We start from the raw sequence: 55,133 nt of genomic DNA on the forward strand, positions 1-55,133 counted from the left end.
CGCTCCTCGGGGGCCAGCCCCACCCCGGCGGACACCGCGGCGGCGACGCTGCCCGGGCGCAGTCGCTGTCCGGCCACGGAGACGGTGCCGCCGGTGGCCCGGCGCGCGCCGTAGATGGTCTCGAGGATCTCCGACCGCCCGGATCCGACGAGGCCGGCGAGCCCGACCACCTCACCCGGCCGCACGTCGAACGACACGTTCCGGAACGTGCCGCGCAAGCTCAGGTCGCGCACCGAGAGCAGCGGCTCCGCCGCCGGAACCGCCCGGCGCTCGGGGAAGACGTACTCGATGTCGCGGCCGGTCATGAGCTCGATCACCTGGCGGGTGGAGGTGTCCCGCACGGGCAGCCCGGTGGCCACGGTGCGCCCGTCCTTGAGGACGGTGATCCGGTCGCCCACCTCGCGGATCTCCTCGAGGCGGTGGGAGATGTAGACGACCGCGACGCCGTCGCGGGTCAGGTCGCGGATGACCTCGAACAGGTGCTGGACCTCTTCGTTGTCGAGCACCGCCGAGGGCTCGTCCATGACGATCAGCTGGGCGTCCTGCGACAGCGCCCGGGCCATGCTGACCATCTGCTGCGCGGCCGCGGGCAGCGAGCCGACCTCGGCGGTGGGAGGAATCTCCGGGTGGCCCAGCCGGGTCAGCAGCTGCGCGGCGGCCTCGTTGGCCGGGGCCGGACGGGTGAGACCGAACCGCGAACGCTCACGGCCGAGGAAGATGTTGTCGGCCACGGTGAGGCCGGCCACCAGGTCGAGCTCCTGGTAGATGGTGGCGATGCCGTGCGACATCGCCGCCTGGGGGTTGGTCAGGGCGACGGGCTCGCCGCGCCACTCGATCCGGCCGCCGTCGGGCTGGTGCGCTCCCGCGAGCACCTTGATCAGCGTCGACTTCCCCGCACCGTTCTGACCGAGCAGGCAGTGCACCTCGCCCGCCCGCACATCGAGGTCGACGCCGTCGAGCGCGCGCACCCCCGGGAAGGTCTTGACGATCCCGTGCATCGCCAGCAGCGGCGCGCCTACCGCGCCGACCTGCCCCACCGGTGCACCGGCCACTGCGCTCACCTCCGGCACTTTTGCTCACCGTTGACCATTAGTTGGTTGAGGCAGCAACATATGTGTCGCGTCACAGCGGGTCAATAAGCTCGACGGCAGTTACCGAAACGAGACCGTCCACCCGCTCGCCCGGAGGGCGGCGAGGTCACCGCGCGAGGGACTTGACCGACTCCTCGTCGAGGAACTCCTCGATAGCCATGAGCGCAGCGCCGACCCGGCCGGAGAGGTCGGGGGCCTCGCTCACCGTGATCTCCAGGGCGCGGGCGGCCAGCGGCATCGACCGCTGGTAGACGGCCTCCCGGATGCCCGCGAGCAGCGGGACGCCGGCCTGGGCAACGCCGCCGGTCATGACGATCCGGTGCGGGTTGAAGAAGTTGACCAGAGCGGCGAGCACCGTGCCGATCGTGCGCCCGGCGCCACGGACCAGCTCGAGCGCCACCCCGTCCCCCTGGGCGGCCAGGCGCACGACCTCGCGGACCGTCTGCACCGGGAGCCCTGCGGCGACGGCGTCGCGCAGCAGCGCGCCACCACCGGCGATCGCCTCCAGGCAGTTCTCCTGGCCGCACCGGCAGACGACGGTCCGCCCGTCGGGCTGGGCGACGTGGATGTGCCCGATGTCGCCGGCGCTGCCCTGCGCACCCCGGTACACCCGCCCGTCGACGATCACGCCGCAGCCGATGCCGGTGCCGACCTTGACGACCAGCATGTCCTGCACCGAGCCGGCGACGCCGATCTCCCCCAGGGCCATGACGTTCACGTCGTTGTCGACGTAGACCGGGCACTCGTAGCGGCCGAAGGCGCTGGGGATCGGGTGGTCGTGCCAGCCCGGCATGATCGGCGGGTGGGAGGGCCGCCCGGTCGAGAACTCGACCGGCCCCGGCACACCGACCCCGACGGCACACACGTCGGCCGCCGTGAAACCCACCTCGGCGAGCACCTGCTGGGCCAGCCGGTCGACCTCCGCCAGCACCCGCGCGGGTCCCTCGGCGATGTCGATGGGGTGACCGACGGTCCCCAGGATCTGGGCGGAGAGATCGGTGACCGCGACGTCGACGCTGGTCACCCCCAGGTCGACGGCGAGCACGCATCCGGCGCCGCTGTTGAACCGCAACAGCGTCGGGGGGCGTCCGCCGGTGCTCCAGCCGCGCCCGCCCTCCTCGAGGAGGTTGGCCGCGATCAGCTGGTCGACGCGTGCGCTCACCGTGTTGCGGGAGGCGCCTGTGAGCGCGACCAGGTCCGCCCGGCTGCGGGCGCGACCGGTCCGCACATGACGCAGCAGGACGCCGGCAGACGCTGAGGTGGACGCCACGCCGCCATAGTGACACGCCGCACCCGCCACTCCCGTGGACGTGAGGCGGTCGGAACGGGTGGGCCACGGTTGGGCACCGATCGACCAGGGCACTGGCCGGGCCATGCTGGTTGAGCACTTCACCAGCTCCGACGACCAGAGAGGTGCCCCATGAGCCTGCCCATCACCCTGTCCGAGATCGCGCCCCGGATCTCCGCCGGCGCCTTCATCCTCAACAGCGGCCTCGGCAAGCGCGCCGCCGACGAGGAAGCCGCGGCCGGCATGCACGGTTTCGCCGCCGGCACCTACCCGTTCCTCGCGCAGCTGCAGCCGCAGCAGTTCGCGAAGGCGCTGTCCACCGCCGAGATCGCCGTCGGTGCGGCGCTGCTGACGCCGTTCGTGCCCACCGCCGTCGCCGGCGCCGCGCTCACCGCCTTCTCCGGCGGGCTGCTCGGGCTGTACCTGAAGACGCCCGGCATGCGCAAGGAGGGCAGCCTCGCCCCCACCGAGCAGGGGCTGTCCATCGCCAAGGACAGCTGGCTGCTCGGCATCGGCATCGGCCTGCTCGTCCGCGGCACGGTCGACCGCGAGCCCCGCCGGGTCCGCAAGGCGGCGAAGACCCTGGACAAGGCGAACAAGCGGGCCGCCAAGGCCCGCAAGCGGCTCGGCGACTGACGACCTCCGGGGACCACTCCCCCCGCAGGTGGACCAGGCCGACCAGCCGGCGCCGGCGCCCTCGCCGGGCCGGTTGGCCAGCCGGGCCTGCGGGACCGCCCGCAGGTCGGCTCCCAGCTCTGCGCCGGCAGCCGGGGCGCGCCTCGCTGAGCGCCGAGAAGCGGGAGCTGCGGCACCCGGTGGATGCGCAGATGTCGACCACAGTGGTCACCTGGTGTGACCGGATGACTGCGACGATCGACGGCGCGACGGCGCACTGACCGCCGCATCAAAGCCCTTCCGCGCCGAGGTCGCCGGGCCCCAGGGTCGCGGTCCCACGAAGGCCGCCGACCCGGCGGCCTGCCCGGAGGAGGTCCCCGTGCGCTCCTGGAACGACCGTTCAGCGGTTCTGCGCCTGGCCGCCGCGATGACGGGGCTGGCCCTCGTCGTGACCGGTTGCGGCTCGGACGACGACGCCGCCGACACCGATGCCGCCGTCGCGACCGGGGCCGAGTTCGAGACGGGGACCGGGTCGTCGTCCCCCAGCTCCGCCGCCCCCTCGGCCTCGTCCTCCGCGCCGGCCGGTGAGCAGGAGGCGGAGACCGTCGAAGCACAGCTCGTCGACTTCGCCATCGAGCTCGACGAGGACAGCTTTGCGGCCGGCACCTACGAGTTCGCGGTGGCGAACGAGGGCGACGCCAGCCACGACTTCGTGGTCGAGCGCGACGGCGAGGACGTCGCCGCCACGCAGGTGCTCCAGTCGGGTCAGTCGGAGACGCTCTCGTGACCCTCGAGCCCGGCACCTACGTCTTCCACTGCTCGGTCAGCAACCACCGGTCGATGGGCATGGAGGTCAGCGTGAAGGTCGCCTGATGACGACCACCACCACCCGCGACCGGCGCTCGGACCTGCTGACCTGGATCCTGCGCGTGGCCGGCGCGGCCCTGCTCACCGCGATGGCTGGATCCACCTGGACCTGTGGTTCGACGGCTACCGGACCATCGAGGTCATCGGACCGGGCTTCATGCTCAACGCCCTCGCGGGCTTCGCGCTCGCGGTGGCGCTCCTGGTCGTGCCCCGGCGGCTGCTGTGGTCGGTCGCCGCCCTGCTCCTGTCGACCACCGTGGGCCTGTTCGGCTTCGTCGAGAGCACGGCGGCGCCGCTGTGGTGGGGGACCTTCTGGATCGAGGCGGCGGCGGCCGTCGTCCTCACGGTCCTCGCCCTCGTCGCCCGGCGACGCCCCGCCTGACCGGAGCGGGCGGGCAGGGGCACGCCCCGCCCGCCCGCTCCGGTCACTGTCAGCGGACGCCGAGCAGGTGCTCCATGGCCAGCTGGTCGAGCCGCTCGAACTGCAGACCGCGCTCGCCGAGCGCGACCGGGTCGTGCGCCTCGTTCCGCAGCGCGTCGAGGCTCTCGCCCTCGCCCAGGGTCGGGACGGCGAGCTCGCCCACGCGCGCGGCATCCAGCGCCTCGGCGACCTCCGGGTCGGCCCGGAACGCCTGCACCTTCTCCCGCAGGATCAGGTAGTTCCGCATGCAGGCGCGGGCGGTCTCCCAGACGCCGTTCATGTCCTCGGTCCGCGGCGGCTTGTAGTCGAAGTGCAGGTAGCCGTCGTACGCCTTGCCGGAGCCGGCACCCAGCAGGGTGTCGACGGTCCAGAAGGCGCCGCGCAGGTTACCCGCACCGAAGCGCAGGTCCTGGTCGAAGCGCGGGCCGTGCTGGCCGTTGAGGTCGACGTGGAACAGCTTGTCGTGCCACAGCGCCTGGCCGATGCCGTGGGCGAAGTTCAGCCCGGCCATCTCCTCGTGCCCCACCTCGGGGTTGAGGCCGACGCGGTCGGGTTCCTCCAGCTCGTTGATGAAGGCGATCGCGTGCCCGATGGTCGGCAGCAGGATGTCGCCGCGCGGCTCGTTGGGCTTGGGCTCCAGCGCGAACCGGATGTCGTAGCCCTTCTCGCGCACGTAGGCGCAGAGGACGTCGAGCCCCTCCTTGTAGCGGTCGAGCGCGGCGGCGACGTCCTTGGTGCCCCCGGACTCCGCGCCCTCGCGGCCGCCCCACAGCACGTAGGTCTTCGCGCCGAGCTCGGCGGCGAGGTCGATGTTGCGCAGCACCTTGGCGATCGCGTACCGGCGGACGGCGCGGTCGTTGGCGGTGAAGCCGCCGTCCTTGAAGACCGGGGCGCCGAAGAGGTTGGTGGTCGCCATCTCGACGCCCACGCCGGTCTCGGCCAGCGCCTTCTTGAACCGCTCGAGGGTGGCGTCGCGGGTGGCGTCGTCGGGGACCAGGTCGTCGTCGTGGAACGTCACGGCGGCCGCGCCCAGCTCGGCGAGCCGGTGGACGGCCTCGACCGGGTCCAGCGGCGGGCGCACGGCGCCGCCGAAGACGTCGACGCCCTGCCAGCCCACGGTCCAGAGACCGAAGCTGAACTTGTCGTCCTTGGTGGGGGTGAATCGGTCGGTCATGCGGGGTTCTCCATCCAGGTGGATCGATCGCGTGCGCTGTTCTCGACGGCGCCGGGAACCCGCCGGTGGGCGGGCCCGTCGGCGGACGACGGGGTCTGCTGGCCGCCGGTCGCGACGGCGTTCACCCGGTCACCCGGCGCCCGCACCCGACGGTGCGAGCTCGGGCACGGGGACGAGCGTGGGGTCGTCGAGGACCGACTCGAGGGCCACGTGGGCGCCCCCGCGGACCGCGGCGGTGAAACCGAGGGTGGAGAGCACGACCCGGGCCCCGGCGGTGCCGGGCGCCAGGACCCGGGCCTCGAGCTCGGCCAGGAGCGGCTCCATCAGGAACCGCCCGAGGACGGCGAAGTAACCGCCGAGGATGACCACCCGCGGGTTGAAGAGGTTGATGAGCACAGCCGCGCCCGTCCCGAGCGACCGGCCGACCTGCTCGAGCGCGGCGAGCGTCCGGGCGTCGCCGGCCTCCGCGCGGGCGGCCACCTCCGCCAGGCGGGTCTCCAGGTCGCGCGCCGGGTCGCCGACCGGGTCGCCCGGGTCGGCGGCGGCACGCAGCAGCGCGGCCATCCCGACCACGGTTTCCCAGCAGCCCCGCCGCCCGCAGCCGCAGACGACGTCGGGGTCGCCGAGCGAGGTGTGGCCCACCTCGCCGGAGAGCCCGCCGGCGCCGCGCAGCAGCCGGCCGGCGACGATCACGCCGCCGCCGACGCCGACCTCACCGGTCAGGTACACCAGATCAGGGCTGCGCGCCTCCGAGCCCAGGGCCCACTCGGCGATAGCGCAGAGGTTGGCGTCGTTCTCCACCCTGATCGGGAAGTCGACGTCCAGCCGGGCCCGCAGACCATCCAGGACGGCCACGTCGTGCCAGCCGATGTTGGGCGCCAGCGTCACGACGCCGTCGGAGCTGCGGACCAGCCCGGCGACCGCCACGGTCAACCCGGCCGGCCGGGCACCCGCGGCGGCGGCCGCGGCGACGGCGTCGGTCACCACGCCGGCCACCGCGTCGAGGGTGGCCTGGACACCCAGCGCGGGGATGTCCAGGGCGAGCCGCTGCTCCACCAGGACCTCGCCGCGCAGGTTCGGCACGAGCACGGCCACGTAGTCGACGTTCAGCTCCACGCCGATGCCGCAGACGCAGCTGCCGTCCAGGTGCACGGTGAGCCCGGGCCGGCCCACCGAGCCCGCCCGGTCGACCTCGCCGGTGGTGACCAGCCGCCGCTCGGCGAGCTCGGCCACGAGGCTGGAGACCGTCGCCTTGTTCAGGCCGGTCTCCTGGGCGATCCGCGCGCGGGAGCGGGGCCCGTGGTCGCTCAGGTGGCGCAGGACCAGGCCGAGGTTGGTGCGCCGCACAGTGGCCTGGTCGGCCGGGGCGCGCCGCTCGGAGAACCCGTCGTACAACGACGGCACCTCGCCCATGCGCACCTCCTCGGGGAGCACCCTCCCGGTATTCGTCGGATCAACAAACAAATTAGGGGTACGGAGTCAGGCGGTCAAGACGGGTCGTGGCGCGCGTCACGGACGGGCGACCGGGACGCCCTCGGCACCCTCCGCCGGGCACGCCCGGACGGAGCCGCCTAAGGTGCCTTTCCCATGACCTCCGTGTCCTCGCTCCGGCCCGCCGCGGCCCGTTCCGTCCCTGCTCCCGCCACGGCGGGCCGGGGGCCGGTCCGATGACCCTCGTCGCGGGCGTCGACACCTCGACGCAGGCCTGCAAGGTCGTCATCCGGGACGCCGCCACCGGAGAGCTCGTCCGGTCCGGCCGGGCGCCGCACCCACCGGGCACCGAGGTCGCCCCGCAGGCGTGGGAGGACGCGTTGCGCGCCGCCGCCGCCGAGGCGGGCGGGTTCGACGACGTGGCAGCACTGGCGGTCGGCGGCCAGCAGCACGGGATGGTCTGCCTGGACGAACGGGGCGAGGTGGTCCGCGACGCGCTGCTGTGGAACGACGTGCGGTCGGCCCCCGCGGCCGCGGACCTCGTGCGCGAGCTCGGCGGCGGCGGCGAGGCCGCCGGCCGCCGGGCATGGGCCGACGCCGTGGGGCTGGTGCCGGTCGCCTCGTTCACCGCCACCAAGCTGCGCTGGCTGGCCGACGCCGAACCGGGCAACGCCGACCGCACCGCCGCCGTCTGCCTCCCGCACGACTGGCTCACCTGGCGGCTGTCGGCCGACCGCGACCTCGGCGCCCTGGTCACCGACCGCGGGGACGCCAGCGGGACCGCCTACTGGTCGGCGCGCACCGGCCAGTACCGCATGGACCTGCTCGAGCACGCCATGCGCGGCCGCCGCCCCGCCGTCCCGCGCGTGGCCGGCCCGGCCGAGCGGGTGGGCGCGCTGGCCGGCTCCGGCGCGGTCCTCGGCCCGGGCACCGGCGACAACGCGGCCGCCGCCCTCGGCCTGGCCGCCCGCCCCGGCGACGTCGTCGTCTCCATCGGCACCTCGGGGGTGGTCTCGGCGGTGACCCCGACCGCGGTCGCCGACGTGACCGGCACGGTCGCCGGCTTCGCCGACGCAACCGGCAACCACCTGCCGCTGGTCGCGACGATGAACGCCGCCCGGGTGCTGGACGCCGCGGCGGCGCTGCTCGGCGTCGACCACGCCACCCTCTCGGAGCTCGCCCTGTCGGCCCCCTCGGGCGCCGACGGCCTGGTGCTCGTCCCCTACCTCGAGGGCGAGCGGACGCCGAACCTGCCCGACGCCACCGGATCGGTGCACGGGCTCACCCTGCGCACCTCGACGCCGGCGCACTGGGCCCGGGCCGCGGTGGAAGGCCTGCTCTGCGGGCTGGCCGACGGCATCGAGGCCGTCGTCGCCCAGGGCGTGACGGTCGAGCGGGTGCTGCTGGTCGGGGGCGCCGCCCGCTCGGCCGCCGTCCAGCAGCTGGCGCCGGGGATCTTCGGCCGGCCCGTCCTCGTGCCGCCGCCCGGCGAGTACGTCGCCGACGGCGCGGCCCGTCAGGCCGCCTGGGTGCTCTCCGGCGCCGCCGCGGCGCCGGAGTGGCCGCAGCCCGGGCTGGCCGAGTTCGACGCACCGGCGGCCACGCACGTCCGCGAGCGCTACGCGGAGGTGCGCGGCCGCACCGACGGCCAGTAAGAGGGCCCTCTGCTGGGGCCGCTCCGACCTCAGAACGAGCGGAGCAGGGCGGCGACCTCGAAGGGGTGCGTCTGCACGGTCATGTGCGCCGCGCCCGGCAGCACGACGAGCCGACCGCGCGGCGCGTCGGCGACCACCTGTGCCGCCCAGTCGGCCGGGCAGAGCGCGTCCCGGGCGCCCCGCACGACGACGACCGGCGCCCGCACCCGGGACAGCCGCGCACCGATCCGGTCGGGTGAGGCCCTCCGCCACAGCGCGGCCATCGCGCGGGGGCCGGTGTGCAGCCACTGGCGCAGGATCAGCGGCACCTGCCACCACGGCTCGGCCAGGGCGGTGCGCACCCATCGCCAGGCGAGCACCCGGAACCGGCGCATCCGCGGATCGGTCGTCGGGCCGCACAGCACGACCCCGACCACCCGGGGATCGGTGGCGGCGGCCGCGACCACCTGGCAGCCCTGCGAGTGCCCGACCAGGACGACCGGGCCGGCGGGCAGCGCCTCGACCAGGCGGGCGGCCAGGTCGTCGACGGAGGGGACCGGCGCGGCCTCCCCCATCCCCGGCAGGACGACGACGGCCCCCGGAAGTTCCTGCCGCAACCTGCGCGAAGAACGTTCATCCAGCCCCAGACCGGGCACGTGCACGACGGAGACCGGAGACCGCACCCCGTCGGGTCTACCGGCCGCGCACCGGGTCCGCGAGCCGGCGCGCAGCCGGTGCGCCGGGCGTGATCCGCATCTCTCGGGGGCGTGCACGTTCGGCACCGACCCAAGTGGGAGGATGAATCATCATGACGACATCACCAGCGCAGGCGCCCGCCCCGACCGACTCCCCCGGCGGCCGGCCGCGCGTCGTCATCGTCGGCTCCGGCTTCGGCGGCCTGTTCGCCGCGCGGGCGCTGGGCAAGGCGCCGGTGGACATCACGCTCATCGGCAAGACCGCCCAGCACCTGTTCCAGCCGCTGCTCTACCAGGTGGCCACCGGAATCCTGTCCGAGGGCGAGATCGCGCCGGCCACCCGCGAGGTGCTGCGCCGGCAGAAGAACACCCGCGTGGTGCTCGGCGAGGTCACCGAGATCGACGTCGCCGCCCGCACGGTCTCCTCCGAGATCCTCGGCCGGAAGACGGTGTACCCCTACGACGAGCTCATCGTCGCCGCGGGCGCGGGGCAGTCGTACTTCGGCAACGACCAGTTCGCCGAGTTCGCGCCCGGCATGAAGAGCATCGACGACGCCCTCGAGCTGCGCGGGCGGATCTTCGGCGCCTTCGAGCTGGCCGAGATCGCCACGGACCCGGCCGAGGTCGACCGGCTGCTCACCTTCGTCGTCGTCGGGGCGGGCCCCACCGGCGTGGAGATGGCCGGCCAGATCGCCGAGCTGGCCCGCCGCACCCTGCCCCGCGACTTCCGCAACATCAACCCGACCGGCGCGCGCGTGATCCTGCTGGACGCCGCCCCCGCCGTCCTGCCGTCCTTCGGCAAGAAGCTCGGCGACCGCGCCCGGCGCCAGCTCAACGCCATCGGCGTCGACGTGCAGCTGGGCGCCATGGTCACCGGCGTGGACGCCGACGGCCTCGAGGTCAAGGACGCCGACGGCCAGGTCCGCCGGATCCAGGCGGCCACCAAGATCTGGGCCGCCGGCGTGCAGGCCAGCGAGCTGGGCCGGATGCTCGGCGAGCAGACCGGGGCGGAGGTCGATCGCGCGGGCCGCATCTCGGTGAAGCCCGACCTCACCCTCCCTGGGCACCCCGAGATCCACGTGGTCGGCGACATGATGGCGCTGGACAAGCTCCCCGGCGTCGCGCAGGTGGCCATCCAGGGCGGGCGCTACGCCGCCGAGGCGATCGAGCGGCGGATCGCCGGCAAGGCGCCGCAGCAGCCCTTCCGGTACTTCGACAAGGGCTCGATGGCGACCATCTCGCGATTCTCCGCGGTGGCCGACATCGGGACGTTCAAGTTCAGCGGGTTCATCGCCTGGGTGCTCTGGCTGGTCGTCCACCTGATGTACATCGTCGGGTTCAAGAACCGCATCACCACGGTGCTGCACTGGATGGTCAGCTTTCTCGGCCGGGGCCGGTCCGAGCGGGTGGCCACCCAGCAGCAGGTCTACGGCCGCCTGGCGCTGGAGCAGCTCGGCCCCGGCTGGGAGGTCTCCAAGACCGGCGGGCCGAAGAACACCGACCCGGAGAACGAGGACGTGACCCAGCGCGAATCGGCCTGAGCGACGTCCACCAGCCGGGGGAACTTCCCCCCGGCCGGTGCATGCCCGGCCCTGGCCGGGTAGCTGCCCGCCGTGGCGGGACTACGGGGACAGGACAGTGCAGCGCGGTCGCAGACGCCCCTGTGGTTGTGGCCGGCAACAGCCGCCGTGGCCGCAGCCGCGGCGGGGTGGGTCCTCGGCATGGTGGAACCCCGCGGCGGGTTCCTCGCGGCCCTGTGGCCGGCCGACACCAGCGCCGCCGCGACGCTCCTGCAGCTGGTGGCCACGGCTGCGGTCACCATCACGACCCTGACCTTCAGCATCACGATCGTGGCGCTGCAACTGGCCTCCCAGCAGTTCTCGCCCCGGCTGCTGCGCGACTTCACCCGGGACGGGGTCACCAAGTCCGTCCTGTCCGTACTGACCGCGACCTTCGTCCTCGCGGTCGCCGGTCTGCGGGGCATCAACCAGGACGAGCCGGTGCCCACGCTGGTGTGCCTGGTCGCGGCGCTGCTCGGCCTCGCCTCCGTCGGCGCTCTGCTCGCCTTCATCAGCCACATGGTCCGCATGCTGCGGGTCGACACCATGATGACCCGGGTCCACGACGACGCCCGGCGGGCGATCGAGACCTTCTACGGTCCCTACACCGGTCACGGGCAGCGGTCCCCCGACGAGCTGGACCTCGAGACGCGCGCCGGTCGGCTGGTGAACGCGCCCCGCAGCGGTTTCGTCGAGGTGACCGACCCCGGCGCGCTGGTCGATGCGGCGCGCAGCCAGGACGCCGTCGTCCGGGTCGAGGTCCGCCCCGGCGACATGGTGACCGTCGGCACCCCCATCGCGACCGTCTGGGGTGGGAACGAGGACCTCGACGAGGCCGTCCGCGCGGCGGTGGTGTTGAACAACGAGCGCACCATCGACCAGGACGCCGGCTTCGGCTTCCGCCAGCTCGAGGACATCGCGGTGAAGGCGATGTCCCCGAGCATCAACGACCCGGTCACCGCCGCGACGGCGATCGGCCACATGGGCGACCTGCTCGTCCGGCTGAACGGCCGGCACCTCGGGCCCACGCTGCACGAGGACGAGGACGGCGTCGGCCGGGCGATCGTGCCCGACCGGGACATGCGCTACTACCTGGACCTCGCCTGCCACCAGGTGGCCCGGTTCGGCGGAAGCGAGCCCACGCTGGTCACCGCCCTGCTCCGGATGCTCCGGGATGTGGCGGTCTCCTGCCGGGACGACCAGCAGCGGGCCGAGGTCGCGCGCGCCGCCGACCTGGTCGCCGGGGAGCTGTCCTCGGAATGGGGCCCCACGGACACCGCCACCGTCCGTTCGCACCGCGACCAGGTGACCGCCGCCCTCGAGGGCCGGACCGTCGACGCCTTCGCCGACCGTGCCGGCGAGACCCGCTCCATCTGAGCGGGCGGGGTCACTCCGGGCCCAGCCACCATTCCAGGGCCGTGACCACGCCCTCGGGTCGGACGACGTGCCCACCGTCGAACTCGTCGTAGGCGACCTCGTAGCCCGCCGTTCCGAACGCGGCAGCCAGCCGCCGGCCGCAGCGTGCCACCGGCAGCACCCGGTCGCCGGTGCCGTGGGTGAGCCAGATCCGCGGGTGCCCCGTCCGGGCCGGCGGGGCGGCGAACCCCGGCGAGAAGCCGAGGAGCGCGTCGAACAGGTCGCCGTTGGCCGGCCCGAGGGACAGCGCGTAGGAGGCGCCGTCGGAGAAGCCGCCCACCGCGCAGCGGGAGACGCCGAGGTGTTCGGCTACCTGCGCCAGGGCGGCGTCGAGCACGGCGACGTCGCGGCCCGGGCGACCGGTGATCAGGTCCCACGTCGCCGCCCCCGAGCGGGGTGCCAGCACCGCCACTCCCCTCTCCGCCGTGGCCCGGCCCACCGCCGCGAGGCTCTGCTGCGGGTTCCCGCCGGCGCCGTGGAAGAACACGAGGAGCGGGCGCGGCCCGGGCTCACCCGGGGGTACGGCGAGCAGCACCTCCGCGCTCCCACCGAGGTCCAGCGCGTGCGTCCCGGCCGGCCAGGGCGGACCCGGGGGCGCCGGCGACGGCCGACTGGTGAGCCGCCCGTCGGCGGCCTGACCGGCGCTCATGCGCCGAACGCCGCAACGGGCACGTGCTCGTCGGCGCGCTCCAGGTGCAGCGGCTGCAGGGGCGTGGTGTCCTCCAGGTGGAGGAACGCGTCGTACCGCTCCCCCAGGACCGTCGGCACGTAGTTGCCCCACGTCTCCCGCAACGTCCGGTAGACCACGCCGATCGCGCGGTGGTCCAGCCGCCGGCGCAGCCACTCCGGCCGGTCCTCCCGTGGGAAGACGAACAGCGCGTCGGCGCCCACGGCCTCGTGGATGCGCGCCTCGACGCTGCCCGCCCTGGCCTCCGGCACGGCCATCCGCTCCATCTGCGCACCCCACTCCCGGCCGGCGATCACCCCGCCCCGGTAGCCCCCGAAGCCGACGAGGACGACGTCCTCGGTGCCGTGCCGCTCGCGCAGCAGCTGACCGACGTTGGTCATCCCGGCGCCGGCCATGTCGGTGGCCCGGGCGTCGCCGATGTGCGTGTTGTGCGCCCAGACGACGGCCTTCGGCCCCGCGTGGTCCAGCAGCCGGTCCAGGGTGTCCACCATGTGCTCGTCGCGGACGTTCCACGACTCCGCCGAGCCGCGGATCATCGCCCGGTAGTAGCGCTCTGCGTCGACCACGACGGCGGCGTTCTGCTCGGCGGAGAAGCGCGCGTCGGCGTCGATCGCGGCCTCCGCGCGGCCCCGCTGCTCGCAGAGCGAGCGGAGCAGGTCCACGGCCGCCTGCTCGCACGACGCGGGGGCGAACCGGCTGGCGAACGCGTACTCGGCCCCGTCCTCCCCGAACGGTTCGAAGCAGGCCAGGGCGCGCCTGGCCTGGTCGACGTGCCCGGGCTCGTGTTCGGCCATCCAGTCGAGCAGCGCGTGCATCGAGTCCCAGAGGCTGTACACGTCGAACCCGTAGAAGCCGACCCGGCGCTCCTCGGGCAGCGCGGCGTTGTGCCCGCGCAGCCACCGGCAGAAGTCGACGACGTCGTCGTTGGCCCACATCCACGTCGGCCAGCGGGTGAACGCGTCGAGGGCGTCGCGCGGGTCCTCGTCGGCGCCCGGGCGCAGCCGCACGCTCCGGTCGATGCGGTAGCAGTCGGGCCAGTCGCCCTCGACCGCGACGAGGCCGAACCCCTTCTCCTCGATCAGCCGCCGGGTGAGTGCCGCCCGCCAGGCGTAGTACTCGTGCGTGCCGTGGCTGGCCTCGCCGATCGCCACGATGCGGGCGGCGCCGACGCGCTCGACGAGCGGGTCGAGGTCGGCCGACGTGCGCAGCGGCCGGGCCAGCTCACGGATCTCCTCCACGGTCGGGTCGGCCATCGGTACTCCCCTCCCGCACGACCGCGGCCGCGACCTCCCGCAGGTCGCCGGTGCGCCGCCAGGTCGCGCGCTGACGCGCCGCCGACGTACCCCGGGCGACGAGCCGGTGCACCAGGTCGCGAACCTCGTCCTCCTCCCCGCGGTCGGCGAGGTCGTCGGCGAGCTCGGCCAGCAGTCCGTCGACGGCGTCCCGGGCCGGCACCAGAGTTCCGGCCACGGGATCGAACAGCTGCCCGTCGAGCCCGTCCCTGGCCGCCCGCCAGCGCGCGGCCCGCAGCAGCTCCGTGCGCACGGGTGGCACCGGCTCGCCCCGCTGCGCGCGGCCGGCCAGCACCCGGACCAGCGAGGCCACCAGGGCGGCGTGCAGGACGGCGTCGTCCAGGTCGGTGCACACGTCGGCCAGCCGGAACTCCACCGTGGGCAGGTGCGACGACGGCCGGACGTCCCAGTACAGGTGCGACGCGTCGCCGATGACGCCGGCGTCGACCAGCCCGGTCACGACCTCCTGGAACCGCTCCGCCGAGCCCTGCGCCTCGGGGATCCCGGTGTGCGGCCACCGGCCCCACAGCAACGTCCGGTAGCTCTCGTAGCCGGTGTCGGCGCCGTCGTGCAACGGTGAGCTGCCGGTCATGGCCAGCAGCACCGGCAGGTAGGGCCGGACCCGGTCCAGCACGGCCACGGCCGTCTCGAGGTCGGGGACGCCCACGTGCACGTGGCAACCGCAGATGTCCTGCCGGACCGCCAGCCCGGCCCACCGGCGCACCATCGCCTCGTAGCGGGGATCCGGGGTGACCACCTGCTCGCGCCACGAGGCGAACGGGTGGGTCGAGGCGGCGAGCAGCACCGCCCCGGCGCCGGCCGCCGCCGCCCGGGCCTCGGCACGGGTCCCCGTCAGCGCGGCCCGCACCTCGCCGAGCGTGCGGCAGACGCCCGTCGCCGTCTCCAGCTGGGTGGTGGTGATCTCGGGGTGCAGCCGTTCGCCCAGCTCGTGGCGGACCGCTGCCGCGACGAGCTCGGGGCTGGGGGCGAGCGCGAGGGTCTCCGGATCGACGAGGTGGAACTCCTCCTCCACCCCGACCGTGGTGCCCACGGCGGCCGACAGGCGACCGGTGGACTCCACGCGCCCTCCTGTCGGGTCGCGGCGCGGGACGTCCGGCGCCGCCGCCGACCCGGGCCTGCCATCGGCTGCTTCCCCAGCCGCACCGCCACCGTACGGCCGCGACTCCCCGTCCGCAGCCGAGGGCGCGCCGCTCCCGCCGGGGGCCACCCGGAGTGGTGGGACCGGCCCCGCCGGGACTCCCGGCCGGCGCAGTGACCAGCGAGGATGTCCCGGCAACGGGGGGAGGGCGCGGTGCAGAGCGGACGACGGACGCCCGCGGCGCTCCTGGCGGTGGTGTACGCCGTCAGCGGTGCGCTGTGCTGGGTGGGCGCTGCCGCGCCGATGGACGAGGCCACGCCCGTCGGGCTGCTCCAGGTGCTGGGCGCCATCGGCCTGGCCGGCGGTGCGGGGCTGGCGGTGGCCGGCGCCCGGGCGCGCCCGTGGGTGCTGCACGTCGCGGTGGCCCTGCTGTCGGTGCTCGTCGGCCTGCTGGCGTGGCGGTCGGCCACGGCCGTCGGCGTGGTCGGGCTGGGCCCGGCGATGATCGCCGTGGGCCTGTACGCCGCGCACTTCCTGTCACCTCCGGCCGCCCGGTGGCACGCCGCCCTGGTCGTCGTGGCCGGCAGCGCCGGCGCCTGGGCCGCGGCGCCGTCGGGCTTCCTGGCCGCCTGGCTGCCCGTCGCGGTGTCGGTCGCCGTGCTGACCGAGGCGCAGGTCCGGCTGGCCGAGAGGCTCCGGAGGGCCGCCGGGACCGACCCGCTGACCGGAGTGGCGAACCGGCGGGCGTGGGAGCAGCACGCTGCCCAGCACCTGTCCCGTGCCGCCCGCAGCGGGGAGTTCCTGAGCATCGCGATCCTGGACCTCGACGACTTCAAGGGCGTCAACGACCGGGACGGCCACCGCGCCGGCGACGACCTTCTGCGCAGCCTGACGGCGAGCTGGAGCCGCCGCTTGCGCCGAGCGGACCTGCTCGGCCGGTACGGGGGGGACGAGTTCGTGCTCTGCCTCCCGGCGACCGACGAGGCGGCGGCCCACGAGCTGCTGGGACAGCTGGACCACGCGGACTCCGCCACGTGGACGGCCGGGGTCGCCGCGGCCCGGCCGGGCGACGACCTGACCGCCGTGCTCGCCCGCGCCGACGAGCAGCTCTACCGGAGGAAGCGCAGCGGTCGCACCGGATGAGCGCCGCTCAGCCGCGGCGCCAGTCGTCGGTGCCGAGGTGCGAGCCGGCCATCGGCCCCATCTGGAGCATCCCGCCGTCGACGGCCCACGACACCCCGGTGACGTAACCGGCCCCGGAAGATGCGAGGAACGCGACCACGGCGGCGACCTCGCGGGCGTCGCCCGGACGGCGCAGCGGGACGCCGGGCCGCTCGTGGCCGGGGGCGGTCGGGTCCTCGTCCTCCTGCCCGGTCATGGGTGTGGCGATCTCCCCGGGGGCGACGGCGTTGACGGTGATCCCGTGCTCCGCCAGCTCCAGTGCGGCCACCTCGGTGAGCAGGCCGAGACCGCCCTTGGCCGCGCAGTAGCCGGCGGCCCCCACCCGCGGCGCGTGCTCGTGCACGCTGGTGATGTTCACGATCCGGCCGCCGTTCCCGGCGGCGACCATCCGCCGGGCGGCGCGCTGCAGGCACAGGAAGGCCCCGTCGAGATCGGTGGCGAGCACCTCGCGCCAGGTGTCGAAGTCGAGCTCGAGCAGCGGGGTCCTGTGCCCGGTGCCGGCGTCGTTGACCAGGACGTCGACCCCGCCGAGGGCGTCGGCCAGCTCGTCGACGACGTCTGCGGCGGCGGGCAGCCGGGTCAGGTCGAGGTGCCGGACCTCGGCCCGCCGGCCCAGCGACCGCACCTCCTCCGCCGTCTCCCCGGCGGCCCGCTCGTCGCGGTACCAGGTGATGCCCAGGTCGCAGCCCTGCTCGGCGAGGACGACGGCGACCGCCCGCCCGATGCCGGACTCCGACCCGGTGACGATCGCGACCCGCGAGGTGCTGCCGTCCATGACGGCACGCTAACGATCGTGCGACGAGTGCGCAGGTCAAGGCATCCGGGGCCGCAACCGGGTACGGGGGGGCACATGGACCCAGCCCGCCGCCTCCTCGTCCGGCTCGTCCTCGCGCTGGCCGCCGTCCTGCTCGGCGCGACCGGGTGCGTCGTCGTCGACACCTCGCCCATGCGGACCGGCACGGCGCCCGAGCCGGACGAGCCACCCTCGGCCGGCGACGCCGCGGACCCGGAGGAGCGGATCGCCCGGGAGATCTTCGACCGGGTGAACGACGAGCGCCGCGCCCGGGACCTGGAGCCGGTCGCGTGGAACGAGGAGCTGGCCGAGGTGGCCCGCGACTGGAGCGCCGCCATGGCCGAGCGCGGGGTGCTGGAGCACCAGGACGTGCGGGAGGTCCTCTCGCGGGAGGCGCTCTCCGGCTTCAGCGGGCTGGGCGAGAACATCTTCACCGCCTCGGGGCCGGTGCCGGCGGGCGTCGCCCACGTGGGCTGGATGCGGTCGGACGGCCACCGGGTGAACGTGCTCAACCCTGGGTGGAACCGCCTGGGGGTCGGTGTGTTCTGCGCGCCGGACGGGTCGGTCTGGGCGACCCAGGAGTTCGGGCGCACGGTGGACGCCGACCGGCCGCCGGTGGCCGAGGCGACGCCGCCGGTGGACCCGATCGCCCGACCCGAGGAGGACGGCCCGTCCTGCTCGTGACTGCGGTCGCCCGCACGGACGACGTGGCTCACCCCGAGGCGTCGTCCGTGAGCTGGGCCATCCGCCTCAGCGCGTGCTCGCGGGCGTCGGCTGCCTCCGCCGCGTCGCGCTCCGCAGCGGACCGGCGTCGCTCCTCCCGCTTCAGCGCGGAGGTGGCGTCGGCGGCCGCGCGCTCGGCGTCGGCCAGCTGGTCGGCCAGCTCCTCCACCCGCGTCGCCAGCTCCGTGCGCCGGTCGGCGAGCTCCTCGACCAGCCGCCGGTGCTCCGCCAGCGCGCTCTCCGCCTCGTCCGCCGCCGCGATCGCCTGCTCCGCGGCCGCCTGCGCCTCCGCCAGCTCCCGCTGCCGCCTCTCCTCGGCGGCGCGCTGCCGTTCCTCCTGCTCGCGGCGCCGGCGATCGGCCGTCGACTCCTCGTCGGGCTTCTTCCGTGCTGTGCGCTTCCCGGGCGCCCGCTCGGGCTCGGTAGCCGGCTGGGGCGACGGAACGAGGCGGAGCTCCGGGCGGCCGCCCAGCTGCCCCATGCCGTTGTAGGACATGGGAGTGGTCAGTCGCCCGGACAGCAGCGCCTTCCCCGCCTCGGGGTCGGACATCGCCGCCCGCAGCGTCTCCTCGACCTGGGTGGCGACCGCGGTGCTGACCGGGTGACCGCCTTCGTACGCCACCGCCCGCGCCTGCCGGGTGAGCGCGGTCAGCAGCCGGCGCCGCTGCACGTCGAGCGCCTTGAGGTCGTCCCCGGCCAGGTTGTCCTGCGCCTCGCGCAGCAGGTTGCCGAGGTCGACCAGGCCCTCCATCTCGGGGCGGTGCGCACGCACCAGCAGGTTGCACACCCACGCCGGGGTGGAGGGCTTGGGCAGCGCCCCGATCTCCTTGGCCAGCGCTTTGTCGCCGTCGGCCCTGGCCTCCTCCTGGCGCTGCTTGCGCAGGGCGACGAAATCCTCGGGCGCGACCTCGTAGAGCTCGTCCGCCACCTCGTCGAGATCCACGCGCGAACACGATGCCAGAGGGTTCGACGATGTGCGCCGATGCGCAGCTCCGCACTCCCGAACTGCGCATCGGCGCACCCCGTCGGCGCTCAGCAGCAGGTGGCGAGGCGGGCGTCGGCGGAACCCTCGGACGTGCAGCACGTGCCGTCACCGGCGACCGCCGAGAGCTCGGCGGCCGTCTGCCCCTCCAGGTCGGGGCGGGCGTCGGCCTTGACCGTGTAGACCTCCCACGGCTCGCCACCCGGCCCGGTCACCCAGACCTTGTCCTGGACGGCGTAGCAGCAGGTGGTGTTCTCCTCGGGGCGGGTCGCCAGCCCCGCCTCGGCCAGGCGGTCCGTCGCCGCGCCGACCTCGTCGGTCGAGCCGACCTCGACCCCCAGGTGATCCATGCGGGTCGCCTCGCCGGCCGCTCCCTCCAGCAGTACGAGCTTCAGCGGCGGCTCGGCGATGGCGAAGTTGGCGTAGCCCGGCCGGCGCTTGGCCGGAACGGCGTCGAAGAGCCGGGAGTAGAAGGCGATCGCCGCATCGAGGTCGGCGACGCGGAGAGCGAGCTGCACGCGGGACATGGGATCCTCCTAAAGGTCGAGGTATCGACGGGCGTCGATGCCTGAACGCAGAATGAACATCGGCATCGACGATTGTCAATACGATCCTCGTCGTTATGATGGCGGTCGACGCTGATGCGAGGGAGAACCGATGAGCGAGCCCGGCCTGGCGTGCTGCACGCCGCTGTCCGGAACGGCCATGTCCGCCGAGCAGGCCGAGCAGGTGGCCCCCCTGCTCAAGGCGCTGGCCGACCCCGTCCGCCTGCGGCTGGTCAGCCTCATCGCCTCCAGCGCGAGCGGCGAGGCCTGCGTCTGCGACCTCAACGACGCCTTCGAGCTCACCCAGGCGACCATCAGCCACCACCTCAAGGTGCTCCACTCCGCCGGGCTGCTGAACCGGGAGAAGCGGGGGGTCTGGGTGTACTACGCGGTCCGGCCGGCCGCCCTCGACGCCGTCGCCAGCCTGTTCGAGACCGGGCGGGTGCCCGCATGAGCGACGCCGTCCGTGAGACCGCGCGCACCGACGTCCCCGCCGACGCCCCGGTCCTGCAGAAGCTGTCGACCCTGGACCGGTTCCTCCCGGTCTGGATCATCGCCGCGATGGCGCTGGGACTGGCCCTCGGCCGCTGGGTACCGGGGCTGGACGACGCCCTGTCGGCCGTGGAGGTGGGCGACGTCAGCCTGCCGATCGCGATCGGGCTGCTGCTGATGATGTACCCGGTGCTGGCCAAGGTCCGGTACTCCGAGCTGGACCGGGTGACCGGCGACCGGAGGCTGCTGGGCGCGAGCCTGGCGCTCAACTGGCTGATCGGCCCGGCGCTGATGTTCGCGCTGGCCTGGCTGCTGCTGCCCGACCTGCCCGAGTACCGCACCGGCCTGATCATCGTCGGCCTGGCCCGCTGCATCGCCATGGTGCTCATCTGGAACGACCTGTCCTGCGGCGACCGCGAGGCCGGCGCGGTGCTGGTCGCGATCAACTCGGTGTTCCAGATCCTCGCGTTCGCCGTCCTGGGCTGGTTCTACCTGCAGGTGCTGCCCGGCTGGCTCGGGCTGACCACCACCTCCGCGGAGTTCAGCTTCTGGGCGATCGTCGTCTCGGTGCTGGTGTTCCTCGGCATCCCGCTGCTCGCCGGCTTCCTCACCCGCACGCTGGGCGAGCGACGCCGTGGCCGCGCCTGGTACGAGGAGCGGTTCCTGCCGCGGATCGGGCCGGTCGCCCTCTACGGGCTGCTGTTCACGATCGTCATGCTCTTCGCGCTGCAGGGCGACGCGATCACCTCCCAGCCCTGGGACGTCGCCCGCATCGCGCTACCGCTGCTCGCCTACTTCTTCCTGATGTTCGGTGGCTCGTTCGTCCTCGGCATGCAGCTCGGCCTCGGCTACGCGAAAACCGCCACCCTCGCGTTCACCGCGGCCGGCAACAACTTCGAGCTCGCCATCGCCGTCGCGATCGGCACCTTCGGCGTCACCAGCGGTCAGGCGCTCGCCGGTGTCGTCGGCCCGCTGATCGAGGTGCCCGTCCTGGTCGGCCTCGTCTACGTCTCGCTGTGGGCCGCCCGCCGCTGGTTCCCCGGCGATCCCACCGTCCCGACCACCATCCGGAGCACCCGATGACCCCCAGCGTGCTGTTCGTCTGCGTGCACAACGCCGGCCGCTCCCAGATGGCCGCCGGCTGGCTGCGGCACCTGGCCGGTGACCGCGTCCAGGTGCGCTCCGCCGGGTCGCTGCCCGGTGACCAGGTCAACCCCGCCGCGGTCGAGGCCATGGCCGAGGTCGGCATCGACATCTCCGACCAGCAACCGAAGGTGCTCACCACCGACGCCGTCGAGGCCTCCGACGTGGTCATCACCATGGGTTGCGGTGACGCCTGCCCGATCTTCCCCGGCAAGCGCTACCTCGACTGGCAACTGGAGGACCCGGCCGGCAAGGGCGTGGACTCCGTGCGCCCGATCCGCGACGACATCGAGGGCCGGATCCGCGGGCTGCTCGCCGAGCTCGGGGTCAGCTCTCCCGCCTGAGCGAGAAGAGGAACGGGTCGGGCAGGCCGCGCAGATCCATCAGGCCGAGCACCGTGCGGCTGTCCACCCGCCGGAAGACGTCGATGATCGGCAGCGCGTCGTAGATCATCGCGGCGGTGACCACCCCACGGTGCTCGACCGCCCGGAGCCGCGCCCTCGGCCGCGACGTGGTGAGCAGGGGGCGGACGGCGCGGAAGGCGACCTGCGCCGCCCGCGAGTGCGCGATCCCCGGCCGGTCCCGCAGCACGCCGACCGGGATCGGTGTCGGCACCACCGGGCGGGGGCCGGAGCGGGTGGCGAACAGCAGCGGGTGCACCGTCTCGGCGTCCACGAACTCCTTGCCCCACCAGCCGTAGCTCTCCAGCAGCCCGTCCAGCGGCGAGCCGGTGGGCAGGCCGCTGCCCCGCCACCGCCCGATCAGCTCCGCGGGCGTCACCGGGTCGAGGTGGTCGAACACCGCCAGCGCCGCACCGCGGTCCGCGCCGTCGCGGTGCTCGGCGAGCCACTGGGCGCCGCTGGTGGACGGCACCGTCACGTCACCGGGCGCTCGAAGGTGACCAGGACGCCGTCGACGCCGCCCGGACCGATCCTCCCCTTCACCTCGACCGAGGTGATGGCCTTGAGCTGCCACCCGGAGCGGGCGTGCTCGTTGAGCACCTTCTCCAGCTTCCCGCCGGACATCTTGCCCCCGATCAGCCCCTCACGGATCTCCTCGACCTTGTACTCGTAGCGCGCCGCAGCCATGTGCCGTCCGTCCTTCCCGGAAGTGGTCAGGCGCCCAGCCTGCCCGCTTCCCCCACCGGCCGTCGACCGGGACGGCGCTCAGCTCTCCACGGCGGTCAGGGTGCGCGCCGGCTCGGGCGTGCTCCGCGGGACGTGCTGCGTGTTCCCGCCGCCGGTCCGCCGACCGGCGGCGACGAAGGGGCTGCGCATCGCCGCCGCGACGGCCTCGGGGTGGGCACGGGCAGCGAGGATCCTCGCTCCGGTCGCCGTCGGTTCGGGGGCGGTGAGCGGGGTGACCAGGGTGGCCGCCCAGCGGGCCGCACCGGCCCCGAAGGCGGTGGCCGACAGCGCGGCCAGCTCGGCCCACTGCCGCCCCACGAACTGCACGCGGTGCACGTCGTCGGCCCGGGAGCGCACGGTGGCGCGGAAGACGACGTGCCCGGCGCGGTCGGGCACCCGGACGGCCAGCTCCACCTCGTCGCCGACCGACGCGCCGGTCCCGCGGACGCGCACCTGCGCGCCACCCAAGGAGACGTCGACCAGCCGGGCCGGCGCGCCGTCCACCACGGCGGGCAGTGCCGCGGGGAACCGGTGACCGTCGCGGCGTTCAGCCGCGAAGCGGGGGTCGCGGATCCGGCGGATCCCGGCCACGACGAACCCGAGGGTGGTCGCCACCCAGAACACCGGCACGAGGGTGGCGCCGCCCAGCCGGTGGGCGGTCGGCGTCCACCCGGCGACGCTCGCGAGCGTGTACAGCAGGCTGCCGGCCAGCACGCCGGCCAGCACCCAGAGCAGCGCGGGCACCCGGGCGCGGATCCGGTCCTCGCCGGTCCGCCCCTTGGCGGTCACCGCGAACCGTCCGGCGCCCCGCAGCACCAGCGACAGGGTCGCGGCCAGGTTGGAGGGCAGGCGGACCACCTCGAACAGCAGCGCGAACCGCGCCGGGGCGAACCCGCGGGCCAGCCGCGTGAGCGCCACCTGCTGGAGCAGGAACGGCACACCCGCCATGACCGCGAACTGAAGCGGCGGCGCCTCGACCGGGAACAGCCCGGTGACCAGGGCCGTCACCGGGACCAGGGCCAGCCCCAGGGTGCGCCACGAGTCGAACCACGCCAGCAGCGAGTACAGGTAGGCCAGCCGCTGACGCAGGGTCAGCCCCGTGGCGGTGAGCGGGTTGTCGTGCCGCAGCACCTGCATCGCACCCCGGCCCCACCGGCGACGCTGGGCGTAGAACGCGTCCGGGCTGCCGGCCGCGAGACCGCGGGCGAGCACCTCGTTGTGGTACGTGCTGCGCCAGCCGGCGCGGTGCAGCTTCATCGTGGTGTGCAGGTCCTCGGTGAGCGACTCCGTCGCCACCCCGCCGATCTCCCGCAGCGCACCGACGCGCAGGACCGCGTTGGTGCCGCACCAGAAGGCGGCGCCGGCGTGGTGCTTGCCGGCCTGGATCACCCGGTAGAACAGCGACTCCTCGTGCAGGTCCACGCCCGGGCGCAGGTGCTCGAAGGAGCTGGTGTTGTAGAAGTGCTGCGGCGTCTGCACCAGCGCCAGCCGCTCGTCGGCGAAGTAGGGCACCGTGCGGCTGAGGAAATCCGGATCCGGCACGTGGTCGGCGTCGAGGACGGCCACCAGTTCGGTGCGCACCAGGGCCAGCGCGTGGTTGAGGTTGCCGGCCTTGGCGTGGTCGTGCTCGGGCCGGCTGACGTAGCGGGCGCCGAGGGCGGTGACCATCTCCTCCACCTCGAGCCGGTTCCCGTCGTCCAGCACCCAGGTCTCGTGGTCGCCCTCCATGCCCAGGCAGGCGGCGACGGTGGGCAGCAGCACGTCGAGGTGCTCGTCGCAGGTGGCGACGAGCACGGTCACCGACGGCGCCGGGCCGGGCCGGGGCGGGGGCACGGTCGCCGGCGCGACGTTCCAGGTCGTCATCACGAACAGCACCAGGGCGACGCCGCCGTAGAGCTCCAGCGCCAGGAAGGGCACGCCGAGCCACAGCGCCGGGCCCTCGGGCACAGTCGCGACCAGCCGCCAGGTCAGGTACCCGGCGGTGGCCAGGACGGCGGCGACGGCGACGGTCCGGACGACGGCCAGCCGCAGCGCGCTCTCCGGCGCGGGGACGGCGTCGCGCGTTTCTGTGGGGCGGCCGAGGCCGGCCCGCTCGATGCTCACCCCGGATGCATCGACATCGCGGGCCGCCCCACGCACCCCCCGGAGGGGTGAGACGCGATCGATCCCGGCCCCGCCCTGGTCAGGCGCCGGTGCGCGGGCCTTCCCACAGGTCGATGCCGCTGTCGACGGCGTGCTGGTCGATCGCGGCCAGCTCGTCGTCGGCGAACTCCAGCGTGGCCAGCGCCCCCACGTTCTGCTCCAGCTGACCGACGCTGCTGGCGCCCACCAGCACCGTGGTCACCCGCTCGTCCCGCAGCGCCCAGGCGAGCGCCATCTGGGCGAGGCTCTGACCGCGGCCCCGCGCGATCTCGTCCAGCGCACGGACGTGGCCGAGCGCGTCCTCGGTCAGGAGGTCCGGGGACAGCGACTTGCCCTGGCTGGCCCGCGAGCCCTCCGGGACGCCGCCGAGGTACTTGTCGGTGAGCATCCCCTGCGCCAGCGGGGAGAACGCGATGCAGCCCGCGCCCACGTCGGCGAGGGTGTCCAGCAGCCCGTCGCGCTCGATCCAGCGGTTGAGCATGGAGTACGAGGGCTGGTGGATCAGCAGCGGGGTCCCCAGGTCGGCCAGGATCGCGGCCGCCCTCGCGGTGTCCTCGGGCGAGTAGGACGAGATGCCGGCGTACAGCGCCTTGCCCGAGCGGACCGCGGTGTCCAGCGCCCCCATCGTCTCCTCGAGCGGCGTCGCGGGGTCGGGCCGGTGGGAGTAGAAGATGTCGACGTACTCCAGGCCCATCCGGGTGAGCGACTGGTCCAGGCTCGACAGCAGGTACTTGCGCGAGCCACCGCCCTGGCCGTACGGGCCGGGCCACATGTCGTAGCCGGCCTTCGTGCTGATGACGAGCTCGTCGCGGTAGGGCCGGAGGTCGTCGGCCAGGTGCCGGCCGAAGTTGGTCTCCGCGCTGCCGTAGGGCGGCCCGTAGTTGTTCGCCAGGTCGATGTGCGTGATGCCGAGGTCGAAGGCCCGGCGGAGGATGTCCCGCTGCCGGTCGAAGGGGACGTCGTCCCCGAAGTTGTGCCAGAGGCCCAGGCTGATCACCGGCAGGTCCAGGCCGCTGCGCCCGGTGCGGCGGTAGGTCATGGAGTCGTAGCGGTCGTCGGCTGCGGAGTAGGGCATTGCCGCATCCTTTCCGACGACGGCGCCGTCCGCGACGGCCGGACCGGCGTTCCCGGGCCGAGCACCGCTCACGACCCGGCCGCGCCGCCGGGCCCTAGGGTGGGCGAGCCCGCCCCGTCTCCCCCGGAGTTCGCCGTGCTGCTGCGCCTGATCGGACTCCTCCTGGTCGTGTGGCTCGTGCTCTCGATCATCGGCGCGGTGATCGAGGGGCTGTTCTGGCTGCTCCTCGTCGGCGTGGCCCTGTTCCTGGCCACCGCCGCCTACGGCTGGCTGAAGAAGGACGACCGGGGCTGACCCGCCTCGGGGCGCCGCTGCCGTTCCCGGTCACTCGCCGTCGGCGTCGCCGCCCGCTCCGTCGGCGAACGGCTGCCGGTCGGTGCTCCCCCCGGTGCCCGGCGGCGGGCCGGGCACCGGATGCACGGCGACCTGGTCGGCGCGCTCGACCCGGACGCCGGCCTGCAACTCGTCGAGGTCCACGGCGAAGCGGTTTTCGGTCATGGGTCGAGCCTGCTCCCCCGGCGCCGCGCCGTCCAGCCTCGGCGCCGCGTCCGGTCGCCCGCCGGCTCGCCCGTGGCGGGCCCTGGCCCGAACTGGGCAGCCCACCGGGCTGCGGACTGCACCGCGGGCGCTCCCCGGCCGATGGAGAACGGGTGCGACGACTGGCCCTGACCGTCACCGCCCTGCTGGGCACCTCTGCCTGCGGCACCGCCGGCGGGAGCACCGGCACCGCGGCCGACCCGGCGTGCGCGACGGCCGGGCTCGGCCGGCCGGGCGCCGGCGACGGGATCTACCTGGGGGTGAACCCCGACTGGGGCGCGCAGTCGCTGGCTGAGTACGCCGCGGTGCTGGGCTCGCGGCCCGCGGTCGCCGTCTCGTTCACCGGCTTCCCCCTCTCCCCCGCCGACGCGCGCCACCTGGATGCCGCGGTCGAGCAGCTGCGGGCCGACGGCGGCCTGCTGCTGCTCACCCTGGAGCCGCACGACGGCCTGGCCGCCGTCACCGACGACGTGGCCGCGGACCTGGCCGAACGGCTGGCCGGCTACAACGGCCGCGGAGTGCCCGTCGTCGTCCGGTTCGCCCACGAGATGAACGGCTCCTGGTACCCGTGGGGGCAGCAGCCGGCCGCCTACGTCGAGGCGTTCCGGCGGGTCACCGGCGCGGTGCACGGCGGGGCGCCGGGCTCGGCGGTGATGCGGGCGCCGAACTACGGCGGCGGTTACCCGTTCACCGGGGGCGCCCACGCCGCCTCCGCCGGCGATGTCGCGGTGCTCGACACCGACGGCGACGGCGGGCTGTCGGCAGCCGACGACCCGTACGCCCCGTACTGGCCGGGCGAGGACGCCGTCGACTGGGTCGGGATGTCGCTCCACCACTGGGGCGATGCGTACCCGTGGGGGGAGAACGAGGTGCCGGAGCAGGGAGAGTTCCTGGGCCAGCTGACCGGCACCTACGCCGGCCGGGGCGGGGACGACCGTGGGCTGCCGGACTTCTACGACGCCTACGGGGAGCGGTACGGCAAGCCGGTGGCCGTGCCCGAGACGGCGGCGTTCTTCGCGCCGGACGGCGGCGCCGCCGACGAGCTGGCCGTGAAGCAGGCCTGGTGGCGGCAGGTGTTCGATCCGCAACTGGCCGAGCGTCTGCCGCGGCTGGCGATGGTCAACTGGCTCGAGTGGGCCAAGCACGAGCCGGCGGTCGGGGGCCTCGTCGACTGGCGGGCGGCCGGCTCCGCGCGGGTGCGCGACGCCTTCCGCGCCGACCTCCCGGAGCGGGCACTCGACGCCGCCGACGTGCCGCGCTGCGGAGCCTGACCCGACGTCGCGGGCCGGCCCGCCCCGGTCCTGGAACAGGCAGCGCCGCGCCTCCGTCCAGGCGAACCGCAGCAGCTGGCTCACCCGCGGAAGGCCAGGTCGCGAGCGCACGTCCGGAGCGCTCCTCTCCGCGTGCGTGTCGTCCCGGCCGGGCGGCCGTGATCGTCGGCGCCGTCGTCCAGCGCTGCGTCGCGGCGTCCCGGTGCGCCGGCAGGACGAGCACGGTCCGCCGCGGAACGGGCCGGTCGGGCACTCAGACGATGGCGACAGGATCGAGCATGGAGCCGGTAGCGCCCTCGATCTTCAGCGGCAAGGCCACGAAGAGGAACTCGTAGACCCGTTCGCGGGAGATCTCCTCGAGGTACACCGACTCGAACAGGTAGATGGCGTTCTCGATGAGCAGCAGCGTGTGCACCGGCTGCGGGTTGGCGGGCGTGCCCGGGTCCGGCGCGGGCTGGACCTCGAACGTCTCGGTGTCACTGCCCACCGCGACCACCCCCTGCTCCAGCAGCCAGCGCGCCGCGCTGATGTCGGGGCCGGCCGTGACGTGACGGGCCAGACCCTCGGGGTCGGGCCACTGGCTGAGATAGCCGGAGCGGATCAGGACGACGTCTCCCGCTCGGACGGCCACGCCCTGGTGCTCGGCCACGGCCTTCAGCTCGTCGGCGCCCACGGGCTCGTGCGCCGGGAGCGCCTCGATCCCGCGGAAGGCCGGCACGTCGAGGAGCACGCCGCGGGTGATGAACGGCGGCAGCTTGGCCCCGTCGCCCAGCTTGGGCCCGCGGTCGCCCAGGTGCTCGCGGGCGTTGCCCCCGCCGTACCAGTGGTCGTCGTCACCGATGGTCATGTGGGCCAGCGCGTCCACGTGCGCGCCGCTGTGCGAGGTACCGCTGACGATCTCGGCCATGTAGCCGAGGTTGACCTCGTTGCGCGGGCCCCAGGGCCGGATGCCGTCGCCCCGCAGGCCGCCGGGCGTGCGGTACATGCTCACGTCGAAGGGCGGGTGCGCCCCGAACAGCGGCATGCCGGTGTAGCGGGGCAGCGCGAGGGAGTAGGTGGTACCGCGGGTCGGCAGGGCCAGGGCCGCGAGCAGGTCCTCCGGCCGCTGCCGCGCGGCGGGGCCGCGCTCCGGGTCGACGGGGGCGGTGTGGTCGGCCTCGTGGGTCATGTCGTCGGAGTCCTCTCAGATCTGTCGCGCAGCCATCCGGCTGCGATCCGTTCGGCGGTCGTCTCGAGCAGGTCGGTCGCGTGCCGCATGCTCCGCTCGAGATCGGGTTCGAGCTGGGCAAGGGTGTGGACGTCGTCGATCCCGAGCTCGCGCAACCGGTCGAGCGCGACGGTGCTGCGCCCGGCCACGGCGACGACGCGGGCCCCGGCCCGTCCTGCAGCGGCGGCCACGCCGATCGGGCCCTTGCCGTGCAGGCTCTGCTCGTCCAGCGAGCCCTCGCCCACGATCACCAGATCGGCGCCGGCGAGAGTGCCGGAGAAGCCGCTCAGGTCCAGCAGCGTGTCGACACCCGAACGCACCTCGGCTCCGAGGAGTGACGCGGCACCGAAGCCGAGACCGCCGGCAGCGCCCGCCCCCGGGAGGTCGCGCAGGTCGCGTCCGGTCGCGGCGGCCACCACGTCCGCCCAGTGCGCCAGTGCCCGGTCGAGCAGCGCGACGGTCTCCGCGGTCGCGCCCTTCTGCGGGCCGTACACGGCCGCCGCCCCGGACGGTCCGGTCAGCGGGTTGTCGACGTCACAGGCCACCGTGACGGTCGCGCCGGCCAGGCGCGGGTCCAGACCGTCGAGGTCGAGCCGGACGACGTCCAGCAGGTCGGCCCCGCCCCGGGGCCACAGCTGTCCGGACGCCGTCCACGTGCGAGCGCCCAGCGCTACCACCATGCCCGCCCCGCCGTCGGTCGTGGCGCTGCCTCCGACGGCGAGCACGATCCGGCGGGCTCCCCGGTCCAGCGCGTCGCGGACGAGTTCCCCGACGCCGTAGGTGGAGGCCGTGCGCGCGGTGCGGTCGTCCGGCCCCCCCTCGGGCAGCCGGCCGATACCCGCGGCCGCGGCCATCTCCACCAGTGCGGTCTCTCCGCGCAGCGCATACGTCGCCGTGACGGGCCTCCCCGTCGGGCCGCTCACCTCGCGCGACACGCGCCGGAACCCGTGCGCCAGGACCATCTCCACCGATCCCTCGCCGCCGTCGGCGATCGGGTGCTCCACCACCCGGACACCGGGCAGCCGGCGCCGGAGTCCGCGGGCCAGTGCGGCAGCCGCACCGACGGCGTCGACGGAGCCCTTGAACTTGTCAGGAGCCACCACGATCAGCGGGGAGGGGTGAGTCCCGGAGCCGCTCGCCGACATCTTCGCCTCCCCGTGCGTGTTCCCAAGCACCGCCAGGTGCCGCTACGCTCGATAATCGAGAGAACGAGTCTAGCGGGAGGGCCCCATGGCCAAGCAAGCGACGTCGGCGATCATCACCTGCGCCCCGACCGGCGCGATCCACACACCGACGATGTCCCCGGCCCTGCCGGTGACCCCGGAGCAGATCGCCGACGCGGCGCTCGGGGCGGCGGCGGCCGGCGCGGCGATCGTGCACCTCCACGTGCGCGACCCGCAGGACGGCCATCCGGTGCAGGACCCAGCCCTGTTCAAGGAGGTCCTGGCGATCGTCAAGGACGGCTCCGACGTCGTCATCAACCTCACCACCGGCGGCAGCCCGCACATGACGGTGGACGAGCGGATCGCGCCGGCCGTCGCCCTGGCTCCCGAGCTGGCCTCGCTCAACATGGGGTCGATGAACTTCGGGCTCTTCCCGATGCTCGACCGCTACCCCACCTTCCAGCACGAGTGGGAGCGGAAGCACCTGGGGAACAAGGACGTCGTCTTCAAGAACACCTACGCCGACATCGAGCGCATCCTCAAGCTGTGCGGCGACCAGGGCACCCGGTTCGAGTTCGAGTGCTACGACACCTCGCACCTGTACAACCTCGCGAACATGCTCGACCGCGGCCTCGTCAGGCCCCCGCTGTTCGTCCAGACCGTGTTCGGCCTGCTCGGCGGCACGGGCAACGACCTCGAGGACCTCGCCCACATGCGACGCACGGCGCAGCGGTTGTTCGGCGACGAGTTCGAGTGGTCGGTGCTCGGCGCGGGCTCGGGGCAGATGCGGCTCGGGGCGATCGCCCTGTCTCTCGGCGGCAACGCCCGCGTCGGTCTCGAGGACTCGCTGTGGGACGGACCCGGCAAGCTCGCGGAGTCCAACGCCGCGCAGGTGGAGCGGATCACGGCCCTCGCGCGGCTCCTCCACCGCGACATCGCCTCCCCGGAGGAGGCGCGGCGGCGCCTCGACCTGCGTGACGCCACGTCCCGCTGAGGATCGGGGATCCCCTGCCATGAGCGAGAGCCAGCCCGGCCAGGACATCGGCGGTGAGCTGCTGTCGGCGACGGTGAAGCGCCTCGTGCTCGACCGGATCATCCGGGGCCACTACCAGCCGGGTGAGCGGATCGTCGAATTCAAGCTCGCCAAGGAACTGGGCTTGAGCCAGTCACCCGTCCGCGAAGGACTGCGCGAGCTCGCCGCCCTCGGGATCGTGACGATCCACCCGCGCCGTGGGGCGCGGGTGCGCCTGCCCAGCGCGAAGGAGCTCGTCGACGTCAGCCTCGTGCGGGCGGAGATCGACGCCCTCGCCGCCCGGCTCGCGGCAGAGCACATCACCGACAGCGCCCTGGAGGCCCTCGGGGGCCTGGTCGACCTCATGCTGATGCGCCTGGACGACGGCAACTTCTCCGGCGTCACCGAGGCCGACGTCCGGTTCCACCACCTGATCGCCGAGGCGTCGGAGAACGCCGCCGTGGTCCGGGCCTTCGAGCACTTGGCACCCTTCGCCCGGACGTTCATCACCCTGACGCTCCCGGATGTCGACGTCCGGGGGATCGTCCTGGAACACCGGCCGATCCTCGACGCCCTGCGCGCCCGGGACGCCGACGGTGCGGCCGAGGCCGCCCGGGCCCACCAGCTCTCGGTCAGCGAGCTGCTCCGGCTGCATTTCCCCGCCACCCTGGGGAAGCCGGCCGAGGCGCGCGCGGTCGGCACCGGCGCCTGACGTCGCCACCCGGGCCGGTGGTCCACGACCGGCCTGTCGATTATCGAGAGTCCTTGACTGCGATCGGCGTGGGCCCTAGTTTCGATAATCGGTGGAGCTGCTCCGAGTGGACCGGCCTCACCGTCGGGCCCGCTCCTCTGACGAACCACCTGGAGACCGAATGACCGAGACGATGCAGGCCCTCGTAGTCCTGGAGCCCAGTGTCCTGGAGATCCAGGAGAAGCCCGTCCCCGAGCCGGGCCCCAACGAGGTCCTCGCCCGGGTCCGGGCGACCTCCATCTGCGGCACCGACGCCCATCTGATCCGCGGTGACTACCCGGGCTTCTGGCCGCCGGCCTTCCCCTTCACCCCCGGACACGAGTGGGCCGGCGAGATCGTGGCGCTGGGCCCCGGCGCCGACGCGTTCGGCTGGAAGATCGGCGACCGCGTCGCCGGGACGAGCCACAACGCCTGCGGGGTCTGCCAGAAGTGCGTCGAAGGGCACTACAACATCTGCGAGAACTACGGCAAGCCCGGCCTGCACGCGCAGTACGGGCACAACGTCCAGGGCGTCGACGCCACCTACGCCGTCCACGACGTCAAGTGCATCTTCCGGCTGCCCGACGAGGTGTCCTTCGACGAGGGCGCGGTCGTCGACCCGGCCAGCATCGCCCTGCACGTGGCACGCCGCGGCAACATCCAGGCCGGGGACACCGTCGTGGTCACCGGCGCGGGCGCGATCGGACTGCTGGCCGGTGACGCGGCCTTCATCTGCGGCGCCGCCCGCGTGGTCGTGGTCGGCCGTGGCCACCGCCTCGAGAAGGCTGCGGCCATGGGCTTCGAGACGGTCGACACCAACGCCGGCGACCCGGTGGCCGCGGTGCGCGAGCTGACCGGCGGCCTGGGTGCCGACGTGGTCCTCGAGTGCGCCGGCGTGCCGGACACCCTCACCTGGGCCATGGCGATGCTGCGACGGGGCGGCCGCTGCGCCATGGTCGGCATCCCCACCGAGGACGTCGCCCTGCGCATGCAGTCCCTGGTGCTCGACGAACTGGAACTGGTCGGCTCGCGCGCCTCGGCCGGCGAGATGCGCCGGGTGATGCCGTTCGTGGCCAACGGCCGGATGCGCGTCGGCGAGCTCATCACCCACAGCTTCCCGCTGTCGCAGTACGAGGAGGCGCTCGCCGTCTTCAACGACCGATCCAGCGGCGCCATCAAGATCATCATCCACCCCTGACCGGTCGAGACCGGAAAGGACGGCAACGATGCCGAAGTACTACCGGCCGACCACCCGGGCCGCCGCGCTCGCCGCGCTCGCCGAGGGCGGCGAGCGGGCACGGCCCCTCGTGGGCGGCACCGACCTGCTGGTCGGGCTCCGGCACCACACGGTCGAACCGGATCTCCTGGTCGACCTCAAGGCCGTGGCCGACCTGCCCGAACCGATCGTCGTCACCGACGACGGCGTGCAGTTCGGCGCGACGTGCACCCTGGGTGAGCTGGTCGCTCATCCGGTCGTGCAGGAGTGGTACCCGGCGCTGGTGGAGGCGTCGCTCACCGTGGGCTCGGTGGCCATCCGCAACCGGGCCAGCCTGGTCGCCAACTCGTGCAACGCCTCCCCCGCGGCCGACACCGCTCCCCCGCTGCTCGTGCACGGGGCGCAGGTGACGATCGCGTCGCTGGACGGGGACCGCAACGCATCGCTCGACGAGTTCTTCCTCGGTCCCCGACGCACGTTGTGCGGCCCCGGTGAGCTGGTGACCTCGATCCGGCTGCCCAGGCCCGCCCCAGGTTCCGGCTCGGCATTCCGCCGGCTCACCCGGCGACGCGGGGTGGACCTCGCCACGGTGAGCGTGGCCGCCGGAGTGGGCGCGGACGGCGCGCTGGTGCTCGGCATGGGCGCGGTAGGGCCCCGGCCGCTGCGCACCGGGGTGCCCGGTCCGGTCGACCTCGCCGACGAGGCGGCCCTCGAGCAAGCCATCGACCGGCTGGTGTCGGTCGCGACCCCGATCACCGACGTCCGGGGCAGCCGCGAGTACCGGCTCGCCACGCTCCGCGTCCTCACCCGGCGCGCCGTCCTCGCCGCGGCGGCCCGCCGCAACCCCAGGGAGATGGCCTCATGACAAGCACCCCCCTGCACAGCCACCTCGGCGACGACGAGCTGCAGACGGTCACCCTGAGGGTGAACGGCAGCGAGCGGACGGTCGCCGTCCCCACGCACCGCACCCTGCTGGACGGGCTCCGCGAGGAGGTCGGGCTGCCGGGCAGCAAGAGCTGCTGCGCCGAGGGCGAGTGCGGCGCGTGCACCGTGCTGCTGGACGGCAAGGCGGTGAACTCCTGCCTCGTCCTGTGCGTCGAGGCCGAGGGACACGAGGTCACCACCGTCGAGGGGCTGTCCGCCGACGGGCTGACCGACCTGCAGGAAGAGTTCCTCAACGCCGGCGCCGTCCAGTGCGGCTTCTGCATCCCCGGGCAGGTCGTCTCGGCGGAGTACCTGCTCCGGACCAACCCGTCGCCCGACGAGGGCGAGATCCGCGAGGCCCTGGCAGGCAATCTGTGCCGCTGCGCCGGCTACCAGCGGATCGTGCGCGCGGTGCAGGCCACCGCCGTCCGGCGGGGGGCGGCGAAGTGACCACGGCCCCGGAACGAGCCATCGAGCAGCGCGACGCCCTCGGCGAGCCGTCGGACATCTACCCCCGCGGGCAGGTCGGCCGCCCCGTGCTCCGCTACGGCGGGGACGCCCGCACCTCCGGCGCCCAGCAGTTCGTCGCCGACCTGCGCTTCCCCGGCGCCCTGCAGGTGGCCCTGGTGACGGTGCCGGTCGGCTGCGCCGACGTGACCGCCATCGACGTGACCGCCGCCCGGGCGATCCCCGGCGTGGTGGACGTGGTGACCGCAGCGGAGCTGCCCTCGCCGGTGCCACGGTTCGGCGTCTCGCACACCGACCGCCCCGTGCTCGCCGACGGCCGGGTGAACTACCACGGCGAACCCGTGGCGGCGGTGGTCGCCGAGACCCTGGACGCGGCCCAGGCCGCCGCGCGCGCCGTGGTGGTCGACTACCAGGAGCTGCCGGGCGTCTACTCGCTCGAGGCGGCGCTCGCCCCCGACGCGCACCTCGTGCAGGATCCCTCGATCCGCCCGGGCCACGCCCTCGCCGACACCAACGTGCTCGAGGACGCGCACTACGCCTGGGGCGACGTCGACGCGGAGGAGGCGCGCGCGGACGTCGTCGTCGAGAACACCTACACCTTCCCGATGGTCACGCACTTCCCGATCGAGCCGGGCGGCACCGTCGTCGTCCCCACCGACCAGGGCGGCCTCGACGTCTACTCGCCCGTCCAGCACCCCTACCTGCTGCAACGGACCATCTCCTCGGTCATGGGGCTGCCCCTGAACCAGGTGCGCGTCTTCGCGCCCGACCCCGGCGGCGGCTTCGGCGGCAAGCAGAACCCCAAGCTGGAGCCGCTCATCGCCTTCCTCGCCCTGCGCACCCGGCGGACCTGCCGGATCGTGCTGTCGCTGGAGGAGACCTTCCAGAGCATGCGGCGCGCCGGCTGCCGGATGACCGCCCGGACCGGCTTCACCTCCGACGGCGAGCTCACCTTCCACCGGGTGGAGGCCGACTTCCAGATCGGCGCCTACGCCGACGTCGCGCCCCGCGTCATGGGCAAGGGCAGCTACGTCGCGGCCGGGCCGTACCGCATCCCCGGCGTGCGGATCGACGCCCGCGCCGTCATGACGAACACGACGCCGAGCACCGCCTTCCGCGGCTTCGGCAGCCCGCAGGTCTCGTGGGCGCTGGAGTCGCAGCTCGACGCCGGCGCCCGGGAGCTGGGGCTCGACGGCCTGGAGATCCGGCGGCGGAACCTGGTCGCCAAGGGTGAGGCTTTCGTGCGCGGCGAGTCCGCCGCCGAGGCCGACGGCGAGTGGCGGCAGAGCCTGGAGAAGGCCGCCGAGCTGATCGGCTGGGGCACGCCGCTGCCGCCGAACCGTGGCCGGGGCATCGCGGTGGGCATCAAGCCCGGGGCGACCTCGGGTCTCTCGCAGAGCCTGGTGCGGCTGCTGTGCGACGGCAGCGCGATCGTCTACGCGGGCACCTCCGACATGGGCCAGGGCGCCCGGACCCTGTGGCAGCAGATCGTCGCCGACGAGCTCGGGACGGAGCTCGACCGGGTCTCGGTCGTCAGCGGCGACACCGGCACCGTCCCGTTCGACCTGCAGACCTCGGCGAGCCGGTCGACGGTGTTCATGGGCTCCGCCGTGCTCGAGGCCTGCAAGGACGTGCGCCGGCGGGTGCTGGAGCTGTACGCCGAGTCCATGGACCTGCCCACCGACGCGCTCGGCGAACGTCCCGGCGTGCTGGTCACCCCCGATGGGGAGCTGGGCCTCCCGGAGGCGGCGCGCCAGGCGCTCGGCTCGCTGCGCGGCGAGTTCATCGGTCAGGGCACCCGGCGGCTGCGCGGCAAGGGCAAGCACCCGCTCGGCGGCGACGCGGCCTTCTACGAGTTCAACGCCACGGCGATCGAGGTCGAGGTCGACCGCGAGACCGGCGAGCTGCTGCTGACCCGGCACGTGACGGTCAGCGACGTCGGCACCGAGCTCAACCCGCTGCAGGTCGTCTCCCAGGACGAGGGTGCCGCGATCATGGGCCTGGGCCACAGCCAGATGGAGCAGCTGCTGCTCGACGAGCACGGCCGGATCCGCAACCTCGGCGCGCTGGACTACCGGATCCCGACGTTCAAGGACGTACCGCTCGAGCTGACCAGCGCCGCCGTGGAGAACCACGACGGCCCCGGCCCGTACGGCTCCAAGGGCATCAGCGAGGGCGCCCTGCTCTGCACCGCCGGCGCGCTCGGTGCCGCAGTCACCGACGCGACCGGTGTGGTGATCCGCGACCTCCCGCTCACCCCGGAGCGGGTGTGGACGGCGCTCCAGGGCACCGCCCCCCAGTGACCCCGTCGCCCCCAGGGCGAGGACGGCGGGGCCGCGAGGGCCGCCGCCGACGGCACCACCGACCTGTTGTTCCCGTCACGAAGGAGTGACCATGACCCGCAAGCCCGTCGTCTGCCTCGCCGGCACCCTCGACACCAAGGGGACCGAGTACGCATACGTGCGAGACGAACTGCTCGCCAGCGACGTCGACGTGCTCGTCGTCGACTGCGGCGTCCTCGGAGAGCCGTACTTCACCCCCGACATCCCCTCCTCCGAGGTGGCCGCACGGGCCGGCGTGGACCTGGCCGACTTCGCCGCCGGCGTCGAGGGCGGCGCGGGCGGCCGCAGCGCGGCCATCACGAAGATGAGCGAGGGCCTGCGGGCCGTCGTCGCCGACCTCTGCGCCGACGGGAAGATCGACGCGGTCCTGGGGCTCGGAGGCACGGGAGGTAGCGACCTGCTCGGCGGTGCGCTGCAGAACCTGGGCATCGGCGTGCCGAAGCTCATCGTCAGCACCATGGCGTCCAACAACACCCGGCCCTACGTCGGGCACTCGGACATGATGATGATGAACGCGGTCACCGACATCGCCGGGCTGAACCGGATCTCCAAGCAGGTGCTGAGCAACGCCGCGCACGCGGCCGCGGGCATGGCCCGCGGTTACGAGGCCACGAAGGCGCAGGCCGACGCCAGCAAGCCGCTCATCGCCATCTCGATGTTCGGGGTCACCACCCCGGGCGTCATGCGCATCCGGGAGCAGCTGGAGGAGAGCGGCTTCGAGGTCGTCACCTTCCACGCGGTCGGCGAGGGCGCGGGCATGGAGCACCTCATCGACACCGGCGCCATCGACGGCCTGATCGACTACACCCTGCCGGAGATCATCAACCACTGGAACAAGGGCATCTTCGACCCGGGCTGCGAGCGGATGGAGGCGGCGGTCCGCACCGGGATCCCCCTGGTCGTCGTGCCGGGCGCGGCCGAGTGCTTCAACTTCGGTGCGCGGAACACGATCCCGGCGGAGTTCGACACCGAAGAGCGCAACATCATCATCCACAACCCCAACATCACGTCCCTGCTGGCGACCCCGGACGAGATGCGGCGGCTCGGTGAGTACATCGCCGACCACGTCAACCAGGCACCCGGCCCGAAGGCGGTGGCGCTGCCGCTCAACGGCCTGGACAACTACTTCAAGGAAGGCAGCCAGTGGCACGGCGTGGACGTCTCGCCGCTGCTGGACTCCATTCGCGCGACCTTGGACCCCTCGATCGAGCTGATCGAGATGGAGAACAACATCAACGACACCGAGTTCGCCGATGCCGTGTTCCAGCTGTTCACCAAGCAGTGGGAGCAGCGGAAGTCGGCCGGTCTCCCGGCGGCCACCGCGACGACCGCCGGCTGAGCCCACGCCCGTCCCACGCCGGGACGTCGCCTCTCGAGGCGGCGCCCCGGCGTGCTCGTTCCCCGACCTGGAGACATCCATGACCCAGCGCCTGTTCCTGCTCCGCCACGGCGAGGTCACCTCGCACCGCGGCGACGTCCCCGTCACCGAGGAGGGCTTGCAGACCGCCGTCCAGGTGGGTCGCCGGCTCGCCTCACGCACCGAGGGCCCGGTCCGGATCATCAGCGGGGAGACCCGCCGCACCCGCGACACCGCCGAAGCTGTCGCGCGGGGCGCCCGGGAGGCCGGCGCCGAGGTGCTCGAGGAAGGCGTCGCGTTCGCGCTGCGCAATCCCGACCTGTACCTGGCCGGCGTCCGCGTCGACATGGTGAGCAGCGAGGAGGCCTTCGCCGCGCAGATCCCCGGCTTCACCGAGGCCGACGTCGCCAAGGTGGCGTTCTTCGCCGAGTGGCTCACCGCCCCCGACCGCGTCGGGTGGTGGGTGCGGCACCCCGAGCCGCCGGGGGACGACGCCGCGGCGGTCGCCGCCCGCATCCGCACGTTCGCCGGGAGCCTCGCCGACCGCGCCGACGACAGCGCCGTCACCGTGGCCGTCACCCACTCCCCCGTTCTGCGCGCCTGCGCGGTGGCGGTCGCCGGCTCGGACCCCGGGGAGCCGGCCTGGCTCGCCGGCCTGGAGGCGGAGATCGAGACCGATCGCACGGTGACGATGCGGCTGCTCACCGAGGCCCCCTGAGGGACCTCCCCGGAGCTCACGAGGGCCCGGCGCGCGAAGCGAACGGCTCCGCGCGCCGGGTCCTCGTTCGGTCTGCGGTCGCTTGCGGGGCGACATTCCCGAGCCTGTTGACAGGCAACGCATCGAGAATCGATTATAGGTGGGCACCGGTCAGCGCCGACCAGGCCGCAGCTCCAGCTGCACCGGTGAGGTGGCGCCGGGGTGGGCCCGGCCGCCGGTGCTCAGGAGGTTCCGTCGTGCAACGCGTGACGCCCCATGTCTTCACGTCCACCGATATCCGTGGCTGCAACCCCAGCTACGTCGTGACGTCGGCGGGTGTCGTGGTCATCGACACCCCGCAGCTGCCGACGAAGGCGGTGGCGATGCGCCGGGCCGCCGAGGAGCACGGCCCCATCCGCTTCGTGGTCAACACCGAACACCACGTCGACCACATCTTCGGCAACTACTGGTTCAAGGGTGCCGGCGAGGTCGTCCACCACAAGGGCGTCGCCGACAACTTCATGGTGGTCACGCCCGACCTCGACCCGTTCGCCTACGCGCTCGAGGCCATCCCGACCGACGACCCCGACGCGGCCGGCATCGTCCCCGACCGTGACACCTACTACGAGGACCCGAACGCCGGCGACCTGGTCTTCACCGGCGATCTCGAGATGAAGGTCGGGTCCACCACGTTCCACCTCATCCACACGCCCGGTCACACCCCCGGCCAGGTGGCCGTCTACGTGCCCGACGAGCGGGTGGTGTTCACCGGCGACACCGTGTTCTCCGAGTGCCAGACCTGGCTGATGACGTCGGACATCGACCAGTGGGTCGGCGCGCTCGACGTCATCGCTTCCCTCGACGTCGACACCGTCGTCCCCGGCCACGGACCGGTGACCACGCCGGCCTACCTGGCCACCCAGCGCTCGGTGCTGCTCGAGTGGACCAGCGCCGTTGCCCAGGCGGTGGCCAAGGGCTGGTCCCGCGAGGAGACGATCCAGCGGGTCGACTTCCGCGACAAGTTCGGCCCGGTCGACGTCGGTCAGGGCTACATGATGGATCACATCCAGACGCTGAACGCGGCCTCGCTCTGGGACAAGTTCACCGCCACGCGCGCTCCCGTCCGCTGACGCCCGCTCCCCCGCCCGCCCGCCCGCCCAGGAGGTTTCCGCACGCCATGAACCAGGCCAGCATCGACGAACTGCAGCGCTTCACCCTCGCCGACCGCGTCGCGGTCGTGGCCGGCGGCTCCGGCGGCGTGGGGGTCCGGACGTGCGGCGCCCTGGCAGCCGTGGGCGCCAAGGTGGCCATCATCGGCCGCTCGGAGGAGCGGCTGGCCGAGGCCCGCAAGGCCGTCGAGAACGCAGGCGGGGAGGCGCTGGTCGTCACCGGCGACATGTCGGGCAAGGAGGCCGCGGACGACGCCATCCAGCAGACGCTCGACGCCTTCGGTCGCGTCGACGTCCTGGTGAACGGGATCGGTGGCGGCGCCGGCACCGCGCTCTACCCGGCCGAGGAGTACCCGAAGACGGAGTGGGACCGGATCCTCGACCTCAATCTCACGACGGCGCTCCTGGTCTCCCAGGCGGCCGCGCGGGCGATGATCGCCGGTGGCCGCGGTGGATCGGTGCTCAACATCAGCTCGGTGCGCGGCCAGCTCGGCATCGACGCCGGCTACTCGGCCTACGTCGCCGCCAAGGGTGCGATGGACGCCCTCACCCGGCAGCACGCCACCGAGTGGGCCAAGCACGGGATCCGGGTGAACGCCATCTCGCCGACGTTCGTGCGCACCGAGCAGGCGGCCTCGCTGCTGGCCGCCCCCGGCTTCTACGACAACTTGGTGAGCCGCATCCCGCTCCGCCGGATCGCCGAGACCGACGACCTCGTCGGCGCGCTGCTGTTCTTCTGCTCCGACGCCTCGTCCTTCGTGACCGGCCAGATCCTCACCCTCGACGGCGGCCTCACGGCGACCCAGTGACCACCGGTCACCGGGCGACGTGCGCGGTCGCCCGGGAGCCCGGCGGGTCGTTCTCCGTCGAGACGGTGGAGCTCTCGGCCCCCCGGCCGGACGAGGTCCTGGTCGACATCGTGTCAGCGGGCATGTGCCACACCGATCTGCTGGTGCGCGACTCCCGGCCGGAGTCGCTGCCGGCGGTCCTCGGCCACGAGGGCGCCGGGATCGTGCGGGAGACGGGGAGCGAGGTCCGTGATCTCGCCCCCGGCGACAAGGTCATCCTGAGCTTTCCGTCCTGCGGGTCGTGCGTGCGCTGCCGGACGGGGCGCACGGCGTACTGCGACTCGATCGCCGAACTCAAGTTCCGCTGCACCCGTCCGGACGGATCCGTGGCCACCACCGACGCGCGGGGCCGCCCGGTCGGCGACCACTTCTTCGGGCAGTCGTCTTTCGGGACGTCGGCCGTCGCCTACGCCCGGAGCGCGGTCAAGGTTCCCGACGACGTCGACCTGCGCATCGCCGGGCCCCTTGCTTGCGGTGTGCAGACCGGCGCAGGCACCGTGCTGGACGTCCTGAAGGTCTCCCCCGGCTCCTCCGTCGCCGTCTTCGGCGCCGGCTCGGTCGGTCTGTGCGCGATCATGGCGGCCGCGCTGTGCGGCGCGACGACGATCGTCGCGGTGAACCGTCGGGCGTCGCGCCTCGCGCTGGCGGCTGGGTTCGGGGCCACCCACCTGGTGAGCCCCACGGACGCCGACCCGGTCGAGGCCGTTCGGGACGCCACCGGCGGCCGGGGGGTGGACTTCGCCTTCGAGACCACCGGTGTACCCGAGGTCCTGACCGCGGCGGTGCGGTCGCTGGACTCGCTGGGCACCTGCGCCTACGTCGGCACGGCCCCGCCCGGCGTCACCGGCGGCATCCCCATGCTCGAGGCCATGACCAAGGGCCTGACGGTGCGCGGGGTGCTGCAGGGCGACAGCACCCCGAGCCGGACCATCCCCCGCCTCTGGGAGCTCCACCGGCGGGGGCTGCTGCCCTTCGACCGGCTGATCACCACCTACCCGCTGGCCGACATCGACCGTGCGGCGGCCGACACGGAGACCGGTGAGGTCGTGAAGCCGGTCCTGCTCATGCCCGGCGCCGCGGCCGGCTGATCACGACGAGGCCCGCACCGGTCCGGTCCGGTGCGGGCCTCGGCGGTCCGGCTACTTCCCGGGGTCGGGCAGGAGCACGTCGCGGACGACGCCCTCGAGGTCGTTGCAGGCGACCAGGAACTGGCGCAGCGTCTTGCGCGTGGCCCCGAAGTCCTGGAACTCGCCGGCCACCATGCCGTCGGCATCGTAGGCGCGCCGGAAGTCGGCGAACCGCCCGTACAGGGTGTCCAGGACGTCGGGAGCGACCGGCTCGTCGATGCGCGGCCGCGGCTCGATCCCGCTGGCGTTGAGCCGCACCTGCCACTCGAAGGGCGGTGAGATGACGACGTCGCCACCGACGAGCTGGCTCCAGTGCATGTGGTTGCGGAAGGCGGCCGACAGCAATCGGGTCCGGAAGCCCCGCTCCTGGAAGATCTCGTGGGCGCGCTTGAACACCGCGACGCCGGCCCACTCGAGCACGCCCGGGTCGACGGTGACGAGGTCGCGCGCGGCGACCGCCTTCAGCCAGTCGTCGAGTCGACCGACCATGATCGTGCAGACGGGCCCCATCGCACCGACGTCGAGCCCCTCGGCCTCGCGGCGCTGCAGGCCGCGCTCGATCGCCTCGGCGACGGCCACCGCCTGCGGCACGGTGAACGACACCGTCGCGTTGATGCTGACCCCGCGGTAGGTGGCCTCCTCCATCGCGCGGATGCCCGTCTCGGTCGCGGGGATCTTCACGATCACGTTAGGGGCCAGGGCGTCGAACTCGACGGCCTGCGCAGCGAGCGCCGCGCCGTCCCGGTACAGCCGCGGATCGGTCTGGACCGACAGCCGGCCGTTGCGTCCGCGGTGCTCGGCGAAGGCATCGGTCAGCAGGGCGGCGGCCTCGACCGACAGCTCCTTCACCATGGCCCAGCCGATCTCGGACTCGGAGGCGGTGGGGTGCTCGTCGGCGTAGCCGCGGATGCGTTGCTGCCAGCGGGGCAGGTCGCTCTTGAGGGCGGCGAGCGCGATCACGGGGTTGCAGGTGGCCCCGACCGCCCCCCAGCCGATCGCCGCGGAGAGCTCGGCGGGGGTCGCCGAGTCGTTCCACAGCCGCGTCGGGGTCTCCTGCGTCATGCGCAGCAGCGGCGGTACGGGGTCAGCCGCACCTGCGGCCGACCCCGTCGTCACCGCGGTCACCAGATTCGTCATCGTCGCTCCTCGTCCCGGCCGGCTCAGCGTGCGGTGGGCATGTCGAACGAGGCGTCCCGTTCCAGCTCGGGCCAGCGCTGCGTGACGACCTTGGCCCGCGTGTAGAACCGGACACCGTCGGGACCGTGCACGTGGTGCTCACCGAAGAGGCTGTTCTTCCACCCGCCGAAGGAGTGGTAGGCCATCGGCACCGGCACCGGCACGTTGACCCCGATCATCCCCACCTTGACCCCGCGGACGAACTTCCGCGCCGCTCCACCGCGGGCAGTGAAGACCGCCGTCCCGTTGCCGTAGGGGTTGGCGTTGATCAGGTCGATGGCGTCATCGACGGTGTCGGCCCGCAGCACCGACAGCACCGGCCCGAAGATCTCCTCGCGGTAGACGGCCATGCCCGGCTGCACCTGGTCGACCAGCGTGGGCCCGACGAAGAAGCCGCTCTCGTGGCCGGGGACGACGAGGTCCCGGCCGTCCACGACGACCTTCGCGCCCTCCTCCTCGCCCGCGGTGATCAGCGAGACGATGCGGTCCTTGGACGCCTGCGTGACGACCGGTCCCATGTCGCTGCCCGGCTCCCGCCCGGGGCCGACCCGCACGGCCCTGCTGCGCCGGTCCAGGACCTCGATCAACTGGTCGCCGACCGACCCGACGGCGATGGTCGCCGAGATCGCCATGCACCGTTCCCCCGCGGACCCGTAGGCAGCGGCGGCCAGGTGGTCGGAGGCGAACTCGAGGTCGGCGTCGGGCAGCACGATCGCGTGGTTCTTCGCGCCGCCGAGCGCCTGCACACGCTTGCCGGCGCGGGTGCCGCGCTCGTGCACGTACTGCGCGATCGGGGTGGAGCCGACGAACGAGACGGCGGCGACGCCGGGGTGGTCCAGCAGGGCGTCGACGGCGACCTTGTCACCCTGCACGACGTTGAAGACGCCGGCCGGCAGCCCCGCCTCGGCCCACATCTCCGCGATGAGCAGCGACGCGGAGGGGTCGCGCTCGCTCGGCTTGAGCACGAAGGTGTTCCCGCAGGCGATCGCCACGGGGAACATCCACATGGGGACCATCGCCGGGAAGTTGAACGGCGTGATGCCGGCGACCACACCCAGCGGCTGGCGGAAGCTGTAGCTGTCCACGCCGGTGGAGACCTGGTCGGAGTACTCGCCCTTGAGCAGCTGCGGGATCCCGCAGGCGAACTCGACGACCTCCAAGCCGCGCTGCACCTCGCCCGCGGCATCGGAGAGGACCTTGCCGTGCTCGTCGGTGATCGCCGCCGCCAGCTCGTCGCGCCGGCGGCGGACGATCTCGCGGAACGCGAAGAGGACTCCCGTCCGCCGGGACAGCGACGACTCGGACCAGTCCTCGAAGGCGGCAGCCGCCGCGGCGACCGCGCGGTCGACGTCACCCTGCTCCGCCAGGAGGACCTCCGCCTGCTGCCCGCCGGCCGCCGGGTCGAACACCGGAGCGACGCGGGTGGACGCCCCCCGGGTCTGTGCGCCGTCGATCCAGTGCTGGATGGTCCTCACGTGGTCTCCCTCGTCGTCGGGATTGTGCCGGGCAGGGATGCCCGCCGCCGGCCGTCGGCCGGCTCATCGGGAGTCAGGACGTCCCGGTGGCCTGTGGCTCGGCGCCCCGGGCCTGCTGCTCCGCGACCTCGGTCAGCTCGCCGGCGAGCCGGTCGCGGACCTCGTCGAAGTGGGTCTCGATCGCGCGCACGACCCCGTCGGCGTCGCGGCGGCCGACCGCGTCGAGGATCGGGTCGTGCAACGCGCACGACCAGTGCGGATCGGAGTGCGGGCCGACCAGGGTGATGTAGGTGCGCGACAGCGGCTCCAGCGAGCGCCACACGCGCAGCAGGGTGCGGTTCCCGGACAGCTGCATGAACTTCTCGTGCAGGCTGGCGTCGAAGATGGCCAGGGCCCGCCCGTCGCCGGCGTCCGCCGCCTCCCGCATGTTCTTCCCGATGGCCAGCAGCGCGGCGACGTCGGCGTCGGTCATGTTGACCATGGCCAGGCGCGCCCCGAGCACCTCGATGGTCGAGCGGACGACGTAGGCCTCGAGCAGCTCCCCGATGTCGAGCCGGCGCACCCGTGCCCCGCGAAACGGCGTGATCTCGACCAGCCCGAGCGCTTGCAGCCCCCGCAGGGCCTCGCGCACCGGTGCCTGGCTGGTGCCGAACTCCTTGGCCACCGCCGTCTCCACGATGCGCGAGTCCGGTGGATAGGAGCCGTCCAGGATTCCCTCGAGCAGGCGTTCCTTCACCTGGTCGGCGAGCACGCTGCGCGTGAGGGTGTCGGGGCCGGACATGGCCACCTCCAGTGTTCCGCTCGAGAGAGCACGGCCCGCCCGGCTCCACCACTCCATGAAACGGCACGCCCGACCGCACCGCTGCCGGAGGCCGGACCACACGGACGGGGAGCCTGAGTCGAACGACGCGGTTGGGCCCGGCCAGGTACACACACATCATCGATGATCGATGGCAGCCTAGAAGGGTGACAGGCGGGCGTCAAGGCTGGTGCGTGCGCACGACCGCCGGGTCCGCTCGAGCACGCCTCCACCGGACTCCCCGCCGGCCGGGCGCCGAGAACCGTGTCGCAACCGAAACGGCAGACCCTTGTGGCGCCCCTCACAGCCCGCTATGGTCCCGCCCTATCGATTATCGAACACCGATGTTCGATGGACGAGGAGCGCGATGCGACAGCACGGACCCCAGCCATGCCCCCCGGACCGGGGGCCTGCCGGACGGGTGGCTGACTGACGATGGACACCTTGATCATCGGCCTCATCGAGGCCGCGCCGCTGATCCTCGCGGCGATCGGGTTCACGCTGATCTACTACCTCAACGGCTTCATCAACGTGGCCTACGCCGAGACGGTGACGTCGGGCGCGTACTTCGCCATCCTGTTCAACTCGATCTTCGGGCTGAACTTCTACGCCGCGATCGTCCCCGCCGCACTGCTGGCGGGGGCGCTGAACGCGCTGATGTACGTGATCGTCTTCCGGCCGGCCCTTCGGCGCGGCGTCGGCAAGATCGAGATGATCGTCCTCTCGGTGGGCCTCTCGTTCCTGCTCAGGCACGCCGTCCGGCTGTTCTTCGGCGTCGACCTCTACCTCTTCGACATCCGTGACCCCGCCTACCTGTCCCTGTTCGGCACCGGCGTCACGAGCGTGCAGATCTGGGCGATGGTCCTGGCCGTCCTCATCGCCATCGGCGCCTACCTGCTGACGTACAAGACGAGCTACGGGCAGCAGATCCGCGGACTGGCCAGCAACGCTGACCTGGCTGCCGCCAGCGGGATCGACCCGACCCGGACCTCCGTCCTGGTGTGGTTCGTCTCCGGCGTCGCGGGCGGGCTGGCCGGCATCTTCATCGGGGTCTTCTCGTTCGTCGACTACACCCTCGGCTGGAACATGATCCTGATCATCATCATGGTCACGATCATCGGCGGGATCGGCAGCGTCCGTGGCGCCCTGATCGCCGGGGCTGCGACCGGCATCGTCACCGCCGTCCTGACCTCCCTGTCGGACCCGCTCTACGCGCAGGTGTTGCTGCTGCTGCTGTTCATCGCGGTGCTCCGGTTCCGCGACGTCGGCGCCCAGTCCGTCAAGACGCTAATGGCGAGGAGCTGACCCGTGAGCGCACTCGTTTTCCCCCTCCAGGGGCTGACCATCATCGTCTGCCTCGCCACGCTGCTGCACCTGCAGTTCGGGCGCACCGGCATCGTGAACTTCGGCGTGGTCGGCTTCTCCGGCCTCGGCATGTACACGACCGGGATCCTGGTCGTGAACTACGCGGTCCCCTTCGGGCTCGCGCTGCTGATCGCCACGGCGCTCACCGGTCTCGTCGCCTTCCTGCTCGGCCTCCTCATCCTCAACCTGGACAACGAGGCGGTGATGGTGGCGACCCTGGCCTTCTCGACCATCGTCTTCTACCTGGTGACGACCGAGGACTGGCTGACCGAGGGCGTCGTGGGACTGGGCACCGTGCCCCGCCCCTTCGACGTCGGGGACACGGCCACCAGCCAGCTGGTCTTCCTGCTGGTGCTCGTAGCCCTGGCCGCGGCCCTCCTGGTCTACGCCGCCCGGCTGCAGCACGCACCGTACGGCCGGCTGCTGTTCAGCATCCAGGACAATGAGACGCTGAGCCGGAGCCTCGGCAAGCCGACCTTCCGGCACAAGCTCGTGTTCTTCACGGTCACCTGCGCGGCCATGGGAGCGATCGGCTCCCTGGACGCGTCGGTGAACCAGTTCCTCGTCCCCCGGCTGCTGACGGCGGACCTGACGTTCGTGGTGTGGATCGCGCTGGTCCTGGGTGGCCGCAAGCGGGTTCTCGGCCCCGTCCTGGGGACGCTGCTCACCGTCGGAGTCTTCGACATCCTCATCGAGCAGTACGTCGACGTCCCCCGCGAGTTCGCGCAGCAACTCCCCAACGTCCAGCTGATGCTCTTCGGCCTCACGCTGATGTTGGTCATCCTGTTCCGCCCCCAGGGCCTCCTGGGCCAGAGGCGACGCACGATCCAGGACGCCCCCCGTACCGAGAGCCGAAAGAAGGTCGACGCATGACCGGCGCGACTTCTGCCACGCAGGCCGCAGGCATCCCCGCCGGCCGACAGGAGACCCTCCACCTGCACGACGTCCACAAGCACTACGGCGGGCGGACCGTCGTCGACATCGCCGACCTGGCGCTGGGCGTACACGGGATCGAGGGGCTGATCGGGCCCAACGGCGCGGGCAAGACGACGCTGATGAAGCTCATCACCCACGTGGTCTCCCCCGACCGGGGGCACGTCGAGTACCACCACCCCGGCGGCACGGTGGTGCTCACGAATTACAGCCCGGACGCCATCGCCCGCATGGGCGTGGTCAAGACCAACCAGGTCATCCAGGACTTCGACAACCTCACGATCCGGGAGTCACTGCTGCTCTCCCTCGCGGGCGCGGAGCAGGAGAAGTTCTGGAAGGTCCGCCGGGACAAGGGATTTCTGCGGCGTGCCGACGAGGAGATCGACGAGTACCTCGAGGTCTTCCATTTCCAGGACCCGGACGGCAAGGCCGGATCGGCCGGTGAGAAGAAGCTGCTCGACATCCTTCGCTGCCTGCTGCTGAAGCCCCGATATCTCCTGATGGACGAGCCGACTGCCGGCCTGCCCCAGGAAGAGACGGACAAGGTCATGGAGATCATGCGCAGGAAGACCCGGGAGACGGATTTGTCGATCCTGATCATCGAGCACGACCTGGACCTCATCTGGGGGACGTGCGAGTTCGTCCATTTCATGGCGGAGGGACAGATTCTCCTGCAAGGCACACCCAGCGACGTCCGCAACGACGCCACCGTGGCCGAGAAGTACCTCGGAGCCAGCCATGCTTGAGGTCTCCCAGCTGCGCAGCGGGTACGGTGACGTCACCGTTCTCAAGGACGTCAGCTTCTCCCTGGGTCATGAGATCTTCGCCGTCCTGGGTGCGAACGGCGCCGGGAAGAGCACCCTGCTGAAGACGCTGGCGCGGCTGCTCCCCATCACCGGTGGTTCGCTGCACTTCGACGGTGCGGACGTCACGTCCTGGCAACCGCACCGCCTCGCTGCCGCGGGGCTGGCCTACGTGCCGCAAGAGGCCAATGTGTTCGCGGACCTCACCGTGGCCGAGAACCTCTCGATCGGTGGGCTGATCGGCAAGCGATCGAAGGAAGAGCGGCTCGAGGAGCTGTTCGACCTCTTCCCGGCACTCTCCGCCCGGATGCGCCAGCGCGCCGGGACGCTCAGCGGCGGCGAGGGGCAGATGGTGGCCGTGGGACGCGCACTCATGCAGGACCCGAAATTGATCCTGCTCGACGAGCCGACCGCGGGCCTCTCCCCCAAGTACGTCGACGCCCTCTTCTCCATGATCGAGAAGATCCACCGGGACAAGGGGCTCAGTGTCGTGCTCGCCGAGCAGAACGCCGCGAAGACGTTGGCGATCGCCGGCCGGGCGATGGTCCTCAATCTCGGGGAGGTGTTCGCCATCGACCGTGCCGCGAATCTCGACACCGACTCGCTCCGGGAGGGATACCGCCTGTAGCGGTTCTCCCCTCAGTCTCAGATCCCTCTCACCGCCCCCAGGAGGCACTCATGAAGAACACCGCACGATTCCGCGGCGCGAAAGCGCTCACCGTCGGCATGTCCATCCTCCTCGCCTCGGCGTGCGCCTCCGGGTCCGCCGGCTCCGGCAACAACGCCGCCGCGGGCGGAGGTGGCGGGGGCGGTGGCGGTGAGTGCGCCGAGGGGGACGGCCCCATCACCGTCGGGCACCTGAACTACTACACCGGCCCCTTCTCCGACGTCGGCCCCTTCTTCGAGGCCGCCGTCGACCTCGCCATCGAGAACATCAACGAGAACCCGCCGCTGGACCGGGAGCTCGAGGTCCAGCACGACGACATCGGCACGGTCGGCGAGGCGCAGGTCGCCCGCAACTTCCTGCAGCAGGAGGGCGTCGACATCCTGCTCGACCCGGCGCACGAGTACTCCTCCTACCAGGAGTTCGCCCGCGACTACGTCGCCGAGAACGACCAGCCCCTCATGCCGTCGCTGCACGGTGGATCGATCCCGGCCGACATCGGCGGCACCGCGGAGGAGCCCATCTTCCGCGGGCAGGCGATGGACACCGCGCAGGCGATCGCCGGGGTCCTCCAGGCCCGGGACAACGGCGCCCAGACCGTGGCGATCGTGGCGACCCAGATCGCCGGCAGCCAGCTGCAGAAGGACGCCGCCGTCGCTGCCGCGGAGGAGATCGGCCTCGAGGTCATCGAGGTCATCGACGTGCAGCCCGAGCAGCCGAACTACCGCAGCACGATCAGCACGATCGCCAGCGCCGACCCCGACGCGCTCCTCCTGTTCAGCCAGGCGGAGGACGGCGGGACGATGGTGAAGCAGGCGGCAGAGGCAGGCCTGTCCCTCACGATCATCGGCTCGACCGAGTGGCTGCAGGAGGCGTTCGCCCAGGCCGCCACCCAGAGCGCGATGGACCAGCACGAGGCGGTGTGGATCGCAGGCCTCGCCACTGCCGACTCCCCGGCCTGGGACGCCTGGCAGACCCTGTGGGAGGGCTCCGACGCCACGGAGTTCGCCGACGCGGCCAACTCCTACGCCTACGGCTACTACGACCTGCTGAACGCGACGGCGCTGGCCATCGAGGCGGCCGGCAGCGTGTGCGCCAGCGACTGGGTCGAGGCGATGCCGGAGGTCACGCAGGGCGGCACCGTGGTGCACACCTACCAGGAGGGCATCGAGGCGCTGCGCAACGGCGAGGACATCGACTACAACGGCGTGAGCGGTGAGTACGAGTACACCGACACCGGCGTCGTCGGCAGCCTCTTCGGCGTCTACGAGTGGGCCGGCGGCTCCCTGGAGCAGGTGAGCACGCTGGACGAGGGAGAGGTCCTCGAGCTGGACACGCAGGTCAGCCAGTAACAGGGGTGACCGTTGCCCGCCGGCTCCCGGGCCGGCGGGCACGCTGCACCACGGGAGCGGGTGCCGGGCGTGGTCCCCAGGGGACCACGCCCGGCACCGTCGTGGGTCGGTGAGCCGGTCGGCTCAGGTGGCGGTGCGGGCGAGGTGCCCGATGACGGAAGCGCCGAAGAACTCGATGTGGGCGCGCATCTCCTTGCCGAGCAACTCGGGGTCGCGGAACTGGACGGCCTGCAGGACGGGCCGGTGCAGCTCGGCGATCGCGCGCAGGTCGGAGTGGGTCTTGAGCGCACTGACCAGGCTGCGGGCCTCGACGCGCAGCGAGCGCCAGACGTCGAGCAGCACCTGGTTGCCGGACGCCTCGACGATGACCTCGTGGAAGCGGGTGTCGTGGACCATCAGCGCGTGCAGATCGCCGGCCTCCGCGGCGCGGCGCATGCCGGAGAGCTCCTCGCCGAGCAGCGCCAGCCCTTCCTCGGTGATGCGAGGTGCCGCCTCGCGGCCCGCGACCTCCTCCAGCGCGGCCCGCACCGGGTAGATCTGGACGAGCTCAGCGCTGCTCACCTCGCGCACCCGTGCCCCCCGGTGCGGCTGCGACTCCACGAAGCGCATGGCCTCGAGGTCCCGTAGCGCTTCACGCACCGGGGCCTGGCTGACGCCGAACTCCGCCGCGACGGCGCTCTCGACGATGCGTTCCCCGGGCCCGTACGTCCCGTCGAGGATGCGTTCGACGATGCGTTCCTTGATGGCGTCACGGAGCAGCACCGTGCGCCGAGCCGGCCGCGGCATGGTGCCACCTCTCATCGATGAGCAAGCCCAACCTGCCCGACTATCGATAGTTATCACCGCGCGTCCACGCGATGTCAAGCCGGCCCGTGGGGTCGTTCCGTCCGCCGGGGCCCGCCGGGTCGAGGGCGAACCGCCGTCAGAAACGCCTGTGACCAGAACCGCTCGAAGGGGTTGACTGACCTCTGTGCGATCTGCTTGATTATCGATTGTTCGGCGTGAGGGCCGCCACACTGCGGTTCGCCGGAACGACGCCATCGGCGACGACCGAGATCGCACCAGCACGACTCACGACGGAGTGGGCATGAGCGACGAGCAGGTCCTGGCGACCTTCTACGGGGACGACGACTTCCCGGTGCAGTGGGAGGAGGGCCAGCAGGAACTCTTCTGGGTCCACGACGACCTGCACATCCCCAATCCCATCTCCCCCATGTACGCCGACATCGGCGGCTGGTGGCTCAAGTGCGACTACATGTTCCGCCGGTTCGGGACCCCCTTCGCGGCGGACTGGATCTCCAAGATCGTCAACGGTTACGTGTACACCGCGGCCATCCCGGCGACGCCGGGCCTGTCGGCGGAGGCGTCGGAGTACGGCAGCCGCTACACCCCGCGCGTCCCGCTGGACCCGCAGGACCCGGCCGAGCTGGGCGCCTACATGGGCTGGACGCTGCCCTACTACGCGGAGAACTTCCTCGGGTGGTGGCGCGATCGCCTGCGCCCGGAGATGGAGCACAACTTCGTCCGGTTCGACGAGTACGACTACGACGGCGCGAGCCTGGTCGAGCTCGCGATCCTCCTCGAGGACGCGATCGACATGCACGACCGGCACTGGCAGATCCACTGGGTGCTCAACTTCGCCCAGTTCTCCTCCACCATGGCGCTCAACGCGGCGGTCGCCGCGGCCAAGGGCGAGGGCGACCACTCCTCGCTCATGGGCCGGCTGCAGAGCTCGACGGTCAACCGGAACTGGGACTCCATCGAGGAGCTGTGGAAGATCAAGGAGGGGGTGAAGAAGGAGCAGGGTGAGGTTGCCCGCGCCTTCGAGCGCCCCACCGCCGGTGACGTCCTGCGCGCCCTGCAGGGCACCGACGCCGGTCGGGCCTTCATCGCCGAGCACATCGAGCCGTACCAGAAGACCTTCGGCTTCAAGTCGATGTACGCGCACGAGTTCTCGTTCAAGACCTGGCGGGAGGACCCGACCCCGATCGTCGAGGCGATCCGCGGCTACCTCGAGAGCGACTACGACTACCCCGCGGAGCTGCAGGCCGTCGCCGACGACCTGGAGAAGGCCAAGGCCGAGGTCTTCGAAGGCGTCGAGGCGGGCCCTGCGCGTGACGAGCTGGAGCGGGCGCTCGAGCTGAGCCTGCGAATGAACCCGCTGACCCCCGACCACCACTTCTACATCGACCAGGGCACCAACGCCCGGGTGCGGCTGGTGCTCGTCGCGATCGGCCGCAAGCTCGTCGCCGAGGACCGGCTCGACGACGCCGAGGATGTCATGTACCTCAAGTACAACGAGTTGCGCCGGCTCATGGCCGGGAGCAACTCCTTCGATGCCAAGGAGCTCGTCGGCGACCGCCGGGACGCCCGTGAGGACGCCTACGAGGTCCGGCCGCGCGACTGGATCGGCACCGCCACCCAGGAGTCGGTCGGGTTCCCCTACTGGTCCCTGTGGGCCTTCCCGGACAAGCTCAACCGGCCGGCCCCCTCGCACGAGGGCGAGATCCCGGGCCTGCCCGCCTCGGCCGGCGTGGTGGAGGGCACCGCGCGCGTCGTCCTCTCCGCGGAGCAGTTCGGAGAGGTGGAGCGCGACGAGATCGTGGTCTGCCGCATGACCAGCCCCTCCTGGGTCGTGCTCTTCACCAAGATCGCCGGTCTGGTCACCGACGCCGGCGGCATGGCGTCCCACCCGGCCGTCGTCTCCCGCGAGTTCGGCATCCCTGCGGTCGTCGGCACGTCCGACGCGACCCGCCGCATCAAGACCGGTGACCGGGTGCGGGTGAACGGCTCCACCGGCCGCGTGGAGATCGTCGGCGACGTCCGCACCACGCCGGCTCAGGCGCTCTGAGGAAACCGATGTCCGCAACCCTGACCAGTCCCACCGAGGAGACCGCCGTGCCGACGCCCGACGCTCCGCTGGTGCTGCCGTTCAGCGACCCCCGCTGCCAGGCCGTCGAGCTGACCGGCGGCAAGGGCGCCAGCCTCGCGACCATGACCGCCGAGGAGCTGCCCGTTCCACCGGGCTTTGTCATCACCTCGGCGGCCTTCGCCGCCGCCGTCGACGAGGAGTCCCTCCGGGAGGCCATGCGCCGCAAGGACGTCGAGGCGGCTCGCGCACTGGTCGCCGCCGCGCAGCCGCCCCGCGAACTCATCGAGCAGCAGTTCGGCCGGCTCGAGGGCCTGGTCGCCGTCCGCTCGTCCGCATGCGCGGAGGACTCGGAGGGCGCCAGCTACGCCGGGCAGCAGGAGACCTTCCTCGACACCGACGGCCTGGAGGCGGTGCTCCACAACGTCGTGGAGTGCTGGCTGTCGTTCTTCACCGACCGGGCGGTCTTCTACCGGCAGGAAAAGGGCTCCCTGGAGGACGTCGCGATGGCGGTCGTCGTCCAGCAGATGGTCGCCAGCCGGAAGTCCGGCGTCATGTTCACCGTCGACCCGGTGCACGGTCGCAAGGACCGCATGGTCGTCGAGGCCGCCCGCGGGCTCGGCGAGGCGGTCGTCTCTGGGGAGACGACGCCGGACAACTACACGCTCTCCCGCGAGGGCGTGGTGAAGAAGATGAAGATCGTCGACGCCGAGCGCGTGCTCAGCGACGAGGAGTGCGCGGCGCTGGCCCGGATGGGGCAGAAGCTGGCGGAGTTGCACGGCTGTCCGCAGGACATCGAGTGGGCGTTCGACGACGCCGGCGACCTGTACCTGTTGCAGTCCCGTCCGATCACCACCATCTGACGGCCGTGAAGTTCGTGACCTACGCGTCGACCGACGTCCGCTCGCGGGTCGGCCGGCTGGACGGCGACACGGTGGTCGACGTCGGCTTCGACGGCGACATGGTGGCGTTCATCGGGGCGGGGGCGCCGCGCGGAACCGAGCGTGCGGTCCCGGGCGCACGGCTGCTCGCCCCGCTGGTCCCCCCTTCGTTCCGGGACTTCCTCGCCTTCGAGGGGCATCTGACCAACGCCTACCGGAACCTGGGCCGCGAGGTGCCGGCCGAGTGGTACGAGGTGCCCGTCTACTACCGCAGCATGGGCACGACGGTCACCGGGCCGGACACCGTGCTGCCCTGGCCCTCCTACAGCCGCCAGCTCGACCACGAGCTGGAACTCGCCGCGGTCATGGGCCGGCCCTGCCGGGACGTGCGGGCAGAGGATGCGTTGCACTGCGTCTTCGGATTCACGATCTGGAACGACATGTCCGCCCGTGACGTGCAGCGTCGCGAACTGCCGGTCGGCATGGGCCCGGCCAAGGCCAAGGAGTGGGACGGGTCGAACGTGCTCGGCCCGTGCATCGTCACCCCGGACGAGATCGACCTCGCCACCCTGGAGCTCGAGGTGCGGGTCAACGGCGAGCGCTGGGGCGGGGACCGTGTCTCGGCCATGTACCACTCGTTCGGCGACCTCATCGCCTACGCCGCCCAGGACCAGACCTTGCTCCCGGGCGAAGTGCTCGGCTCCGGCACCGCCACCGGCGGTTCCGGGCTGGAACTGGACCGCTGGATCCAGCCGGGGGACGTCATCGAGATGGAGGCCGGTCCGATCGGCATCCTGCGCAACACCGTCGGAACACCCAACTGGAAGGACAACTGACATGGCGTTCGTCGTCGCTGCCACCTGGAAGGCCAAGCCCGGGGAGGCCGAGCGGGTCACCGAGGTGATCAAGAAGATGACCCCGCTGTCCCGGGCGGAGCCGGGCAACGTGTTCTACCAGGCGCAGGTCAACCCCGAGGACCCCGAGACGTTCTTCCTGTACGAGCAGTACACCGACGCCCAGGCCTACGAGGACCACAAGAACACGCCGCACTTCCAGGAGAACGTGTTCGGCTACATCCTCGAGTACCTGGCCGAGCGCAGCGTGAAGACCTACGAAACCATCGATGCCTGAGGTCATCACGGTTGACCCGGCCACCGGGGAGCCGCTCGCCACCTACCCAGGCGCCGACGTCGACGAGGCACTCGAGCTCCTCGCGGCAGTGCACGCCGCCCAGCCGCCGTGGGCCGCGCGTCACGTGGAGGAGCGCGCCGACC

57 protein-coding genes (2 of these 57 only partly in view) are annotated in these 55,133 nt (G+C 72.8%); 35 read left to right on the forward strand and 22 right to left on the reverse strand.

The window, feature by feature from the left end; translation table 11 throughout:
* Together ACI791_RS10975 and ACI791_RS10980 are read right to left on the reverse strand one after the other, a co-directional pair.
* Window positions 1–1,061, reverse strand: the 5' portion of a protein-coding gene (locus ACI791_RS10975) for a sugar ABC transporter ATP-binding protein (protein WP_456586085.1). 544 nt of this gene lie to the left of the window's left edge; 1,061 of the gene's 1,605 nt are visible here — the first part of the coding sequence; its start codon is at window positions 1,059–1,061; its stop codon lies off the left edge, out of view.
* 136 nt (window positions 1,062–1,197) lie between these two features.
* The gene (locus ACI791_RS10980; RefSeq protein ID WP_456586086.1) at window positions 1,198–2,361 is read right to left on the reverse strand and encodes an ROK family protein; all 1,164 of its coding nucleotides are present in this window, start codon (window positions 2,359–2,361) and stop codon (window positions 1,198–1,200) included.
* Window positions 2,362–2,511: 150 nt separating this feature from the next.
* Between ACI791_RS10980 and ACI791_RS10985 the strand changes: the two genes are divergently transcribed.
* The 4 genes from ACI791_RS10985 (at window position 2,512) to ACI791_RS11000 (ending at window position 4,243) form a co-directional block, all read left to right on the forward strand.
* Window positions 2,512–3,015 (forward strand): hypothetical protein, encoded by a 504-nt coding sequence (locus ACI791_RS10985; RefSeq protein WP_456586087.1) that lies wholly within the window; start codon window positions 2,512–2,514, stop codon window positions 3,013–3,015.
* 358 nt (window positions 3,016–3,373) lie between these two features.
* A complete protein-coding gene (locus ACI791_RS10990; protein ID WP_456586088.1) occupies window positions 3,374–3,781 on the forward strand; it encodes a hypothetical protein in 408 nt (135 codons plus the stop codon).
* Window positions 3,778–3,867, forward strand: coding sequence for a multicopper oxidase domain-containing protein (locus tag ACI791_RS10995; RefSeq protein ID WP_456586089.1), 90 nt, complete (start codon window positions 3,778–3,780; stop codon window positions 3,865–3,867). Before ACI791_RS10990 ends, ACI791_RS10995 begins: the two co-directional genes overlap by 4 nt.
* Before the next feature lie 151 nt (window positions 3,868–4,018).
* Window positions 4,019–4,243 carry a hypothetical protein gene (locus ACI791_RS11000; protein ID WP_456586090.1) on the forward strand — a complete coding sequence of 75 codons (225 nt, stop codon included), beginning with the start codon at window positions 4,019–4,021 and terminating at the stop codon, window positions 4,241–4,243.
* 49 nt (window positions 4,244–4,292) lie between these two features.
* Here ACI791_RS11000 and xylA read toward each other — a convergent pair whose 3' ends face one another.
* Together xylA and ACI791_RS11010 are read right to left on the reverse strand one after the other, a co-directional pair.
* Window positions 4,293–5,456 carry a xylose isomerase gene (gene xylA, locus ACI791_RS11005; RefSeq protein WP_456586091.1) on the reverse strand — a complete coding sequence of 388 codons (1,164 nt, stop codon included), beginning with the start codon at window positions 5,454–5,456 and terminating at the stop codon, window positions 4,293–4,295.
* Window positions 5,457–5,585: 129 nt separating this feature from the next.
* Entirely contained in the window at window positions 5,586–6,869 is a 1,284-nt protein-coding gene (locus ACI791_RS11010; protein ID WP_456586092.1) for an ROK family transcriptional regulator, read from the reverse strand.
* A gap of 254 nt (window positions 6,870–7,123) precedes the next feature.
* On the opposite strand from ACI791_RS11010, the gene ACI791_RS11015 reads away from it, so the two are divergent.
* Complete coding sequence (locus tag ACI791_RS11015) at window positions 7,124–8,542, forward strand: xylulokinase (RefSeq protein WP_456586093.1); 1,419 nt, start codon at window positions 7,124–7,126, stop codon at window positions 8,540–8,542.
* Between the two features lie 29 nt (window positions 8,543–8,571).
* On the opposite strand, the gene ACI791_RS11020 is transcribed toward ACI791_RS11015, so the two are convergent.
* Window positions 8,572–9,204 (reverse strand): alpha/beta fold hydrolase, encoded by a 633-nt coding sequence (locus ACI791_RS11020; RefSeq protein WP_456586094.1) that lies wholly within the window; start codon window positions 9,202–9,204, stop codon window positions 8,572–8,574.
* Between the two features lie 125 nt (window positions 9,205–9,329).
* On the opposite strand from ACI791_RS11020, the gene ACI791_RS11025 reads away from it, so the two are divergent.
* The gene (locus tag ACI791_RS11025; RefSeq protein WP_456586095.1) at window positions 9,330–10,757 is read left to right on the forward strand and encodes an NAD(P)/FAD-dependent oxidoreductase; all 1,428 of its coding nucleotides are present in this window, start codon (window positions 9,330–9,332) and stop codon (window positions 10,755–10,757) included.
* A gap of 72 nt (window positions 10,758–10,829) precedes the next feature.
* Entirely contained in the window at window positions 10,830–12,152 is a 1,323-nt protein-coding gene (locus ACI791_RS11030; protein WP_456586096.1) for a DUF2254 domain-containing protein, read from the forward strand.
* Between the two features lie 10 nt (window positions 12,153–12,162).
* On the opposite strand, the gene ACI791_RS11035 is transcribed toward ACI791_RS11030, so the two are convergent.
* From ACI791_RS11035 to ACI791_RS11045, 3 genes are read right to left on the reverse strand one after another with little or no spacing between them, the layout of a single operon-like run.
* The gene (locus ACI791_RS11035; protein ID WP_456586097.1) at window positions 12,163–12,840 is read right to left on the reverse strand and encodes an alpha/beta hydrolase; all 678 of its coding nucleotides are present in this window, start codon (window positions 12,838–12,840) and stop codon (window positions 12,163–12,165) included.
* On the reverse strand, window positions 12,837–14,132 hold the full coding sequence (locus tag ACI791_RS11040; RefSeq protein WP_456586098.1) for an erythromycin esterase family protein: 1,296 nt from the start codon (window positions 14,130–14,132) through the stop codon (window positions 12,837–12,839). Before ACI791_RS11040 ends, ACI791_RS11035 begins: the two co-directional genes overlap by 4 nt.
* Window positions 14,101–15,252, reverse strand: a complete 1,152-nt coding sequence (locus tag ACI791_RS11045; RefSeq protein ID WP_456586099.1) for a carboxylate-amine ligase — start codon at window positions 15,250–15,252, stop codon at window positions 14,101–14,103. The genes ACI791_RS11040 and ACI791_RS11045 overlap by 32 nt, the downstream gene beginning before the upstream one ends.
* A gap of 231 nt (window positions 15,253–15,483) precedes the next feature.
* Here ACI791_RS11045 and ACI791_RS11050 point away from each other — a divergent pair, with 231 nt between their 5' ends.
* On the forward strand, window positions 15,484–16,413 hold the full coding sequence (locus tag ACI791_RS11050; protein WP_456586100.1) for a GGDEF domain-containing protein: 930 nt from the start codon (window positions 15,484–15,486) through the stop codon (window positions 16,411–16,413).
* A 7-nt stretch (window positions 16,414–16,420) separates the two neighbouring features.
* On the opposite strand, the gene ACI791_RS11055 is transcribed toward ACI791_RS11050, so the two are convergent.
* Window positions 16,421–17,227, reverse strand: a complete 807-nt coding sequence (locus ACI791_RS11055; RefSeq protein ID WP_456586101.1) for an SDR family oxidoreductase — start codon at window positions 17,225–17,227, stop codon at window positions 16,421–16,423.
* Between the two features lie 75 nt (window positions 17,228–17,302).
* On the opposite strand from ACI791_RS11055, the gene ACI791_RS11060 reads away from it, so the two are divergent.
* A complete protein-coding gene (locus ACI791_RS11060) occupies window positions 17,303–17,929 on the forward strand; it encodes a CAP domain-containing protein (protein WP_456586102.1) in 627 nt (208 codons plus the stop codon).
* Between the two features lie 28 nt (window positions 17,930–17,957).
* Here ACI791_RS11060 and ACI791_RS11065 read toward each other — a convergent pair whose 3' ends face one another.
* Together ACI791_RS11065 and ACI791_RS11070 are read right to left on the reverse strand one after the other, a co-directional pair.
* The gene (locus ACI791_RS11065) at window positions 17,958–18,911 is read right to left on the reverse strand and encodes a hypothetical protein (protein WP_456586103.1); all 954 of its coding nucleotides are present in this window, start codon (window positions 18,909–18,911) and stop codon (window positions 17,958–17,960) included.
* 89 nt (window positions 18,912–19,000) lie between these two features.
* Complete coding sequence (locus ACI791_RS11070) at window positions 19,001–19,477, reverse strand: ArsI/CadI family heavy metal resistance metalloenzyme (protein ID WP_456586104.1); 477 nt, start codon at window positions 19,475–19,477, stop codon at window positions 19,001–19,003.
* Between the two features lie 130 nt (window positions 19,478–19,607).
* Between ACI791_RS11070 and ACI791_RS11075 the strand changes: the two genes are divergently transcribed.
* Genes ACI791_RS11075 through ACI791_RS11085 form a run of 3 tightly spaced genes read left to right on the forward strand, consistent with a single transcriptional unit; the run spans window position 19,608 to window position 21,474 of the window.
* Complete coding sequence (locus tag ACI791_RS11075) at window positions 19,608–19,949, forward strand: metalloregulator ArsR/SmtB family transcription factor (protein ID WP_456586105.1); 342 nt, start codon at window positions 19,608–19,610, stop codon at window positions 19,947–19,949.
* Window positions 19,946–21,070, forward strand: a complete 1,125-nt coding sequence (arsB, locus tag ACI791_RS11080; protein WP_456586106.1) for an ACR3 family arsenite efflux transporter — start codon at window positions 19,946–19,948, stop codon at window positions 21,068–21,070. The genes ACI791_RS11075 and arsB overlap by 4 nt, the downstream gene beginning before the upstream one ends.
* Complete coding sequence (locus tag ACI791_RS11085; RefSeq protein ID WP_456586107.1) at window positions 21,067–21,474, forward strand: arsenate reductase ArsC; 408 nt, start codon at window positions 21,067–21,069, stop codon at window positions 21,472–21,474. The genes arsB and ACI791_RS11085 overlap by 4 nt, the downstream gene beginning before the upstream one ends.
* Here the strand turns inward: ACI791_RS11085 and ACI791_RS11090 are convergent.
* From ACI791_RS11090 to mgrA, 4 genes are all read right to left on the reverse strand, one after another.
* A complete protein-coding gene (locus tag ACI791_RS11090) occupies window positions 21,458–22,009 on the reverse strand; it encodes a DUF4334 domain-containing protein (RefSeq protein ID WP_456586108.1) in 552 nt (183 codons plus the stop codon). The two genes, ACI791_RS11085 and ACI791_RS11090, sit on opposite strands and share 17 nt — an antisense overlap.
* Window positions 22,006–22,218 (reverse strand): DUF4177 domain-containing protein, encoded by a 213-nt coding sequence (locus tag ACI791_RS11095; RefSeq protein ID WP_456586109.1) that lies wholly within the window; start codon window positions 22,216–22,218, stop codon window positions 22,006–22,008. Before ACI791_RS11095 ends, ACI791_RS11090 begins: the two co-directional genes overlap by 4 nt.
* 78 nt (window positions 22,219–22,296) lie before the next feature.
* On the reverse strand, window positions 22,297–24,360 hold the full coding sequence (locus tag ACI791_RS11100; RefSeq protein WP_456586110.1) for a glycosyltransferase: 2,064 nt from the start codon (window positions 24,358–24,360) through the stop codon (window positions 22,297–22,299).
* Between the two features lie 79 nt (window positions 24,361–24,439).
* Window positions 24,440–25,474, reverse strand: coding sequence for an L-glyceraldehyde 3-phosphate reductase (gene mgrA, locus ACI791_RS11105; protein ID WP_456586111.1), 1,035 nt, complete (start codon window positions 25,472–25,474; stop codon window positions 24,440–24,442).
* A 135-nt stretch (window positions 25,475–25,609) separates the two neighbouring features.
* Here mgrA and ACI791_RS11110 point away from each other — a divergent pair, with 135 nt between their 5' ends.
* Entirely contained in the window at window positions 25,610–25,768 is a 159-nt protein-coding gene (locus tag ACI791_RS11110) for a hypothetical protein (RefSeq protein ID WP_456586112.1), read from the forward strand.
* A 30-nt stretch (window positions 25,769–25,798) separates the two neighbouring features.
* Here ACI791_RS11110 and ACI791_RS11115 read toward each other — a convergent pair whose 3' ends face one another.
* Window positions 25,799–25,972 (reverse strand): hypothetical protein, encoded by a 174-nt coding sequence (locus ACI791_RS11115; protein WP_456586113.1) that lies wholly within the window; start codon window positions 25,970–25,972, stop codon window positions 25,799–25,801.
* Between the two features lie 152 nt (window positions 25,973–26,124).
* Between ACI791_RS11115 and ACI791_RS11120 the strand changes: the two genes are divergently transcribed.
* The gene (locus ACI791_RS11120) at window positions 26,125–27,282 is read left to right on the forward strand and encodes a glycoside hydrolase family 26 protein (protein WP_456586114.1); all 1,158 of its coding nucleotides are present in this window, start codon (window positions 26,125–26,127) and stop codon (window positions 27,280–27,282) included.
* A gap of 253 nt (window positions 27,283–27,535) precedes the next feature.
* On the opposite strand, the gene ACI791_RS11125 is transcribed toward ACI791_RS11120, so the two are convergent.
* Both ACI791_RS11125 and ACI791_RS11130 read right to left on the reverse strand, forming a co-directional pair.
* Entirely contained in the window at window positions 27,536–28,450 is a 915-nt protein-coding gene (locus tag ACI791_RS11125; protein ID WP_456586115.1) for a cyclase family protein, read from the reverse strand.
* The gene (locus ACI791_RS11130; protein ID WP_456586116.1) at window positions 28,447–29,589 is read right to left on the reverse strand and encodes a glycerate kinase; all 1,143 of its coding nucleotides are present in this window, start codon (window positions 29,587–29,589) and stop codon (window positions 28,447–28,449) included. The genes ACI791_RS11125 and ACI791_RS11130 overlap by 4 nt, the downstream gene beginning before the upstream one ends.
* Window positions 29,590–29,719: 130 nt before the next feature.
* On the opposite strand from ACI791_RS11130, the gene ACI791_RS11135 reads away from it, so the two are divergent.
* The 11 genes from ACI791_RS11135 (at window position 29,720) to ACI791_RS11185 (ending at window position 41,503) form a co-directional block, all read left to right on the forward strand.
* Window positions 29,720–30,646 carry a 3-keto-5-aminohexanoate cleavage protein gene (locus ACI791_RS11135; protein ID WP_456586117.1) on the forward strand — a complete coding sequence of 309 codons (927 nt, stop codon included), beginning with the start codon at window positions 29,720–29,722 and terminating at the stop codon, window positions 30,644–30,646.
* A 19-nt stretch (window positions 30,647–30,665) separates the two neighbouring features.
* Entirely contained in the window at window positions 30,666–31,376 is a 711-nt protein-coding gene (locus ACI791_RS11140) for a GntR family transcriptional regulator (RefSeq protein WP_456586118.1), read from the forward strand.
* A 160-nt stretch (window positions 31,377–31,536) separates the two neighbouring features.
* Window positions 31,537–32,592: a zinc-dependent alcohol dehydrogenase gene (locus tag ACI791_RS11145; protein ID WP_456586119.1), complete on the forward strand. Its 1,056-nt coding sequence runs from the start codon at window positions 31,537–31,539 to the stop codon at window positions 32,590–32,592.
* A gap of 28 nt (window positions 32,593–32,620) precedes the next feature.
* Window positions 32,621–33,475 (forward strand): FAD binding domain-containing protein, encoded by an 855-nt coding sequence (locus tag ACI791_RS11150; RefSeq protein WP_456586120.1) that lies wholly within the window; start codon window positions 32,621–32,623, stop codon window positions 33,473–33,475.
* Window positions 33,472–33,984, forward strand: a complete 513-nt coding sequence (locus ACI791_RS11155; RefSeq protein WP_456586121.1) for a (2Fe-2S)-binding protein — start codon at window positions 33,472–33,474, stop codon at window positions 33,982–33,984. The genes ACI791_RS11150 and ACI791_RS11155 overlap by 4 nt, the downstream gene beginning before the upstream one ends.
* Entirely contained in the window at window positions 33,981–36,305 is a 2,325-nt protein-coding gene (locus ACI791_RS11160; RefSeq protein ID WP_456586122.1) for a xanthine dehydrogenase family protein molybdopterin-binding subunit, read from the forward strand. The genes ACI791_RS11155 and ACI791_RS11160 overlap by 4 nt, the downstream gene beginning before the upstream one ends.
* A gap of 91 nt (window positions 36,306–36,396) precedes the next feature.
* Window positions 36,397–37,683: a Tm-1-like ATP-binding domain-containing protein gene (locus tag ACI791_RS11165; protein ID WP_456586123.1), complete on the forward strand. Its 1,287-nt coding sequence runs from the start codon at window positions 36,397–36,399 to the stop codon at window positions 37,681–37,683.
* A gap of 79 nt (window positions 37,684–37,762) precedes the next feature.
* On the forward strand, window positions 37,763–38,419 hold the full coding sequence (locus ACI791_RS11170; protein WP_456586124.1) for a histidine phosphatase family protein: 657 nt from the start codon (window positions 37,763–37,765) through the stop codon (window positions 38,417–38,419).
* Window positions 38,420–38,655: 236 nt separating this feature from the next.
* Window positions 38,656–39,528 (forward strand): MBL fold metallo-hydrolase, encoded by an 873-nt coding sequence (locus ACI791_RS11175; RefSeq protein WP_456586125.1) that lies wholly within the window; start codon window positions 38,656–38,658, stop codon window positions 39,526–39,528.
* 47 nt (window positions 39,529–39,575) lie between these two features.
* Window positions 39,576–40,376 carry an SDR family NAD(P)-dependent oxidoreductase gene (locus tag ACI791_RS11180; protein ID WP_456586126.1) on the forward strand — a complete coding sequence of 267 codons (801 nt, stop codon included), beginning with the start codon at window positions 39,576–39,578 and terminating at the stop codon, window positions 40,374–40,376.
* Window positions 40,373–41,503, forward strand: a complete 1,131-nt coding sequence (locus ACI791_RS11185; protein WP_456586127.1) for an NAD(P)-dependent alcohol dehydrogenase — start codon at window positions 40,373–40,375, stop codon at window positions 41,501–41,503. Before ACI791_RS11180 ends, ACI791_RS11185 begins: the two co-directional genes overlap by 4 nt.
* Before the next feature lie 51 nt (window positions 41,504–41,554).
* Here the strand turns inward: ACI791_RS11185 and ACI791_RS11190 are convergent, their stop codons facing one another.
* The 3 genes from ACI791_RS11190 to ACI791_RS11200 form a co-directional block, all read right to left on the reverse strand.
* Window positions 41,555–42,679 (reverse strand): transaldolase family protein, encoded by a 1,125-nt coding sequence (locus tag ACI791_RS11190; RefSeq protein ID WP_456586128.1) that lies wholly within the window; start codon window positions 42,677–42,679, stop codon window positions 41,555–41,557.
* A 23-nt stretch (window positions 42,680–42,702) separates the two neighbouring features.
* Window positions 42,703–44,193: a CoA-acylating methylmalonate-semialdehyde dehydrogenase gene (locus ACI791_RS11195; RefSeq protein ID WP_456586129.1), complete on the reverse strand. Its 1,491-nt coding sequence runs from the start codon at window positions 44,191–44,193 to the stop codon at window positions 42,703–42,705.
* Window positions 44,194–44,266: 73 nt separating this feature from the next.
* Window positions 44,267–44,974 (reverse strand): GntR family transcriptional regulator, encoded by a 708-nt coding sequence (locus ACI791_RS11200; protein WP_456586130.1) that lies wholly within the window; start codon window positions 44,972–44,974, stop codon window positions 44,267–44,269.
* 453 nt (window positions 44,975–45,427) lie between these two features.
* Between ACI791_RS11200 and ACI791_RS11205 the strand changes: the two genes are divergently transcribed.
* The 5 genes from ACI791_RS11205 to ACI791_RS11225 are packed head-to-tail and all read left to right on the forward strand — an operon-like array spanning window position 45,428 to window position 50,109.
* Window positions 45,428–46,297: a branched-chain amino acid ABC transporter permease gene (locus ACI791_RS11205; protein WP_456586131.1), complete on the forward strand. Its 870-nt coding sequence runs from the start codon at window positions 45,428–45,430 to the stop codon at window positions 46,295–46,297.
* Window positions 46,298–46,300: 3 nt separating this feature from the next.
* Complete coding sequence (locus ACI791_RS11210; RefSeq protein WP_456586132.1) at window positions 46,301–47,230, forward strand: branched-chain amino acid ABC transporter permease; 930 nt, start codon at window positions 46,301–46,303, stop codon at window positions 47,228–47,230.
* Window positions 47,227–48,036 (forward strand): ATP-binding cassette domain-containing protein, encoded by an 810-nt coding sequence (locus tag ACI791_RS11215; protein WP_456586133.1) that lies wholly within the window; start codon window positions 47,227–47,229, stop codon window positions 48,034–48,036. The genes ACI791_RS11210 and ACI791_RS11215 overlap by 4 nt, the downstream gene beginning before the upstream one ends.
* Entirely contained in the window at window positions 48,029–48,721 is a 693-nt protein-coding gene (locus tag ACI791_RS11220; RefSeq protein ID WP_456586134.1) for an ABC transporter ATP-binding protein, read from the forward strand. Before ACI791_RS11215 ends, ACI791_RS11220 begins: the two co-directional genes overlap by 8 nt.
* A gap of 50 nt (window positions 48,722–48,771) precedes the next feature.
* The gene (locus tag ACI791_RS11225) at window positions 48,772–50,109 is read left to right on the forward strand and encodes an ABC transporter substrate-binding protein (RefSeq protein WP_456586135.1); all 1,338 of its coding nucleotides are present in this window, start codon (window positions 48,772–48,774) and stop codon (window positions 50,107–50,109) included.
* Window positions 50,110–50,232: 123 nt separating this feature from the next.
* Here ACI791_RS11225 and ACI791_RS11230 read toward each other — a convergent pair whose 3' ends face one another.
* Window positions 50,233–50,895, reverse strand: coding sequence for a GntR family transcriptional regulator (locus tag ACI791_RS11230; RefSeq protein WP_456586136.1), 663 nt, complete (start codon window positions 50,893–50,895; stop codon window positions 50,233–50,235).
* A gap of 301 nt (window positions 50,896–51,196) precedes the next feature.
* On the opposite strand from ACI791_RS11230, the gene ACI791_RS11235 reads away from it, so the two are divergent.
* The 5 genes in view from ACI791_RS11235 to ACI791_RS11255 are tightly spaced (at most 8 nt apart) and all read left to right on the forward strand, a layout consistent with a single transcriptional unit that may run on beyond the window.
* A complete protein-coding gene (locus ACI791_RS11235; protein WP_456586137.1) occupies window positions 51,197–52,960 on the forward strand; it encodes a PEP-utilizing enzyme in 1,764 nt (587 codons plus the stop codon).
* An 8-nt stretch (window positions 52,961–52,968) separates the two neighbouring features.
* Complete coding sequence (locus ACI791_RS11240; RefSeq protein WP_456586138.1) at window positions 52,969–53,841, forward strand: PEP/pyruvate-binding domain-containing protein; 873 nt, start codon at window positions 52,969–52,971, stop codon at window positions 53,839–53,841.
* A 5-nt stretch (window positions 53,842–53,846) separates the two neighbouring features.
* A complete protein-coding gene (locus ACI791_RS11245) occupies window positions 53,847–54,695 on the forward strand; it encodes a fumarylacetoacetate hydrolase family protein (RefSeq protein WP_456586139.1) in 849 nt (282 codons plus the stop codon).
* Between the two features lies 1 nt (window position 54,696).
* On the forward strand, window positions 54,697–54,990 hold the full coding sequence (locus tag ACI791_RS11250; protein WP_456586140.1) for a putative quinol monooxygenase: 294 nt from the start codon (window positions 54,697–54,699) through the stop codon (window positions 54,988–54,990).
* Window positions 54,983–55,133, forward strand: the 5' portion of a protein-coding gene (locus ACI791_RS11255) for an NAD-dependent succinate-semialdehyde dehydrogenase (RefSeq protein WP_456586141.1). The gene runs 1,259 nt beyond the window's last position; the window shows 151 of its 1,410 coding nt (coding positions 1–151); it begins with the start codon at window positions 54,983–54,985; its stop codon lies beyond the right edge, outside the window. Before ACI791_RS11250 ends, ACI791_RS11255 begins: the two co-directional genes overlap by 8 nt.

It is taken from the genome of Blastococcus sp. SYSU DS0973, from assembly GCF_054051055.1.

Excerpts from the sequence above, each read along its gene's own strand:
- ACI791_RS10985 (WP_456586087.1), top strand. The coding sequence starts at position 2,512 with ATGAGCCTGCCCATCACCCTGTCCGAGATCGCGCCCCGGATCTCCGCC.
- ACI791_RS11000 (WP_456586090.1), top strand. The coding sequence starts at position 4,019 with ATGCTCAACGCCCTCGCGGGCTTCGCGCTCGCGGTGGCGCTCCTGGTC.
- xylA (WP_456586091.1), bottom strand. The coding sequence starts at position 5,456 with ATGACCGACCGATTCACCCCCACCAAGGACGACAAGTTCAGCTTCGGT.
- ACI791_RS11010 (WP_456586092.1), bottom strand. The coding sequence starts at position 6,869 with ATGGGCGAGGTGCCGTCGTTGTACGACGGGTTCTCCGAGCGGCGCGCC.
- ACI791_RS11015 (WP_456586093.1), top strand. The coding sequence starts at position 7,124 with ATGACCCTCGTCGCGGGCGTCGACACCTCGACGCAGGCCTGCAAGGTC.
- ACI791_RS11025 (WP_456586095.1), top strand. The coding sequence starts at position 9,330 with ATGACGACATCACCAGCGCAGGCGCCCGCCCCGACCGACTCCCCCGGC.
- ACI791_RS11035 (WP_456586097.1), bottom strand. The coding sequence starts at position 12,840 with ATGAGCGCCGGTCAGGCCGCCGACGGGCGGCTCACCAGTCGGCCGTCG.
- ACI791_RS11040 (WP_456586098.1), bottom strand. The coding sequence starts at position 14,132 with ATGGCCGACCCGACCGTGGAGGAGATCCGTGAGCTGGCCCGGCCGCTG.
- ACI791_RS11055 (WP_456586101.1), bottom strand. The coding sequence starts at position 17,227 with ATGGACGGCAGCACCTCGCGGGTCGCGATCGTCACCGGGTCGGAGTCC.
- ACI791_RS11060 (WP_456586102.1), top strand. The coding sequence starts at position 17,303 with ATGGACCCAGCCCGCCGCCTCCTCGTCCGGCTCGTCCTCGCGCTGGCC.
- ACI791_RS11070 (WP_456586104.1), bottom strand. The coding sequence starts at position 19,477 with ATGTCCCGCGTGCAGCTCGCTCTCCGCGTCGCCGACCTCGATGCGGCG.
- ACI791_RS11075 (WP_456586105.1), top strand. The coding sequence starts at position 19,608 with ATGAGCGAGCCCGGCCTGGCGTGCTGCACGCCGCTGTCCGGAACGGCC.
- arsB (WP_456586106.1), top strand. The coding sequence starts at position 19,946 with ATGAGCGACGCCGTCCGTGAGACCGCGCGCACCGACGTCCCCGCCGAC.
- ACI791_RS11085 (WP_456586107.1), top strand. The coding sequence starts at position 21,067 with ATGACCCCCAGCGTGCTGTTCGTCTGCGTGCACAACGCCGGCCGCTCC.
- ACI791_RS11095 (WP_456586109.1), bottom strand. The coding sequence starts at position 22,218 with ATGGCTGCGGCGCGCTACGAGTACAAGGTCGAGGAGATCCGTGAGGGG.
- mgrA (WP_456586111.1), bottom strand. The coding sequence starts at position 25,474 with ATGCCCTACTCCGCAGCCGACGACCGCTACGACTCCATGACCTACCGC.
- ACI791_RS11115 (WP_456586113.1), bottom strand. The coding sequence starts at position 25,972 with ATGACCGAAAACCGCTTCGCCGTGGACCTCGACGAGTTGCAGGCCGGC.
- ACI791_RS11125 (WP_456586115.1), bottom strand. The coding sequence starts at position 28,450 with ATGACCCACGAGGCCGACCACACCGCCCCCGTCGACCCGGAGCGCGGC.
- ACI791_RS11135 (WP_456586117.1), top strand. The coding sequence starts at position 29,720 with ATGGCCAAGCAAGCGACGTCGGCGATCATCACCTGCGCCCCGACCGGC.
- ACI791_RS11140 (WP_456586118.1), top strand. The coding sequence starts at position 30,666 with ATGAGCGAGAGCCAGCCCGGCCAGGACATCGGCGGTGAGCTGCTGTCG.
- ACI791_RS11145 (WP_456586119.1), top strand. The coding sequence starts at position 31,537 with ATGACCGAGACGATGCAGGCCCTCGTAGTCCTGGAGCCCAGTGTCCTG.
- ACI791_RS11150 (WP_456586120.1), top strand. The coding sequence starts at position 32,621 with ATGCCGAAGTACTACCGGCCGACCACCCGGGCCGCCGCGCTCGCCGCG.
- ACI791_RS11155 (WP_456586121.1), top strand. The coding sequence starts at position 33,472 with ATGACAAGCACCCCCCTGCACAGCCACCTCGGCGACGACGAGCTGCAG.
- ACI791_RS11165 (WP_456586123.1), top strand. The coding sequence starts at position 36,397 with ATGACCCGCAAGCCCGTCGTCTGCCTCGCCGGCACCCTCGACACCAAG.
- ACI791_RS11170 (WP_456586124.1), top strand. The coding sequence starts at position 37,763 with ATGACCCAGCGCCTGTTCCTGCTCCGCCACGGCGAGGTCACCTCGCAC.
- ACI791_RS11180 (WP_456586126.1), top strand. The coding sequence starts at position 39,576 with ATGAACCAGGCCAGCATCGACGAACTGCAGCGCTTCACCCTCGCCGAC.
- ACI791_RS11190 (WP_456586128.1), bottom strand. The coding sequence starts at position 42,679 with ATGACGAATCTGGTGACCGCGGTGACGACGGGGTCGGCCGCAGGTGCG.
- ACI791_RS11200 (WP_456586130.1), bottom strand. The coding sequence starts at position 44,974 with ATGTCCGGCCCCGACACCCTCACGCGCAGCGTGCTCGCCGACCAGGTG.
- ACI791_RS11205 (WP_456586131.1), top strand. The coding sequence starts at position 45,428 with ATGGACACCTTGATCATCGGCCTCATCGAGGCCGCGCCGCTGATCCTC.
- ACI791_RS11215 (WP_456586133.1), top strand. The coding sequence starts at position 47,227 with ATGACCGGCGCGACTTCTGCCACGCAGGCCGCAGGCATCCCCGCCGGC.
- ACI791_RS11220 (WP_456586134.1), top strand. The coding sequence starts at position 48,029 with ATGCTTGAGGTCTCCCAGCTGCGCAGCGGGTACGGTGACGTCACCGTT.
- ACI791_RS11225 (WP_456586135.1), top strand. The coding sequence starts at position 48,772 with ATGAAGAACACCGCACGATTCCGCGGCGCGAAAGCGCTCACCGTCGGC.
- ACI791_RS11230 (WP_456586136.1), bottom strand. The coding sequence starts at position 50,895 with ATGCCGCGGCCGGCTCGGCGCACGGTGCTGCTCCGTGACGCCATCAAG.
- ACI791_RS11235 (WP_456586137.1), top strand. The coding sequence starts at position 51,197 with ATGAGCGACGAGCAGGTCCTGGCGACCTTCTACGGGGACGACGACTTC.
- ACI791_RS11240 (WP_456586138.1), top strand. The coding sequence starts at position 52,969 with ATGTCCGCAACCCTGACCAGTCCCACCGAGGAGACCGCCGTGCCGACG.
- ACI791_RS11250 (WP_456586140.1), top strand. The coding sequence starts at position 54,697 with ATGGCGTTCGTCGTCGCTGCCACCTGGAAGGCCAAGCCCGGGGAGGCC.